The organism is Gluconobacter sp. Dm-62 (assembly GCF_018256155.1).
In the GTDB taxonomy this organism is placed as follows: Bacteria; Pseudomonadota; Alphaproteobacteria; order Acetobacterales; family Acetobacteraceae; genus Gluconobacter.
Window position 1 is genome coordinate 1 of the sequence record NZ_JAERLY010000019.1, and the last position, 40,420, is coordinate 40,420.

Genomic DNA, 40,420 nt, shown 5'->3' on the forward strand with positions numbered 1-40,420 from the left:
CATTTCAGATATCCAAGCGGATGTGACGGCTTCCCGAAAGCCGACATTGTTAGGCGAGTAGCGATATACTGAGTTTGGGACATTCCAGCCGTTCGCGTTCATGGCCGAAAAGGGCAGGTGGAGGGTTCGAAAAACCCTTGGCTCTGAGCTGTTCTGTGTGATTCCATTTCTTCGGCGTTGATTGGGGATGGTGGAAGATGAAGCAGCCTGGTTTCTTTGATGTTGAAGAGCGCCTTGCTCGGCTGAGCGGGCTTGGCGATCAGCTGGAGGCCTTTTCCCGGACTGTGGATTTTGAGATGTTCCGCCCTGATCTGGAGCTGGCTCTGGCCTATTCAGACGGAAGTAAAGGCGGACGTCCGCCGTTTGATCCGGTGCTGATGTTCAAAATTCTGGTCATCCAGACGTTGAACACTTTGTCTGATGAACGGACAGAGTATCTGATCAACGACCGCCTGTCGTTCATGCGCTTTCTGGGATTGGGGCTGTCGGACCGCGTGCCGGATGCCAAAACGGTCTGGCTGTTTCGTGAGCGTTTGACACAGGCGGGTGCCATTGAAAGGCTGTTTGACCGATTTGACGCGACCCTACGGAACGCCGGTTATCTCCCGATGTCGGGCCAGATCCTGGATGCAACACTGGTAGCCGCTCCAAAGCAGCGCAATACGAATGCCGAGAAGGCAGATCTCCGGGCAGGACGTATTCCCGAAGACTGGCAGGACAAGTCGGCAAAGCTGTCGCACAAGGATCGTCATGCGCGCTGGACGCTGAAGTTCACGAAAGCAAAACGGCAGGATGACGGGAGTATGCCCGCAACGGATCTCGCTATCCCGTTCTTTGGCTACAAATCCCACGTGTCCATCGACCGGAAGTTTCGGTTCATCCGAAAATGGAAGACGACGGATGCCGCCGCCAGTGATGGTGCGCGATTGAGAGAGGGGCTGTTAGATAAAACCAATACGGCCTCAAGCGTTTGGGCTGATACAGCTTATCGCTCGAAAGCGAATGAGGACTTCATGGACAAAGAGGGTTTTGTCTCAAAGGTTCACAGAAAAAAGCCGCATCTCAAGCCTATGCCCCGACATATCCAGAAATCGAATGCTGGAAAGTCCGTGATCCGATCGCGCGTCGAGCACGTCTTTGCCGACCAGAAATCACAGACGGGATTGTTCATCCGAACTGTCGGTATCACCCGGGCCACCATGAGGATCGGGCTGGCCAATATCGTCTACAACATGCGCCGCTTCCTCTTCCTCGAAAGATTGAACGCGAGCGCATAGTCATCCAGCGGGAGAGCAGTCCCCGATCTGCTCAAAACGCAGATCAAAAGCTCCCCCAAAAACCGTCAATCAAATCGCCAAAAGCCTGAAATCACGAGCCAGGCGCATCAACCAACGGTTCTTCGATCCCTCCACCTATCTCAAAGCACACCGCACGGCTTCCAGCCTTCGGTTAAAAAAGGGGATCCAGGCCGCCTGATCGGCCGCACTAAAGGTGGTATGAACACCAAACTGCATGCAGTCACCGATCAGAACGGACGACCGTTGAGTTTCTTCATGACAGCAGGACAGGTCAGTGATTACACCGGAGCCGCTGCTCTGCTGGACAGCCTTTCCATGGCACAGTGGTTGCTGGCGGACCGGGGTTATGATGCTGACTGGTTCAGGGATGCCCTGGAGGAAAAAGGGATCAGGCCTTGCATCCTGGGACGGAGATCCCGCGGAAAACCAATCAAATACGACAAGCGGAAATATAAAAGACGCAACCGCATCAAAATCATGTTCGGCCGCCTCCAGGACTGGCGGCGGGTCGCAATACGCTACGACAGATGCCCGATCGTCTTCTTCTCCGCGATCTGCCTCGCCGCAACCGTCATCTTCTGGTTATAAGTCCTGAGCCTAGATTGCTCGTTAGAGCTTTATTCTCTCTGAATAAGTCTCCGTAGATCCTCGCACAGGTCAGTTTTTCGACATTGTGGTTTCCCCAAGCCCGTTCCAAACGGGCTTGGGGAAACGGACTGTCATTTCTGCAAAACCAGCTCTGTAAGCAGGTTCCATCTTACAGGGATACTGGAAATCTCGATGTATTCCTGCAAGGTGTGGGCGCCATCTCCGACAATGCCAAGGGCATCCAGCGTGGGAACGCCCATGGCGGCAGAGAAATTGCCATCCGAGCCACCGCCGGTGGAAAGATCGAATAGGGCCTGTCCATCGGTATGGGAGATGGTTTCTGCCTTTTCGACCAGTGCCGCAATGCCTTTGTCCTTCACATATCCGGGGCGGTTGATCGCGCCTTCGATTGTAAGTTCGACATCCGGATCGACAGCCTTGAGGGCCAGAATGCGCTCGTTCATTTCTGTTCCGGTGGCTTCATCCGGAACGCGCAGATCGACAACGGCGGAAGCGTGTTCCGCCACTACGTTGGCGCCCGTTCCACCATCAATGAGACCGACATTCACGGTAATGCCGCGGCTTTCATCCGTCATGTTTTCAAGGGCGAGGATCTGATGGGCCAGTTCCCGGATCGCACTGCGGCCTTCAGCATGAGCCCGGCCCGAATGTGCCGGACGACCATGGCAGGTGAGGAAATACCGTCCCACGCCCTTGCGTCCACTTACGACGCCATTGCCGGGGCGTCCCGGTTCCGTCACGAGGACATATTGTGCCTTGGTGGCTTCTTCCTCAATAAGCCTGCGGGAAGAAGGACTTCCGATTTCCTCGTCCGACACGATCAGCATTCGGATCGGCAGATGTGACTTTTTCGAAAGGGCGGCGAGAACCCTGAAAGCGAGTAGAATGCCTGCTTTCATGTCGGCAATGCCAGGTCCGTAGAGTCTGTCCCCCTCTTTTTTCCAAGGCAGCGTATGAGCCAGGGTTCCGATGGGATGTACGGTATCGATGTGGCTGAGAAGGAGAATGCCCTTCTCGTTCGACATCCGCTCGGGATCGTACAGGACGATGTGGTCTCCGAGCGGGGCGCCGCGCGTATCCTTGTTACCGCTGTGGACCTCAGCCACCAGACCGGCATCGTTGGCCCGGGCCATGATCAGCCGTCCGAGTTCGTTAACTTTCTCGGGGCTTGTTGTCGGCGTTTCAATGCTGACCCATTCCTTGAGTTCCGTGAGAAACGAAGACAGGGTTTCAGGTGACATCTGCATGAAAAATGCTTTCAGAGAGATGGAAAATCAGGATGTGTGCGGAGTGGCTGCCAGAATGGATGGCTTATCGCGCAGGCGTTTCCTCATCCATAGGAACGGAACCGTGGACAGCAGGGCCATGGTCCCCACATAGAAGCACCATGAGACCGAGCTTCCCGTGCGGTTGATGATCACGGTAAAAATAGGCTGGGCCGAACCGCCGAAAATTGTTACGGCCAGCGAATAGGCACAGCCTACCCCGACCGTTCTGACAGGCATGGGAAAGAGACGGGTCAGGATTCCTGTCCCGGTGCCAGACGCTGCGCCATGGAAAATGGCAAGAAACCCCAGAAGCGAAAAGACGGTCGGGAAACCCGCGCCATGGGAGAACAGCATGAAGACCGGCACGATCGTGCAGGCCAGGATGACGCGGCAGGTCACGACAATGGCTGTCTGACCCACCATTGAAACCAGATAGCCGCTGGCAATGGCCCCGAATGCCGTCCCGGCTCCGATAGCAATATTCACCGACAGCGCCGGAAGGGCGTGGAAATGCAGGTTCTTGCCTGCGAACAGGGCACAGTAAAGAAAGAAATACTGCAGAACCGTTCCGCCTGCCGTGATGAGCATTCCGGACAACACTTCGACCGGCATCCGGGTGAAGACGGACAGGATATGGGGCGGCTGGGCATCGCTCTTTTCAGGGACGAGGGTTTCTTCCAGGGCGCCACGCAGCCACAGGCCGATCGGACCGATCATGGCGCCAATCGCAAAGGGAATGCGCCATCCCCAGCTGGCAAGTTCGTGGTGGGTCAGCAGCAGGCTCAGTGCTGCGCCCAGCAGGCCTGACGCCATCGTGGCGAAGGACTGGCTGGCCAGCTGCCAGGAGGCCGCCCGACGGGAGGTTTTCGTATCGGGTGCGGACTCGACCAGAAATGCCGTGGCCGGTCCCATTTCCCCGCCAACGGAAAACCCCTGCAGCAGGCGTGCGACGAGGAGCAGGGCCGGTGCGGCAATGCCCATCGTCTTGTAGCCGGGAAGAATGGCAATCAGCAGCGATCCCACACACATGGATATCAGTGTGAGCGTCATGGCGGCCTTGCGGCCCCGCGTATCCGCATAATAGCCGATCAGCAGAGCACCCAGGGGGCGTGCGACAAAGCCGAGGCCGAATACGGAGACGGCCTGAAGAATACGGACGTAATCGTCCGTACTCCCGAAGAAATAGTCACCGATATAGGCGGCGTAAGCCGTGAAAACAGTAAAGTCAAAGAACTCCAGCGCGTTGCCGATCGTCGCGGCAGCGATGGTCCTGACGGTTTTCCTGTCTTTCATGCGCATTGCCCTTTTCGGCTTTCCGATACGTTCCGCGTCATCAGAAATTATAATTCACGCGGCCACCGATAAAGCGTGGCGGACCTGAAATGGCGGTCTGCACGTTCGTGGCCTGAGAGCGTGTGAGATCATATTTCCGGTTGGCGAGATTGGTCGAATAGATGGTGGCCGACCATTTTTTCGAAACCGGTTCGAACGTCAGGAACGAGTTCAGCAGGAAATAGGCCGGAACGGTACGGTAAGGCGGGTTCCCCGGGATAAGACCTTCCGCTCCGCGATACGAATAATCGACATCGAACAGCAGGTGATAGCGGGAGGTGATGTAGAAGGCATAGACGGCGGAGCCATTCATCGAGATCTTGGGAATGCCGCTGTCGACGCCATGATAGTCGCTATAGAATGCTTTCCAGATGCCGGTTTTGACGTAATAGGCGTTGACCTGGGTCGCATTGATCGAATGGAACTGGTCGTAGACGCCCCTTTGATACCCCACGACCTGGGTAAGGGTCAGATCCCGGGTCGGATGGGCTTCCATCGAGCCTTCGACGCCCCAGATCGTCGAACGCGGGACGCTGACATACGATCCCACGGAGCCATAGCTGGGGATGACGATGTTTCCCAGAACCTGCTGGTCGCGGTAATCATAGTAGAAGGCTGCGCCGTTCAGGCGGAGGCGATGGGAGAAGAAATCGTTTTTCGTTCCGATTTCGTAAGCCATGATCGTCTCAGGCTTGATGGGCTGTGCCTGCTGCGCAACGACCGTGTTGTTCGCCGTGAAGCCGCCCGGCTTCATGCCCTTGCGGACATCCGCATAGAGCAGGCTGGTGGGCGTGACCTGATATTCGATCCCGACCTTGCCGGTGAACTGGTTCGCCAGCGCGCCATGCGTTCCAAAGTTGAGATCGTTCTGCCCGAAATGGATGGTCGTGAGATCAACGAGCTGCCGTGAGTCGGATTCATGCGCAATGCTGCCGACCAGACGCAGGTTTTTCAGGACCTTGTATCCCAGGGTCACATACTGATTGAAGGTCTCCTGCGGCGAGCTGAAGCTGGTTTCGGACATGTAACCACGAAGGGCATAGTCCGTGAAATCGTAGTAATTGCTCTGCTTCTGCATAACACGGTTGTAGTACATGCCAACGTCCCAGCTGAAGCGGTGGGAACGGTCCTTCAGGTCATGGAGGCTGACTTCCTGCGTGAAGGAATTGGCGACCTGCGTCCGGTAGTTATCTGCTGTGGCGTACAGCATACCGTCCTGATCCTGATACTCATGAAGCTGTACGGCGTCATAGGCGCTGGAAACATCAAGCTGTCCGAAACGAAAACGATGTGCCATTGCCAGGTGAAAGCCCCAGTTCAGGTCATTGAAGTCAGGTTTCGTGTCATGATAGCCGATCAGCTTCGCAAAAGCGGGCTTGATGTCCCAGCCAGTCTGATAATACCCGAGGTCACGCCCGTATTGCCCTGCGAAGGACGAGAGGTTGTTGTTGATTCTGAAGCCGGGGGCTTCGGAACGGTTCAGGGACCAGTATCCCGTCAGATTGACATCCGTATTCTCATCCGGCTGCCAGGCGAGCTTGCCGCGGATGGCGCCTGTATGCTGGTCGCCGAGCGACTGTCCGGTATCGCGGCTTGTATAATAGCCTCCCCCCTCGAGTAATTCTGCGGCCAGACGATACTGCAGGTTGTGCGTGATGGAGCCGGTGACGAAGGCATCCGTCTTGCTTCGGTTGTAAGAGGCAAAATCCTCGGAAATCCCCGCATGGAACTGCTTTTCGGGCGCTTTCGTTGTGATGCGGACCTCGCCACCTGTCGTAGTCTGACCGTGTGTAAAGCCGGAGGGGCCAGGATCGACGCCGATGCTGTCGATATCGAAAAGAGGGCCGGAGGTCATGGATGAAATCGAATAAGCGACACCGTCAATATAAGGCATGACCGACGGTGTATTATTCATGGTCAGATCGTTGAAACCGACGCCACGAAGGTGGAAATTCAGTGCGCTCGAACCATACTGCGTTTCAATCTGCAAGTTGGGAGCCAGTTTCTGAATATCGGTCGTGGTAATAACGGCACGCTGCTGAAGAGTTTCAGAGCTTATCATTGTCGTGGATGAGCCGACATGTTGTTCTGTATTGAAGTGTGTCGGAAGCTTTCGTACCGAAACCTTGATGGTTTCGGTATCTGTTGCCGTCCGGGACGTTGCATGGGACGCACTTTTCTTGCGTGCCAGGGGCGTGGCATGCGTCAGCGGATGTTTGGCGGAACGCACGGAATGCGTCTGTGCTGCTTCGGCGGGAATAAGAGTTGCTCCGACCGTGCCGAATACCAGAGCGGTTGTGAATTTGGAATTCCGTGAGAGAACGCGCAGCACCATGAAAAGCTTCCTTTATGGGCTCATCTGATTTTACGAGCGAATTGCAAGACCGCCACCCTGATGGGCACAAACTTGTTGCTTAATTGGAATATTAAAAACCGATTGAATCTATGTCGTAACGGGCGCAAGAATGTTGCGTTCAATGCAACGGAGAAGCAGGATGTTTGGCAGACACGAACTGAGCGAACGGACCCTGCAGTATCTGGACGCCGTTGCGCGCTTTGGCAGTATCCGTTCTGCCGCCGTAGCGATCGGGGTCAATGCTTCTACGATCAGCCGTCAGATCGCGGCTCTTGAAGACCAGTTGAATCTCGGTCTGCTGATGAAGAGCGGACGGGTCACGGTTCTTACCGAGATGGGAAAGGTCGTCTGCAATTACGGGCTTGAACGGGCGCGGCTGACACGGCGCTTTCAGTCCAGCCTTCAGGAATACCGCACTCTGGAGCGCGGACATGTCACCATTGGCAGCGGAGAAGGGCTGGTCACCGTCCTGATCAAGGCGGTGCTCCACAAATTCGTGGCCAGTCATCCTGGCATCACCATCGAGATCCGGACGGCGGCTTTGCCGCAGCTTGTCCAGATGGTGCGTGATGATGAAGTGGATGTGTGTATCTATGCTGGCGCGGCGCGGGATCCCATCCTGAATGCGCGGCCTTTCCAGACCGAACCGCTATGCGCGATTCTCCCGGTGATGCATCCCCTGGCCAGAAAGGAGAAGGTGACCATCGAGGAAATCGTGCACAGCCCCCTGATTTTCTTCCAGCCCCATTTCGCAGCCCAGACCTATGTCGATGCGATTCTGGAGGATCGACAACTCGATTACTTCCCCGCGTTTCGATGCGACATGTTCGGTACGGCGCTGTCGCTCGTGGCGCATAATCTGGGAATAGCGTTCATGACGAAAGGCGCGGCCCAGGATTATGTCGATCTCAATCGTGTCTGTGCCGTCCCTCTGGATCATCCGATCGCCAGCGCATTTCAGCGCTATGTCGCGGTACGGGCCGGACGACGGCTGATGCCAGCTGCTTTCGATCTGTGGCGCGATATTCTGAGCGCGAATTCGAACGGACCTTCTCAAAAAGCGGTGCAAGATGTCACGGCTGCTGGATCGTGAACATAAAAAAATCCACCGAGCAAAGCATCGAACGCTAGCTAAATACGTTCTTTTGTAGCGATATCGACGTAGTTCAAACCGCTGAGAGCAAGCTGTCATTTTTTTGTCGGCATTGATCGGGCACGTCGATTTGCCGCATAGGAATATGCGTTATTCTGGTTGGTAACGGAATTCAAATTGCTGAACAGTCCCGTAACCGGGAAACAATCTATTTACGTCAGATGCAAGGTGAGGTTGGGCCCTATTACTAAGTAGTAATCTGTATGTCGTATAATATTTCTTATGCCAACTAGACTTCGTTTTTCTGAAGGATTCAGCTTTACTGTGGAATTTCGCAAAGCAAAATCGCTTCTTGACGAGAATGGCACTTTGGCTCATCCAGAAGGAGTCTCGATCCCATCTGGATACCGCAAACCTTTAATAATCGATCGCCGCACTGCTGAGCATTCTTCAATGCGTCGGATGCTTTCACCCAGAATAAATTGCTGATGGGGTATTTCGAATGCCTGGCTTCTCAGTCAGTCGCGACACCATACATCGTATGGCATCGAGTGTGTTGGGAAGCGTCCCGTGGAAGAGGATTTCTCCCGATCGCCCAATGGAAGCGCCAGGCGATTGAATGTAGGGCGGGGACGCTCTCTGGCAAGCGGGCATCCAAGACGACAATCAGTCCGGCCGACGTGGAGAAACTTCATGCGAAGATCGATCAGTTTCTGGAGACGCCGTATTACGGGGTGCGGTAAAAGACGAGGCATCTTTGCCGTCTCGGACATGATGTCTGTCGGGCGCAAGCGCGTTCGCTGGCTCATGGCGACGATGGGTCTGCGGACGATCTACCAGAAACTACGCATGACGATATTGCATCCGGCACATCGGAAATATCCGTATTTTCTTCGAGACCTGGTGGTTGATCGCTCCAAACAGGTGTGGTGCTCGGACATCACCTGCATCCCAATGCGCAAGGGTTTTCTGTATCTCATGGCAATCAAGGACTGGTCGACGCGTAAGGTTCTGTCCTGAAGGCTGTCGAACACGATGGATGCTGAGTTCTGCATGGGGGTGCTGCAGGAAGCTCTGATCCGCTCCGGCGCGCCGGAGATCTTCAACACAGATCAGGGGTCACAACTCACGACGCCTCGGTTCACGGACGTGTCGCAAGCGCGCCAGATCCGCATCAGCATGGATGGGCGGGGCCGCTGACCGGACGAGCGCCCGATGAGGCGTATCATTAGAAGCAGCCCCCACGGGGTCCGGGATTAACCCTGGATCCCGTGGCCAACAACAACGCCGTCAATCTGGCGACCTGACAACAACCAATTAAAGCTTATCAGGTCCATAAAACTGTCCGAAAGGACGGGTCGACCTCTCTGCGCGATCGGTCTTTGCTTTTAAGCGGCTACATTCTCGAAGAACACGTCAAACCATATCTCCATGGCCGCGTAATTTATACAAACCGGTCCTTCCTAATTCCGGTATGGTTCAATCCTTAGGTATTGGAATATCATGATGACGCTTACTGCCGATGGAAACAATAGACATCCCTTTATCGTAGAGGCCGATACCACAAGCGGATATTGGTCGAACCATCCCGATAATACGCTTCCTCCGCCCGATATGATGGGCGCCTATATGCGAAATCGGCCTTACCCCGCGAACCAGATCGAAGGTCGTAAGGGATGGATCATCGGCAGTGGAATTGCCGGCCTGGCCGCCGCTTTCTACCTGGTGCGTGACGGAGCCGTGAAGGGAGAGGATATTACTATTTTCGATGCGCTCGATATTGAAGGTGGTTCGCTTGATGGCGCTGGCAACGCTGAAGATGGTTACATCATTCGCGGTGGCCGCGAGATGAACTGGAACTACGACAATCTCTGGGATATTTTTCAGGATATCCAGGCAATCGAGCTTCCGTCGGGATACAGCGTCCTCGACGAATATCGCCTCATCAATGATAATGATCCCAATTATTCGAAAGCCCGGCTTATGCACAAGCAGGGACAGATCCGTGATTTCTCAACCTTCGGCCTTTCTCGTTCACAGCAGTGGCAGTTAATTCGCCTCTTGCTGAAACGTAAGGAGAATCTCGATGACGTTACGATAGAGGATTATTTCAGCGCAGACTTTCTTCAAACCAATTTCTGGTTCTTTTGGCGTTCAATGTTCGCGTTTGAGAATTGGCATAGCTTGCTCGAGATGAAATTGTACATGCATCGTTTCATTGACGCGATCGACGGCCTCAATGACATGTCTGCGCTCGTTTTCCCGAAGTATAACCAGTACGATACTTTTGTACGTCCTCTCGTTGAGCATCTTAAAAAGCAGGGTGTAAAGTTCGAATTCGGCGCACGTGCCTACGACCTCGAGTGGCGGGATGAAGAGGGGAAATGTACTGTCACAGGCATTAGAATGCTCAACCATGGGGCCGCCGACCTTATCTCGGTAAACGAAAAAGACCTTGTATTTGTCTTGACTGGATCAATGACCGAAGGAACCGCGTATGGCGACATGAACCATGCCCCCGTTCTTCAGCGTGGTCGTCACGATCCAGGCAATGATAGTGACTGGGCGTTATGGAAAAACATAGCTAAAAAATCGTCGTTGTTTGGTAAGCCTGAGAAATTCTATAACGATATTGGCAGGTCGATGTGGGAATCTGCCACCATCACCTGCAATCCTTCACCACTGGTAGATCGAATAAAAGAACTCTCTGTCAACGATCCTTATTCAGGCAAGACCGTAACCGGAGGGATCATTACCTTCACTGATTCCAATTGGGTCTTGAGCGTCACCTGTAATCGCCAACCACATTTCCCCGGTCAACCCGGTAATGTATTGGTTCTTTGGGCGTATGCTTTGCTTATGGACAAGGACGGCAATTGTATCAAAAAGCCAATGCCTGCCTGCACTGGCCGCGAAATCCTTCAAGAGCTTTGCCACCATTTGGGCATTACAGACAATCAATTTGAAGCAGTGTTAGCCAATACAAAGGTCCGTCTGGCGCTCATGCCCTATATCACCGCGATGTTCATGCCCCGGAAAGCCGGTGATCGGCCACATGTAGTACCGCAGGGTTGCACAAATCTCGCGCTTATGGGGCAATTCGTGGAAACTTCAAACGACATCGTCTTTACAATGGACTCTTCTATTCGGACAGCCAGAATTGGAGTTTATACTTTACTGGGCTTACAAAAAAAGGTTCCTGATATCAGCCCGGTACAATATGATGTTCGTAATTTAATCAAAGCTGCCCGAGCGATCAATAATGGAAAACCATTCCTGGGTGAATATTTATTACATCTCTTACTTAAAAAGACTTACTACGCCCATATTTTACCACCACTTCCAGATCGGCGACAGGAATTTCGCGAAACTGCCGACGCCGAATTGAAGGGTTTACTCAAAAAGAGCGCTCAGACAATCAATACCGTGGGCAAATGGCTGCAAAAGGCCCGGGAAGAGATTATAGAAAGGATTCGAAAATAACATCATTTCGAAGGGTTAGAGTTTTGGTCAGATCTCAGAGACATAGATGTTTTTTTGGGCCAAAGCCTTAATCTCCCGACCATCACCGGAATGGGCTTTGTCATTGCAGGCCTGCTGGTCATGAACTTCTTGCCAATGTTAGCGGGTCACTGACCTCAATATATTCCTTCTCTTGGAGCTTTCTATGATCAATCCTTTGGTCCCACTTCCTGTCCTGTGCGCCCTTCTCTTCCCAGTCTGCGCTTTTGCGCAAAGCTCCCACGACTGGTTGCCAGAATCTGGTGTTAAATCGCCTTACAGTCCACTTGCCGTCCCAACGACACTTCATCCAGTCACAGCTTCCCTAAACAGTCTACTAAAAACGGGATATCGGATCACCACAACCACAAGCTATGAAGAATCTGGGGCGCTCTTCACGCTTGAGAAGCATGGTCAGACTATTCTCTGTGTGCTCACCCCCCCTAATCCGCAAACGGACCAGAATGTCCCAACATCACGCTGTTGGGCTTTGTAAAGACTGTTATTCCGTAAGAATATGATGCCACCAGATCCACTTTATTAAGTATAGCCCGAAGAAAATTCTTCAGATCCCAAGAGCAAATATTCTGCTCCCAAGCCTAAAAATTGATTTTAGTCTCTAGTGGAAAGTTACGAAACACCTATACACTCTTAGTCATGACGCTCTCATCCTTCGCCCCCTGACCACTTGGCCGAAGTCCTGCCTGTTCTAGAGCAGCGGTCCTAGACCCGGGCAACGCTGGTGCTCGCCCTTGGGAGAGGACGTGGAGATCACCCGGGCCCTGAGCAGGCGGCACTTACTTCCCTTTGAGTTGTATCTGTTGTCGTTGGATTTATGGCGTATTCGTGTAAGCGCGCATTTGGTCGCACTCTGACGGTTTGTCCGGGTCGGTATCCCTGATACAGGTTTCTCAGGGTTTCATTTTCAGACCGAAGGCGATTAGATGCCAGATCTTTTCCAGAATGGTCCGCAGGACAGCACCCGGTCCGTTCTGGTCGCCCTGCTGGCCTGCGGCGTTGTTATTAGCGCGATCTGGATTCTCAAACCATTCCTGCCAGCGACGATCTGGGCCATCACGATCGCAGTTACGACTTGGCCCATGCTGCTCCATCTTCAAGGCTGGGTTGGAAACAGCCGACGAGCAGCCGTTTCCTTGACCATTCTGATCGCGATGGTGCTGTTCATCCTGCCGTTGTGGCTCGCCATTACGACAGTCTCAAGTCACTTCGGCGATATCGCCGCCCTCGCCTCGTCTGCGTCCATTCTGCGTCTTCCGGATGAGCCCAAGTGGCTTGCACGACTCCCTTTGATTGGACCACATATTGGTCCGTTGTGGGCCAGGATGCAGCATATGCAGTTTCCGGAAATGGTCAGGCAAGTCATGCCGTCTCCTGAGACCTTGATTCATAGTTTTCTGGCTTATGCGGGAAGTTTCAGTCTGCTCGCCCTCCAGTTCGTGCTTACGTTAATCATTCTGGGCGTACTTCTCATGCGCGCTGAATCGGCAATTGCGGTCGCTGAGAGTCTGGTGAGCATTCTCGCAGGCAGCCGGGGACGGGAGATGCTTCAGCTTGCCGCTTATACGATCCGGGGTGTTGCATTCGGCGTCACGGTAACGGCGGTCGTTGAAGCCGCTGTGGCGGGGATCGGGCTGAAACTCGCAGGTGCGCCATGGGTCAGTATTCTGACAGCAGTCACCTTCATGGTCTGTCTGTTACAGGCGGGCCCTGGTGTTACCCTGATCCCAGCCGTGATCTGGGTCTATTTTGATCAGGGGCTGATGCCCGCATTGCTTCTGCTAATTGTGACTATTATCACGATCATCATCGATAATGTTTTGCGCCCGTTTCTGATCCGCAAGCAGGCCGATATCCCGCTCATTCTCATCATGCTCGGCGTCATCGGAGGTCTTGGCGGCTTGGGACTGGTCGGGATCTTCATCGGTCCGCTGGTCCTCTCCGTCGCCTATACCCTGACCAAGAGCTGGATTAACGACTCCCGAGTTAAAATCTCGCCTTTGCCGCCCAATTCATTACACTAGCGTTTTCTGTGCTGAATGAATCGGTAAGGATTCCTAGGATGGCGCTGATCTGATTCCAAGAGACGACCGGGATAAGTGACAGATTCGGAAAACCCTTCTTTCGCATTTTTATACGCAACAATATCAATGATTTATGTTTATAAATCGACCAAAAAAGGAGGTTTTTCGAACCCTCCACATTGTGGTTGTCTCTTCGATACCTTTAAAGCCAGTTATGCTCTTGAGATGCTTCCTGTGCTAAGAAGACATCCTCAAGGGAGGGTATTATGCCAAACCTCAATGGAGGGCGTAAAAAACCAAAGCAGACTGTTAAGAAAAAACCTTTTCGTCTCAATGAAGCGAAGAAACTAGTCGCTCCGGTGGTGATCATCACGGGCCTCTTTCTCGGGGCAATCGGAATGCGCGGAGTTTTTCTAAATCGGGCCTCAGCCACGTTGGGCGGCCCTTATACGCTCATCGATATGCACGGTCATCCTCTCACGGAGCGTCAATTCCGAGGGCGCTATACACTGATTTATTTTGGGTACACACACTGCATAGATGTCTGCCCGTTAACCCTCGCGACGGTCACACAGGCTCTCGATCTCATGGGAAAAGAGTCACACCAGATTGTGCCGATTTTCATCACGGTTGATCCATCGCGTGATACTCCTGAAGTTGTTGCCGATTATGTCAGTCACTTCTCTCCTAACATCGTTGGACTTACGGGAACTGAATCTCAGATCCACGCAGTTATTGACAGTTTCCACGTCATGGCGCGACGTCGTGGCACTTCGGCGGATCATATGTCCTCAGGCTATCTTATGGATCATAGTTCCGTTCTTTACTTAATGGATGGCAATAATCGGCTTGTGTCCGTTCTGCCAGTCGACACAAGCCCAGAGGAAATCGCCACACGATTGCGCCGTCTCGTCCCTGCCAGTTAGTTACGACGCACGGCGGGCAGCTTGTGAAAGCAGAGTTGCGAGACAGAGAAGCAAAAGAGACGCTCCAAGTTCTGGCAAGAGTAATCCCAGTACAATCAGGATAACCAACGCGCCCACGCCCATCTTCTTGTTGGGATCGACAGGCGGCACTCCCAGCCTCCCTGGGGGTTTGCGCCTAAACCACAAGACAAGTGCTGCGATGCTCATCGCAAGTAATCCGACCGCTACAAGAAAATTCAAAAACTGATTGGCCTTCCCGAACAGCTGCCCTTCATGCGCCGCAACTCCATAACCGATGACGCGATCAGTCCATGCTTTCTCTTCAAAACGATGGATCGACCGTACCCGACCGGAGGCCTCTACCATCGCACTGATGCGGTTGGGACGGTTCTGCGTGTCGGAACGAACAACCCACGTTGTTTCTCCCGCTGAAGGTGGCGTTACGAGAACAGGTGCTGGAAATCCGAGTTGGGACGCCGTCATGACCACTTGATTCAGGCTGTCTGATAAGGGGCTGTCCGACATCGCCATGGGCCCCATATCCATACCTGGCATTGTATCGGTCTGTTGGGGCGAGACCGAGCGCCCTGCAATCCGATTGCGTTCAGAAACAGCTCCGATGTCCCAGTCAGGAACCGAAGTCAGGCGGCTGAATTGTGTTTCCACCCGAGCCAGAGCGTGCCCCCAAACAAAAGACCACGGCAAGCCGGAAACCAGAAAAAGCACCAAAAACGAGGAGACCCACAACCCTGTTACCGCATGGAGGTCTCGCCACCGGACACGACCGTTTCGGGTCATCCGTGGATAAAGAATACCCGCCAGGCTCTGCATCCGGCGCGGCCACCAAAGATACAGGCCTGTAGCAATCAGAACAATTGTCCAAGAGGCCACCATTTCCATGATGATGGAGCCAGTATTCCCCAATAACAGCTGGCCGTGCAGTTTAAAGATGATGCGCTCAAAACGGTCTTCTTCAGGAACCTGTTTGAGAACCACGCATGATGTCGGATCAACATACACGCGTATGGCTGTGCCCTGACGATCAACGATCACCCGGGCAGCACCGGAAGTCGTCTCCGGAAGTTCATAGGTTAGAAAATGGCTGCCAGGGACAGCATGGAGTGCCGCCCTGACTTCCTGTAACGGGGTTGAATGTGTCGCACCGCCTGCGAGATGATCGTAACGCCAGTCGATCCAATGATCCACCTGCGGTTTGAACAGGTAAATTGACCCTGTGAGGCATAGCAACACAATAAAGGGAAGACAGAAGAGACCCGCAAAGAAATGCCATCGCCAGATCGTTCGATAATCGGGCCAGACTGGGGCACTGGAAGCGTTCATCATCATGGATACCTTCAGAACTTGATCCGCACGCCACCAAAGAACGCTCTTGGCGATCCGGCGTAGATTGAGCCTGTCTTGTTGGCCAAAACACGTCGCCCAGCCTGCTGCCCGGTCGAAAGGAGTGTATCGCTGATGTCAGTCGCACCTGCGGCATAAACCTGATTGGTTACATTCTGTACCTCGAAGTAGCTGTGCAGACGGTGAGCCCAGCCCAGACGTTCTGGAGGGTCGTAATGAACCTCTAGATTGAGCAATGCGTATGAGGGGGCTTTCAGAATATTGGCATTGTCGAGGTAAAAGGAACTCCTCCACGTCACTTCTGCAAAACCTCCCAGCCCTTGCAGCCATCCGTCTGGCTGATCATAGAGAACACGCGCATCTAAAAAATGCGGCATAACACCGGGAATGAGATTCCCCTTCCGCGAGAAATTCCGCGCCATCGTGCTGTTGGACAGGGTCTCGGTGTATTTCGTGTAGATCTGGTTGTCATAGGTATAAGACAGCTTCAGCCGCGCACCGGGCAGAGAGGCATGCAATGGCTGCCATGTCGCGCCCAGTTCAATGCCACGATGCTCTGAGGCCGGGGCGTTGAAAGTATAGCTTCCCGCGGGTGTATTGACACCCGCCGACTGGCTGACAAGTTCGTTCCGGTAGAACTCATAGAAGCCCGTGGCCTGAATATTGATGCTGGGCGACGGGTGCCATTCGGCCCCCAAGTCAAAACCGAGACTCGTTTCGCTCTTAAGCTGCGTATTGTTCCCGTAGGTTCCCTGAGGGGTTACGAAGAAACTGGAATAGCCAGGTGTGGCATAAGCTGTTCCAACACGACTGTGCAAAGTCCAGTCTTTGGTTGGTGTATAAACCAGCGAGGCTTCAGGTGCGAGATTGAAGAAGCGTCGATTGGCCGTAATATTCTGCAAAGAGGTTGAACTTGCCGATCTATTGTAGAGCGTCTGAACTGCTCCAACATCAGATTGCGTCCCACCAAGTCCGATTACAGCATGCCAAAGCGGAGAAAACTGCCAGTCTTCCTGAAAGCGGAGGCCGATGTTCCACTGATGGCCGTATGACGTGGAATTCAAAGCACCGCGGGTCGCGCCGCCTTGCGGGGTCAGATTATAGACCTGATAGCCATAATCCATGTAGTCGAAGCTGGCACTGACAAAACTGGTGAGCGGCGTCTTTCCGATACGGCTGCGGTTCGTCAGATCCGTCTGCACATTATAGGAATTAAACGGTCCGACAAAAGCCGTTGTCGAAGTTGGCTGATCGGTATGACGTTGATCGTAAGTAAACTGAGTATGCCAGGTTGTTCCTGGATCAAAGTCATGCTCCCATCGAAGCCCCACAATGCTGCGTCGGTCAAAACGACCCAGCCCTGCCTGCTGCGGGCTCATCGTCTGGCGGGCTCCATAGGCCCCATTCACCAGAAGATTGACCGAAGCGCATCCAGCAGCAGCCGATGCCGCATTGGCACAACCATTTTGGTAGGGATTACTGCGGAATTGGTTCAGAGAAAGGCGTAACGGCAGCGATGTATCCGTGACGTTATTAACGAATTTTAGAATGAGGCGATCTGATGAGGTCAGATTAACCCGCAGCCGCATATTTTCGGTAGACGTGTTGTACTGGCTGTTCGCAATGAAACCGTTACTGCGCACATCGCTACCAAACAGCATGAAATCGTAGCGTTTATTGCCCGCACCAATCGTTATGTAGTTATTGAACAGGCCGAAGCTGCCAAAGTCTGAACCCAGTTCCAGACCATGAATGTCAGCGCCGTTCCGGGTGCGGAAATTGATCGCCCCGTTAATCGCGTAATTACCGTATAGCGTAGAGGCTGGTCCCTGAAAGACGTCCACGCCTTCATAGGCATGTGGATCGATCAAATCTGCCCGGGCCGTACCGTCTGGTTGCGTCATGGGAAACCCATCTTCCGTAACCTGAAGATTCTTCAGACCATAGGACTGACGTGCGCCCGACCCACGGACAGAAACGACGCTGTCACGCGGCCCATTACCTTGCAGAACAGTTACCCCAGGAAGGGTTGCGACCATATCGGCGACCGACTGTGCTGCCCTGTGTGCGAAATCTGTACGTTCCGCGCTGTAGGTTGTTTCATCGGTTGGATGAAGTCGTGCAGAACCACGCGTCGTACCGCGAACCAGAATGCTTTCGACATTCTGATGTGCAGAAGACGCAACTGAGGCTGTTTTACGGGGACGCGCCTGAAGAGGTTGTGCATGAGCTGGAAAGGCTCCAAGAAAAACGCAGCCAAGCACCAGCGAGCCGAGAGGACGGCTTGATTCAAAAGAAGTATTCATGTGTTCGTTCTGATCTGAAAAACGCAGAAAGCCTTTCATCGCAGATGCGATAAAGGCGCTAAGTTTTTGTCAGATCAGGTTGGGAGGTCCTTGAGCATAAATGCCCGATAGCCGCCATAGGGGAGGCCCCCGCACTGGCGGGAAACACCAGAAAAAACTCCGCCCTGTCACAGACAGAACGAGGAAAACAGCAGCGACGCATCCGATTATCAGGATCGCCAGCAGGTCGTCGACCACTGCAATCCCATCACCAACATCCGCTGCGTGATGATGATCAGGACTATGCGGACCAAAATCCTGGCTGTCGCAAAGGGTCGACAAGTTGGTGAACTGTTTTAACGGATCATCAAGCAGGAACTGCGGTAAAGGCAGACTTCCAACGCTGAGGCGAATAATGATGGCAAGCAGAACCAGCGGCCAAAAGACCAGACTCCCTCCGCTATACCGCGCACTTCGCATCATTCTTCTTCATTTAAAGCGGCTTGCAGCACTGCGCCAGATGGAAATGTATTTTTCGACCATTTGGTTTGGGTTGTGATGCACAGAACCCCAATTTTTTAAGCGCTCCATGTTCATTGTCGATGTCCCTTTCCGGAAGCTTAAGAAGCTTCTTTTGTGCCCGAGATGTAAGCGTAACCGGACATGCTGCTTCCGCCTACTTCTACGACGTGGCTGGCCCGCTTTGCGTTGCCGGGAAGCGGACATAGGCGCATGATCCTCACCCTATGCGGCGGCTGCCTTCGTGCCAGTCTCGTCGGTTCGATATTCTCCCCATGCCTGCCGCAGGATCTGCAGCGCTGATGACAGGAATATGCCAGCCATGATCGCGGCCACCGCAAGGTCGGGCCATGCGCTGGTGGTGCTCCAGACGCCGAACGCCGCGGCCATGACGATCAGGTTGCCGATCGCATCGTTGCGAGAGCAGAGCCACACCGAGCGCACGTTGGCGTCGCCATCCTTGTAGGGCAGGAGCAGAAACACCGAGGCAAGGTTCGCGGCCAGCGCCAGAGCGCCGATCGCACCCATGATCTCGGCCTGCGGAACGCCGAGGATCAGCGTGTGGTAGACGGTGGACCCGAACACCCACAGCGCCATCAGCGACAGCGAGACGCCCTTGGCGAGTGCCGCCGTGGCTCGCGCCGATCACCGCCAGACTCAAACCGTAGGTGACGGTATCGGCCAGGAAGTCGAGTGCGTCGGCCTTGAGGGCTTGCGAGCCAGCGAGCTGTCCCGCCGCCATTTCGGTCACGAACATCGCGCCATTGATCGCGATCACCGTCCACAGGACACGCTTGTAGCGCGGGTCTACACCGTCGAAGACCGGGACACCCTTCGGACAGCAAATATTCTCGACGGTGCCGCATGTCGTCACCTCGACGGTTGGTGTGACTGTTTTCGTGGGCACGACCAGAGGTGGCGGAGCGCAACAGGCGGTCTCGGACTTGCAGCAGTTCTCAGACATGGGTGACTCCTTCTCGGGATCACCCTACAATCTCTAGCCACTAGAGCTTCAAGGGAAAAGCACCATGAGGATCTCGATTGGCGAGTTGGCGCGGCGCACTGGGGTCAAGGTGCCGACGATCCGCTACTACGAAGGCGTCGGGCTTCTTCCGACACCGACACGAACGGAAGGGCGGCAAAGGCGCTTCGGTGCGGACGAGGTCGCCCGGCTCAACTTTATTCGTCATTCCCGCGAGCTGGGCTTCGAGGTCGCCGACATTCGTGAATTGCTGACGCTTAGCGAGCAGCCGGAGCGTTCCTGCGGCGAGGTGGACGCTATCGCCCGCCGCCACGTCGAGACTATTGACCGACGGATTGGGAGGCTGGTGGCGCTGCGCGCCGAGCTGCAACGCTCGCTAGATCGGTGTGCGCGCGGTACGGTCGAGGAATGCCGGGTGATCGAAGTGCTGGGTTACGGGGACGACAGGGTTTAGCTAAAGGCAGCTCAGAGTACCGGGGAGCAGTGAGAGGCTGTTCGAAAACGTACGCTAAGGATTTTAGGAACCGGATTGCAACCGAAGAGGCCTGAAATTATCTCGCGGCGGCCGGATTTCGCCCCAAAGATAATCACCTGTCAGGCCAATATGCTCCCAGCCGAGTGGTGCTACATGAGCAAGCACGTCATCGGGCACCGCGATGCCCGTCTGACGAAGATGCTGAGCGGCACGGTCCAGACCTGACCAAACGCGGTGTCGGGTTGAAGGTCCTGGCGGGCGAAGGAGCCTCGATCGATACCACCACCGCAAATGGTCGCTTGATCTTCGCGATTTTTGCCGGACTGGCGGAGTTCGAGCGGGAATTGATCGTTGAACGCACACGCGCAGGTCTGGCTTCTGCACGTGCCCGAGGACGGGAGGGTGGCCGTCCCTTCAAGATGACCTTAGTAAACTTCGTCTGGCTCAGGCCGCCATGAGTGATCCTGAAACCCAGGTTGGAGATCTGTGTTCTGAACTGGGGATCAGCCGCCAGACGTTGTATCGACATGTCACTCCCGAGGGTAAAATCAGGCCGGATGGGGAAAAAACCTCTGGCGCAAAAAACACGAAAAATCTCTCAAAACTGAGACTTATGGCTTATCTCTGGTATGGGTAACGTGAGGATTGATCGATACCAGCAGAAACGGCTGATGACTGCGGGAATGCCCCTGATGAAACATCGAAAGCCGGTCCAGTTGCGCAACAGGCAGCCAGAGACGACCGTCCAGAGCAAGACACGGTGCATCTGCCCAGTGCAGACGTGAATCCGAGATCAGTTTCGTGATCTTTCCCGAAACGTCTCTCCGATAGACGCCGTTATCCTTCAGATTGGTGAAGTAAAGGTTTCCTGCAGCATCCATGGCGCTGCCCCCGACTGGAGGTAAATCTGCCCAAGGCTTTACAGCCGCAGACAGATCGGTTGATGACACACTGGGATCATCAAGCAACACTGTGGGAACTTGAGACCACGGTCCTTCAAGCGGCCCGAAATACAGCCATTTCCCGTCCGGACTGACTTCAAGCGGATCGACATTCACCAGAAGCGGCTGATGCGGACCGTTCTCCACGACGTGCCCGTCCATGACAATCGGTCGATCTGTCCGTGCGCGTGTGGAAACATCGTTGTCCAGAACACGACGTGCCTGACCTGTTTTGATATCAAGAACGATCAGCGCGGCCTTGCCCGCATCCGTGAGATAGGCGTGCGTTCCGTTGAAACGGATATCGTCGATATAGCTGCCCGCCTGCGCGATCTCTGGGCCCAGAGGATAGATCCGCCGCACATGACCTGTTGCCGGATCAATGCGGACCAGTTTGGCTCCTTCAGGTATGGGAGCACCTCCAAAAGACGGAGTTCCAGTATCAACAACCCAGAGCGTGCCGTCAGGAGCAACGTGGAGGGCATTGACGCTGACAAACCGATGCGTTGCATCCTGCCCGGGTTTCCAGCCATTCCAGTCAGCATCTGGAAAAGGCTTTATCTTTCCATTCTTTGTCAGAAGACCCACGGCCGGTCCGGAAAACCCGCTCCAGCGAGGGCCTGAGACAAACACATGACCGCCAGCAAGCGCTACGGCGTTCCAGTCTATTGCGTTAGTAGTCGCCTCAATCCTGATGGTCTGAGCACGGGCAGGATCAGGATGCCCGCATACCCCAACGAAACCCGTGAAAACGGCAATGGCGATCCTGCGCAGGCCTCTTTTTGTGAAAGCATGCGGCTGATTCTGTTTCATGACTCCCATGCCGTCAGATCCCTGCGATAAAACCGGACGGCGTACCGTCGGCAGGATCCACGAACACCACGTCATCTGGCGCCCGTCGCGGCGTGTCGATAGCAAGGAAAACAACTGGCTGGCTCAGAATGCGGGGTACGGCATGCACGGCCCGACGGGGGAACACCAGAAGATGGCCGGGTGCAAACGGGGCTTCCTCCTTGGGATCATCGATCCAAAACGTGCCTGTCCCGGAGAGGACATGAAGCACTTCATCGCACTGGGTATGATAATGCGGCGGTACTTCCTGATAAATCCTGAAGACCCGGATACTGGCTTCCGGCTTGTCAGTCAGATAGGTGTCCAGCAGCATCGTGTCCGCCGTTTCGGGAAACGCAGCGGCAATTTTATTCAGATCGAAGCGACCTCCCGTCCGGTTCAGGGTCATCAGATGTTCTTCGTCATTCATGAGGTCTGCTCCTCTCAAGCGCTTTGACTGTTTTCGTCACGGTTCTCTCCGCTCAGGCAGGAAAACTTTCGAGCACGATCTTGCCTTTGGCCTGACCACTCTCGATCAGAGCGTGAGCCTCTCGCAGATTGGCGGCGGTGATCGCGCCAAGATTTTTGCCGAGCGTCGTACGGAGACGCCCTTCGTCCAGAAGGCGCGACACCTCGTTCAGGAGTTTCCCTTGTGTGCTGATGTCTGCCGTTCCGAACAGTGAGCGGGTGAACATCAGCTCCCAATGCAGGGACAGGCTTTTGCGCTTGAGGGGTACAGCATTGAGTTCAGCAGGGTCATCAATCAGGCCGAAATGTCCCTGAGGGGCTAGAAGTTCGACGATCTCTGCCAGGTGCCGATCTGTCTGCGTCGTGGAAAAAACAAAACCGGGGGCGCCCGTAGGAAGGGCAGCAACCTGTGCGGCCAGAGGCTTGCTGTGATCGATCACGTAATCTGCCCCGAGAGATGTGACCCAGTCCTGCGTTTCGGGGCGCGAAGCCGTGGCAATGACCGTGATATCAGTCAGAACCTTGGCCAGCTGGATCGCCATGGAACTGACCCCGCCTCCGCCCCCAATGATCAATATGGACGGCGTCGTTCCCGGGACAGGCCGACGAATGTCCAGGCGATCGAAAAGCATCTCCCAGGCGGTGATTGCTGTCAGCGGTAAGGCGGCGGCTTCGGCCCAGTTCAGGGAGCGGGGTTTGCGACCAACAATCCGTTCATCGACCAGATGAAACTCCGCGTTGGTCCCTGAGAGATTGATCGCCCCCGCATAAAAGACCTCATCGCCGACAGAAAAATCCGTGACGTCCGGTCCGGTGCCGACGACAACGCCTGCGGCATCCCAGCCCAGGACACGCCACTGACCCGCCTCCGGCGTTGCGCTGCGGCGGACTTTTGTATCAACCGGATTGACCGACACGGCCCTGATTTCCACCAGAAGATCCCGGCCCGAAGGAACAGGTTTCGGCAGATCGATGTCCTGAAGGGACGCCGGGTTTTCGATGGGAAGCGGCGTCTGATAACCGATGGCCCGCATGATGTCTGCTCCTCTGTTGAATGAGGAGAAGAGTGAGCACTATGCTGTTTTCAGACAAGAACGCACTTTTAACGCCCATAGTGTCGGAAATGATACCGTTATGACCCGTATCCGCCATCAGTCGCTCGATTGCAGCCCCGGCTGCGCTGTTGAAGCAACGCTTCAGCTCATCGACGGGAAATGGAAAGGCGTGATCCTCTATCATCTGCTTCAGGGGACCTTACGCTTCAACGCCATCCGCAAGCGCCTGCCCAATATCACCCAGAGAATGCTGACGACCCAGCTTCGCGAACTGGAGCGCGACGGGTTTGTCTTACGGACGGTCTACCCGGAAGTCCCGCCAAAGGTGGAATACAGCCTCACCCCACGCGGGCGGACCCTTGAGCCCGTCATCATGGCTCTCAAAGCCTGGGGCGATGAGCACACAGAGTTCGGACATGTTCCTGAGATCTGCGCCGATATGAAAGGCTCTCCAACAAACTCTTAGCGTACGTTTTCGAACAACCTCTCACCGCTCCCCGTACCCCTTTCACACCGAATCGGAATGTCCGCTTCCACAGGTCGTTCGCTTGAAGCGGACCGACTGCAATCCCCCCCCCCCAAAGCCGCCGCAAAACCAATAAAGGATTGCAGGCCTGTGCGGAGGTGTAATTCCTTACACACGGCATGGCAGAGGCAATGGAACCAACTTGCCAAGAAGCGTCATTGTCTACTGACGATGGCTCCAGGCCAGCACATCGGAAGAGCTTTTGGGGAAGATTTTATGCATTCTACCCTATGTCCGATAATAAGAAAAAACGGACATAGATTTTATGGCGGGAAACTGCCGGTTTTGGAGATTTCATGCAGTTTCTGGGGTGCTCTTTGTCTGGATACCCGCCATACCGCTCGCCTCTCTGAACTATACGCCGTTGACGTATATGCTATTAGCATATATTCCATTGTGAATGTCAAAGCTGCAGACCGTTGTCGAACTGCCTGAATTCATAAAGCGGGCAAAAGCCCTGATGTCAGACGACGATCGTATGGCTCTGATTAACATGCTCGCTGCAATGCCAGATGCTGGCCTTTCTTTAGGCGGCGGTCTGCGAAAGGTCCGTTTTTCCCGCGAGAATGGTGGGAAGAGGGGAGGGTACAGAACTCTCTACGTTTTTGGTGGAAGACAGATGCCTCTGTTTCTCCTGACTGTTTTTGCCAAAAACGAGAAAGACAATCTGACACGATCTGAACAGGCCGCCCTGGTAGAGTTGAGCAAGACGCTTGTTGCGAAATACGGAGAACCATCATGAGCGCTTATGACAGCATTCTGCAGGGGCTAAATGAGGCTCTTGCCTATTCGGACGCTCCGGCCGACGACTGTGTGACCCACCAGGTGCGTGTTCCGTCGGTTGACGTGGCGGCCATCAGAACCCGGACCGGACTCTCTCAGGCCCAGTTTGCCAGAAGCATCGGGGTCGCCAAGGGGACCCTTCTGAACTGGGAGCATGGCCGTCGTCAGCCAACCGGACCGGCTCAAGTTTTGCTGGCGATGTTGGATAAGCGACCGTCGTTAGTGAGTGAGCTGCTTTCTGCCGTTCGTTGAGAAAACACAGGTCCCGATATACTCATTCAGACGACCGATATGGGGGGTAAGCGGAACGTCTGCTATCGGAAAGCGGTAACCGAAAACAGCCTTCTGGCGCGCGAGTGAGCTATCTTATCGACGCTGCGTTCAGATCCTGAGCAAAGAGATCGAGCGTCGCTATGAACGCACCCGCGGCTGCGGAGCGATAGGCCCCATCTCGTTGTAGCAAGACCACCCGTCGCTCATCTATCGCAGGAAATAATGGCCGGGATTGCAAATCGTCCCGTTCATGGACGACCGCCTCGGGGAGGAGCGCCACCAGCGAACTCGATTTTACAAGTTCGATCATGGTCGTCATCGAGCTCGTCTCAATGACAATGTTCGGCCTGATCCCATGCCGCTTGAAATGCCTGTCGATAGTGTGGCGAGTGGCGAAAGATTTACCCAGCAGAACCATCTCCTCCCGCTCGATACATTCAATGTCGATAGCCTCATTGTTCATCACCGGATGATCATATCGGCCGATTAACGATAGTCGCTCGGAGTGGAGTGGATGCGCAACGATGCCGGTAACGCTGGGTGTCCCAAACGCGATGGCACAATCGAGATTGTCATCAGCAAGGTTGGTTTCAATTTCGTCCTGTGACATTGCCTTCAATTCGAGGCTGATCCCCGGATATTTCTCTCGGAAGCGGCGCGCGAGTGGTGCAATCAGATAGCCGCCGAAACTGGGAGTGAATCCGAGCCGAAGTACACCGGAGCTTAGGTCGCTCACGTCACGGGCGGCACGACCCGCAGCATCTAATTCGCGAAAGGCGCGATGCACATGGCTCAAATAAGTTGCGCCTGCATCCGTTGCGCGAACAGCTTTCCCCGAACGGTCTAGAAGTTGCACGCCCAGCTGTTCCTCCAGCTGACGAATCTGCTGCGATAGCGCCGGCTGAGAAACGTGCAGCGACTGGGCGGCACGTGTGAAACTAGCGTGCTCGACCACGGCGGAGAGGTAGCGAAGATGACGAAGGAGCATCCGTATAACGCCTGCTTATGGAAACTATCTGTTATCCGTCTTGGACAGTTATAATCGAGAAGTCGATACTCCCCTCATCGACTACGGAGATCGACAGGGTGCAAAGGCTAATCGAAGAATTCAAAAAATTCAGGGAGGGAGAATATCCCGGCCGTATCCCGCTTTTCCAAGGGCTGGCAGCGAAGCACGGACCAGATACGCTGTTCATTACCTGCTCCGATAGCTGGGTTGTTCCCGAGGCCCACGCGACTGACATCCCCTTCGCTTCCTGCTCCCATCGATCCTGAGCGATTTTATACCGCCCCAATGAAGGGTAGACTAATGGCCCAAATACAAGTGACCCAGACGGCCCGTAAGACGCTGACCGAAACCGTCATTCAGGCGAAAGCCGAAAGGCAGCTTAGTTGGGCAGCTATCGCTGCAAACAGCGGACTTTCGAGGGAGTTCGTTACCGCCGCGCTGCTCGGGCAGCACCCGCTCCCGGCGAGCGCGGCTGAGGCTGTCGGTGAGACGTTGGGCCTCGCTGCCAGCGAAGTCGGGCTTCTACAGGCAATCCCCATCCGGGGTAGTTTCCCACATGGGGTGCCCACCGACCCGACAATATATCGCTTCTACGAAATGATTCAGGTCTATGCCACAACCTTGAAATCGCTCGTCCACGAGGATTTCGGTGACGGCATCATCAGCGCCATTAACTTTAAGCTCAAGTTTGAGAAGCAGGAAGACCCCGAAGGTGGGCATCGGTGCGTCATTACACTCGATGGCAAATATCTCCCGACCAAGCCCTTCTAACGGACCAGCAGGCCCCGCTGTGGTTTTGTAGGGCTGGCCCTTACCAACATCACTCATCACGAAAGCAAATAAAATGTTTCGTCCTCCGCTGCCCCCCTTCACTCACGAAACCGCGGTCGAAAAGGTTCGCCTCGCCGAAGATGGCTGGAACAGCTGCGACGCCGCCAAGGTCGCCCTCGCTTACACGCTCGATACACGCTGGCGTAATCGGGTCGAATTCGCGACCAATCGGGAACAGGCTCAAGGCTTCTTGGAGCGCAAGTGGAACAGAGAACATGAATATCGGCTCATCAAGGAATTGTGGGCTTTCACCGGCAACCGGATCGCCGTCCGCTATGCCTATGAATATCGCGATGATGGCGGGCAGTGGTTCCGCGCCTATTGCAACGAGAATTGGCATTTCGCCGAAGACGGGCTGATGTCGAACCGCCACGCCAGCATCAACGAAATGCCGATTAAGGAGTCGGAGCGCCTGTTCCATTGGCCTCTCGGTCGTCGCCCGGACGATCATCCTTCGCTGAGCGACCTCGGGCTGTGAGTTCCAAGCGCGTCATCCAGTCGATAACGCGCGTTCAACCAACTCATACGGAACAGCCGCCTATCGGACCCGCAGATGCTATTCTTTTTGTTGAGAGGATTCCGCGTAGTCGCCCATGATCGTCGTGGTCATGGGCGACTACGCGCAAGTCAGCGAGGGGCACGACATGGACCATTACGCTGCCGACGCCGCAGAGGTCTGACAACGGTGCCGGAAGGGCGGCATTGTCCCGACGCGGTCATCGAGGTTCAGCTAGAAACGTCGGCTTTCGGGCAGCCGCCACCACCACTTCTATGTCGTAGAGGTAGGCGACTGCCGCCTACCTGCTAAGCAATCGGCCATTGCCGGGCACGAGATTTTCGCGTCAAAACTGTGTTAGTTCTCCCCGATTTTCTCGCATTCATTTAGCCTCCTCACTTGGGATGCGATGAAATTGGCGTTTGAAACCCGGGCTGCACCAATCTGCGAAATTATAGCTCTGCGTCCGTTATGCCATCTGGAGTACGCCGAAACGGCTGCAGCCGGTCCGTTAGATAGAGACGGTGCATTCGCCGCAATTCGTCAGGCGCGCCTGGCGTCGTAGGGGCGTCCTTCGCCAGCATGCTGCGCAGCACTTTCATAATGTTTAGAACGACCGCAGCAATATCTCTCGCCAGTGCTTCATCCAACCCTGGCGCACAGACACGCAACGCTGCCGCAATTCCGGCTATGGCATGTCCTCGTGCACGATCACGGATCTCCATCTTGTCAGTCCGTGCCTCCATCAGCGCAGACAGGGATTTCACGCGAGGATGAAGCGTGACAAGCAGTTCGATCAGAACGTCTGCCAGAGCGTCCGGGGATAGTGTGGCGGCACGTTTGGCGAGTGCCGCGTATTCGTCTTCCAGAACGGCGATATGCCGCTGCACCAAAGCGTCCGCCACAGCCTCCTTGTTCGGAAAGAAGCGATAGAGCGAGCCGATTTTTGCTCCGGCGCGCGCGGCGATCTCCGCCATGGTCGTCGCTTCGTACCCTCGTTCCGCCATGAGGTCGGACGCGGCCTCCAGTAACTCCTCGACGCGCTGACGCCCAGCCGCGCGCATCGGCTGAAGGGACGTCCGTTCACCTCTTGACGAATTTGAGTCCATCCTCAAATAATGCTCCTGCTTGAGTGTCTACTCAACTTAATAACGTTTCCGCGTGTTCCGGACAACGGTTCGGGATGGCGGTCGAACGTCAACAGGGAAGGTCTTGCCATGATTTCACTCCCCGCCACCAGGACGGCCCTCGTTCTGATCGATCTCCAGAAGGGCATTACGGGGCTTCCCCTGGCTCCGACATCGGGTGCGGCGATTGTTGAGCGATCGAAAGAACTCGCAATACGTTTCCGGGCTGCTGGCGCTCCGGTCATTCTGGTAAATGTAGCATTTTCTCCAGATTTCGCGGATGCCGTTCATGCGGTCGTCGATCGCTCCTTTTCACCGCCTGGCGGCTTCGCACCAGACTGGGCTAAACTGGTCGACGGGCTTGCCGAACCGACCGATCTGTGTGTCACGAAGCGGCAATGGGGTGCCTTCTACGGCACGGATCTCGATCTTCAGTTAAGACGACGCGGTATCTCGACCATTGTACTGGGCGGAATCGCGACCAATCTGGGCGTGGAATCTACCGCCAGGGCGGCTCATGAGCATGGATATAACGTCGTGCTCGCCACGGATGTCATGTCCACATTCACCGAAGAGATGCAGCGCTTTGCCTGCGAGGAGATTTTCCCCCGCCTTGGCCGCGTGACGACAAGCGACGCAATCGCACTGGACGCGTAAGCGCATGGTGGATGTCTGCGCGTCTCACGCTTCCCGGCGAGATCGTTCATGAACACCAGAACATCGTTGCCATCCCAGGGTTCGGATCAACTGCCTCCGGGCACCTGGAAAATCGTGAGCGTCGCGGCGGTCGGATCTTTCATGGCGCAACTGGACGCCACGATCGTCAATGTGTCGCTCCCCGATCTTGTCGCGACCCTGCACGCGCCGTTTTCACACATACAGTGGGTGGTCAGCGGCTATCTGCTGGCACTCGCCCTGACGTTGCCGCTGAATGGATGGCTTGTAAGTCGCCTCGGGGGGCGGGCAGTCTATTTATGCTGCTTCGGTGCCTTCACGCTGACATCAGGCCTGTGCGCACTAGCGTGGTCTGCACCGTCCCTGATCGTATTCCGGCTACTGCAAGGCATGGCGGGCGGACTGCTCGCTCCTATGGCGCAGATGACGGTAGCTCGTGTGGCGGGCCGACAGATGCCGAGGGTCGCGAGCGCAATGACGGCACCTGTTCTGCTCGCGCCGCTTCTTGGACCCGTCGTCGCCGGTGCCATTCTCTCCATTACGTCCTGGCGATGGATCTTTCTTCTCAATGTTCCGGTCGGGCTTGCGGCTTTTGTCCTTGCCGTTCTGTTTCTTCCTGACGATCGGCATGACGAGCGCCCCCGTCCACTTGACCTGACAGGGCTAGGATTTCTCGCACCCGCTCTCGTCTCGTTTCTCTACGGCATGGATCATGTCGCCCGGCTTTATGGACAGGCGACTTTAGGCGCGTCCCTCGTACTGTTCGTCCTGTATGTCCGATCCGCGCGACGCAAGGGCGATGACGCGCTGATCGACCTGCGCCTGCTGCGTGCGCCTGCTTTTTCGGTGTCGGCGATCATCATGTTTCTGACGAACGGGGTGTCGTTCGCTGGTCAGATGCTTCTACCCGTATGGCTGATCCATGCCTGCGGTGTCTCGCCCGAGCGGACGGGCCTGTTCATGGCCCCCCTGGGTCTGGGGATGATGTGCGTCTATCCGCTCATTGGCCGTCTGAGTGACCGGTTTGACGCGCGCGATCTGACCGGTTGCGGGGCTCTTTTGTCCTTTGTCGGCACACTGATTTTAGTGTTGCTCGCTTATAACGGTCTGAACGTCGTCCTGCTCGCCTTAGCATTGTTGCTGCGTGGCGGAGGTGGGGGCGCTGTCGGTATTCCGGCGATGAGCGCGGGATATGCTTCGATCGCACGCGCAGATATTCCGATGGCAACGACTGCGCTGAACATCATGCAAAGGATTGGGGGACCGACATTGATCACAGCGTGCGCCACGTTCCTCGGGTGGCGGCTTGCGGCAATCGCTCCATCCCATGTCGCATCGGAGGCTTATGCCGAAACATTTGGATTGCTTGCATTATTCCATGGCGCTCTGTTGCTCACCACGCGTTTCATCAAGTCTTCAGAGAGGAAACGTTAGTTCGGATCGAACTGAACCCGTCGTGCATGGATACTCGCCTGAGAAAATGAAAATTACCCAGGCAAGATTGGCCAGTGTCGTCCGCTATGCGGTCATTCGTTTGTGTTTCAGATTGTCCTATATGTAGGCGAATGCTGCCATGGCAGACACGTCAATTATTTAGAGCAACTGCGCTAGCTCTTCTGTGAGCCGCTCCCAGTTTCCGTGCGCGAAGCCCTGCGTCGCGGCCTGGTCCAAACCGCAGTTTTCGAGAAAACGTCGTGCGTCGTAGCCGGCGCGGTATTGATACGGGTAGTCGGCGGAGAACAGCAGCCGGTCATAGCCGACGATCCGTGCCGCCTGTTCCAGATAATGTGGCAGGTAGATGCCGCTCGCCGTGACAGACAGGTTGCGCCGGAAATACGTCGTCATGGACTGCTTCAGTCCGGAAACGCGATCCATGTTGGCGATACGCTCGGCGTAGAACAGAACCAGTTCGCCCCAGTGGCCCAAAATAACCTGTAGGTTCGGAAAACGGTCGAAATGGCCCGCCAGCACAAGGCGCAGGAACTGGATGCCGGCGTCATAATGCCAGCCGAGGCCGAAACAGGAAAACGCGGCGTCTACCTGCGGGCTGAACCCGGAATAATAGGCATCCCGAACGCCCTTTTCCGGTGTTCTAGGGTGAAGAAGGATTGGCGCTTTCAATACTGCAGCGCTCTGAAAGATCGGCAGAAGATCGGCGTGGTCTAGGTTGCGATGGCCCACGCGTCCGCACAGCATCGTGCCCTTGAAGCCAAGTGTCTTGACGCAGCGTTCAAGTTCCAGGGCCGCTTCGTCAGGGCTCGCCACGGGCAGCGTCGCCAGCGCCTGAAAGCGGTCTGGATGGCGGGCGACCGCCTCCGCCACGGCATCGTTCACGCGGCGCGCCAGATCGACGCTGTCTGGTCCGAGGTCGTGCAATGACGGTGTGGTGAGCGAAAGCACCTGAACGTCCAGCCCTGTTTCGTCCATGAGTGACAGCCGCTCTTCGGCAAGATCAGCCAGGCGCTTCCCAAGCGGTCCCCCATGGAACGCAACGCTTGGATCAGCGGCTTCAAGACCGATGGCAGACCAGGCGTCCTTCACTTCGGTGGTCAGGAAATGCTCTTCGATACCGATCAACTTCATAGAATGGTTCCTTTCCACAGACTGCCATCCCAACGGACATGCCTGTTTTCACGTCATCGAAAATAGGTGCGAAACCAAAGCAGGCGCTAGACGCATGAAAATCAAAGTATCATTGCATGGGACGCTATCTGTTGCCGGTCATTGTCGATAGACTCAGAGCATGGAAAACGTGGATTTCAACCTCCTGACAGCGCTCGATGTGTTGCTCGACGAGGCCAGCGTGACTGGCGCGGCCCGCCGGCTCGGGCTCAGTCCGTCCGCCATGAGTCGCACCCTGACACGGCTGCGCTCGACCACCGGCGATCCGTTACTGGTGCGGGCGGGGCGGCATCTCGTGCCCACGCCCTATGCAGTAGATATCCGCGAGCGCGTTCATGTCCTGACCCAGGACGTGCAGGACGTCCTACGCCCTCGACATGGGGAACTGGATCTGAAAGCGCTGGATAGGACATTCACCCTTCGCGCCAATGAAGGCTTTCTGAATGTTGCTGCAGCGCCTCTTGTCACTGCCATCATGAAGGAAGCGCCACGGGTTCGCCTGCGGTTTGCACCCAAGCCTGACAAGGATGCGTTGCCACTACGAGAAGGAAGGATCGATCTGGAGATCGGCGTCCGGGGTGCGTCTGCACCAGAGGTCCGAAGTCGGCTCCTGTTCCGGGATACGTTCGTCGGCGTAGCACGTATCGGCCATTCTCTTTTCGTAGACGGAGATATCAGCGTGGCGCGCTACGCCGCTTGCCGTCATGTCGTGGCCTCACGACGCGGGACATTCAGGGGACCGGTTGATGATGCACTCGAGCAACTGGGGTACCAACGTACCGTGTCGGTCGTTGTGCCTGGATTTCCAGATGCGTTGGAAATCGCCAGACAATCAGATCTGGTCACAAATGTCCCGCGATCATGTCTCGCGAACCTCGCTGATGATCTTGCAAGGGGGGCGAACCTGAGACTGTTCCAGCTTCCTGTAAAAACATCTGGAATCGCCATCTCCGTCATGTGGCATCCCAGAATGGATGCTGATCCTGCACATCGCTGGTTTCGCGATACCGTCCGGGCAGTATGTCGCGAGTTTCTGGCTTGTTAACGATGTCTGCTTTCGGAAAGGCACTCTGTAGTTTCAAGCGTCCAGAATGTAGGCGAATGCGGCCTGTCTGCTCCTGCATCACTGAGCAGACAGGCGGATCAGGGGGGGGAGCGGAATGTCTGCTATCACCTGATGAGATTAGAAGAGCGGCCGTTAATGCGGTCGATGTTCATGACAAATTAACGCCGCATTTGGATCATTTTTTTGCAACGCTCACGTTTCGATCTTCTGAGCTGACGGCTAGTTTCAAACTGCTTGAATTACGCCGTGGCCAGCACATTCTCGATATAGGCGAAGGCGAATTGACAAGCCGCCGCTTCGTCCAGCCCTGTGACGTGCTTCCACCACGGCGTTGACCGTTTAACGAACAACTCTTTTAACCTCTCTAAGTGCTCTGTCGTCAGCGGCTGACCCGGGACGCCTCCACAGTTGGCCCAAGCGAAGTCCAGGCTCTCACGCACCACATGTTCGCCCTCAGCGGTATGTTGTGCACCCGAGATTGAGCCGAGAATTGCGCCAGCAGCCTCCAATCTTTTTTCCTCATTGACACGTTCGCAGTTGTAGATCGCCCTGATATCCTCGGCATCCAAGTCGATATGGACCGCGACCTGTAGCTGTCCACCCGTGCGAGGATCTAATGCATAAACTGACTGTAACCGATTACAGACATAGTCGCGGCCGAGGCAGACCACGATGCGGTGAATGCCGAAGTATTCCACGTAGCCGAGGATCAAACCTGTGGCCGGGTTTGCGTCGATAGCGACGCAATGCAGAGGCATGGCTTGCGGACGACCATCGACCAAATCATCGCCGTCATAGAATCTGAAACAGGGTTCCGCGTCTGTCTTACGCAGATACGATATTGCATCGCCGCATGCCTCAATTGGAAGACCGGCGTGGTGTGCCAGCGCCAACGCGCTTTTTACTAGGGATCGGCCCGACAATGGCCCCCCGAAGCTCAGGTCAATGTCGATAGCAACCATCGCATAGGACCGTTGGCTCTCCGCTCCGACTAATATCGCCTCCATATCCACCTTGGGATATTTGCGCTTCAGCCCCTTTAAGGTCTCTCGAGCCTGAGTGAACGATCCTGCTGTTACGTCGATACGCTCGTCATTCCTGAGCAGCGTACGCATAACTACTGGCCGTACCATTTCCAACTGGCCGCCGACATCCAGCAGAAAGTCCTCATTCGCCGTGGTGGTGACCTTCATACGTGATGTTTTCCCGTTCTGGCGTTTGATACCGATGTGGAGAGCGAGAGGCCGCAACTGCTTCTCTAGTTCTGCGTCCCAAGTCTGGCCTGCTCGGTTATTACAGTCGCCATGCAGGAAATTGTTTACAGTTCGGCGCCCCCCGATCGCGTTAGGGAGAATATGCTCTTTTGAATCATCGGCGGGCGCTATGCCTTGACCGCAAATGGCACAAATTGCTGACACATCATCCCCCTAGGCAAACAGCGTCGGCCCCAAGGAAACGCGTGTTTATCTCTCCGATTTTACCCTAAAACTGTAAGTCTCGCTATCGGCCTAACCCGCCTGCAAGAGATCGTGTTGCTTATGTCCGTTATGCGGAAAGCTGTTCATCGGTGAGTATGTCAAATATGAGGGCACTGCTGCCTGTCTGTTCAGGTTTCCTCGAGCAGACAGGTGGCTCTTGGGGGAAGGCGAATATCTGCGTTTCAACGAGAACCATGAGGAAGCTGGCGTCACCGCCAATACCGGAGCGTTACACATCCTTACCGAGGCAGCGTGTAAAAATAATCGTTCCGGATGTGCAGTCTGTCGTCCCGGTCACCCATTGGCGGAAGCAAGTTTCAGTTTCACCATGACGACTTTGGGATGGTCGCCGATGCGCTCGACATCTAAGAGGCCGGATGCCTCGGCCAATTCGGACAGGCGGCTATAGCCGTAGTTGCGTGCGTCGAAGTCCGGTGCCTGTTTGGCAAGAACAGCTCTTTGTCTTTCTGGCTGCGCGCACAAGGTTTTTTCTGCCTGGCAACGGTTGCATAATAGACAGATGGCGCAATCGGCAGGATCTTGCAGATTGACCCGACACCATATGTCTGCCGATGCTCCTCAATGAAGCGCGTCATGGCCCGAACCGGCGGTCGAGTTCCGCCTGGGCAAAATACGCAGAAGCCTTACGCAGGATTTCATTGGCCTGCCGCAATTCGCGGTTCTCTCGCTCCAGTTGCCTGATCTTTTCCCGATCAGGCAGTTCACTCACCGCAGGCGCATTGGCCCGCTCATGCAGACGGGTCCATTTTGACAGCGTGTCAGGATGAATATCCAGCTTTGGCGCTATCATCATCACCGCAGACCAGCGTGATGGATGGCTCTTCTCTTCCTCCAGAACCATGCGAGCCGCACGTTCACGAAATTCAGGCGGAAAACGCTTCGATTTGTTGCTCATGAATTCTTCTTACCTCTCGGGTCGTTCTGTCTCCACAAAACCCGGGGCAATTCAGATTGCCTTTTACAACCAACAGCGCCCTGATCAGGCATTGAAGATGATGACCCCGGATGCGGCTTACGCCGCTACATTAACCGCATGACCTGAGCAGAAAGCGGTGGGTCATTACATGGTCGTACAGAAGAACCAGCGTGATCAAGCAAAACCAGAAAAATGGAATCACAGTGGATCCCTCAATAACAGCAGGTTTTTAGAACCCTCCATCTGTTGGCGAGCCCTTCAGGTCGGCGCAGACCTCAGGAACACGTCCGAACGTCGTATGCTCATCGCCCCATCTCTTGAGAGTCATAATGACGGGCTCAAGGGTCCGACCGCGTGCGGTCAGACTGTATTCCACCTTTGGCGGAACTTCCGGGTAAACCGTCCGCAACACAAACCCGTCCCGCTCCAGCTCGCGAAGCTGGGTGGTCAACATTCTCTGGGTGATATTGGGCAAACGTTTGCGGATGGCGTTGAAGCGCAGGGTCCCCTGAAGCAGGTGATAGAGGATCACACCTTTCCATTTTCCGTCGATGAGTTGAAGCGTTGCTTCAACAGCGCAGCCGGGGCTGCAATCAAGTGATTTATGGCGGATGCGGGTCATAACGGTATCATTTCCGACACTATGGGCGTTAAAAGTGCGTTCTTGTCTGAAAACAATATAATGCTCACTCTTCTCCTCATTCAACAGAGGAGCAGACATTATGCGGGCCATCGGTTATCAGATGCCTCTTCCCATCGAAAATCCGGCAGCCCTTCAGGACATCGATCTGCCAAAACCTGTTCCCACGGGGCGTGATCTTCTGGTGGAGATTAAAGCTGTCTCGGTCAATCCGGTTGATACAAAAGTCCGCCGCAGCGCAACACCAGAGGCGAGTCAATGGCGCGTTCTGGGCTGGGATGCTGCGGGTGTTGTCGTTGGCACCGGACCAGACGTGATGGATTTTTCTGTCGGCGATGAGGTCTTTTATGCGGGTGCGATCAATCGCCCGGGGACTAACGCTGAGTTTCATCTGGTCGATGAGCGGATTGTCGGACGCAAACCCCGCTCTCTGAACTGGGCTGAAGCCGCGGCCTTACCCCTGACAGCAATCACTGCCTGGGAGATGCTTTTCGATCGCCTGGATATTCGGCGCCCTGTCCCGGGAACAACGCCGTCCATTCTAATTATCGGAGGCGCAGGTGGGGTCAGTTCTATGGCGATCCAGTTGGCCAAGGTTCTGACTGATATCACGGTCATTGCTACGGCTTCGCGCCCCGAAACGCAGGACTGGGTCGCATCTCTTGGGGCAGATTACGTGATCGATCACAGTAAGCCTCTGGCCGCACAGGTTGCTGCCCTTCCTACGGGCGCTCCCGGTTTTGTTTTTTCCACGACGCAGACAGATCGACACCTGGCAGAGATCGTCGCACTTCTTGCCCCACAGGGGCATTTCGGCCTGATCGATGATCCGGCTGAACTTAATGCTCTACCTCTGAAGCGAAAAAGCCTCTCGCTGCACTGGGAACTGATGTTTACGCGTTCACTGTTCGGAACGGCAGACATCAGCGCTCAGGGGAAACTCCTGAACGACGTGTCGCGTCTTGTAGAGGAAGGTCGTCTTCGCACGACGCTCGGTAAAGAGTTCGGGCTCATCACTGCGGCCAATCTGCGGGATGCTCACGCCCTGATCGAGAGCGGTCAGGCTAAAGGCAAGATCGTACTCGAGGGTTTTGCAGCCTGAAATTATATTTCGATGACCTTACACGAAGAGAAAGCCTTCCCATTTTTCTGAAATTCGAAATCTCAAAATGGAGATCAACATGAAACTGACAGACAATACCATACTGATTACTGGAGGTGGTTCCGGCATCGGTCGTGCCCTTGCCGAAGCATTTCATCAGAATGGCAACAAGGTCATTATTGCCGGGCGTCGCCGTTTAAGGCTTGATGAGGTTACAGCAGCGAATCCTGGCATGGAGGCCATTGAACTGGATCTCGAAATTCCGGCTGATATCCAGAACGCTGCGGAGCAAATTCAACGAAATTACCCGTCGTTGAACGTGCTTATCAACAATGCCGGAATCATGTTGCCAGATACAGCGGCCGGGCGAATAGATGACAATCTTCTGACCTCAACCTTCACCACTAATTTTGCTGCTCCGATTCGACTGACTTCTGCTCTCATGCCGCACCTTAAGGCACAGTCCCAATCAACCATTATCTACAATACTTCCGGACTGGCCTTTATTCCGCTTGCACTGACAGCAGTTTATTCTGCATCTAAAGCCGCTCTCCATTCTTACGTAATGTCGCAGCGTTTTCTGCTTAAGGACACGAACATCGACGTCATCGAGATCGCACCGCCGTGGGTGCGGACCGAACTGATGAACAGTCAAGAAGCAGAAGCCGCTGTCCCTCTAAAGAAATTTATTTCCGATACTATGGCTCTTTTGGCCACAGAGAAGAACGAAATCATCGTTGATGAAGCAAAAAAATTTCGCGAGGCTTCAGGCCCGCAAGAATATGAATTCGTCGAAAGTTTTAATGAGAAAATGCAAGCACTTTTCCAAAATGGATAGGGAGGGGGCATCTATACCTGTCTGGTAAATAAAAAAGGCTATCATACGGCATGTCATCTGTTTGCGTGCCGTATAACCCCTGTGACCACAAATGGGATCACAATTGATGAGTTACTAGAGATACCGACATACTGGAGAAAAGGTTCAAATCCGCACTCACATGTTTCACTGACTTGGTATTGCAGCAAGCAGCCTGATCGTTTCTTGCTGGGTATTTAATCCCTTCATTTGATGGGGGAATTGAGGATGAATGTTTCTGGCTCTGAAGCCCATATCCTGCAGATGTATTCGTAAAGCGTGAGTCTTAGCTCGAAATGATTGGCGAACATGAAGTCATTGAGGTGCGTTCTCAACAGATCATAGTTGCTGTAATGGAAATATTTCACGGTTTGTCCCCTTCGACATCGGGTAGACGCGAAATCCCGTAACTCTGAATACCGCGTTGTAGAGCTCAACGTGTCAGATGCCTCTCGCGTGCGAAAAACGATTGGACAGTCAGGCAATATCGCCTTCGTGCATCTCTGAACCGTAGAAAAAGGCGAGATTATAGTGCTGCATCAGGTCGCCGATACTGCTGCCATACAGAAACTTCTTGGAAGTGGAGAACTGGTGTTATGAATGCCGAAGAGCATCTAATGACCTTGAACCGGACGGGTGGAAGGTTCAATCTCAATGAAATTGCCGCCGCGTTCCCGGAAACGGCGGAGGAGGCCCCGTTTGCACCCGGTCATCTTCTAGTGTTCCCCCGTTGGGCGGTGCATGCCGTGCCCCGTATTCTGAGCCATCCAATCGTTTTTCTTGCCATTGATACGCTGCGACGGGCGCCAGACGACGTGGTGTTCGTGGATCCTGCCGACGGTACGCCGTCCGGTTTTATTGCGGGGATCTGATATCATGGGATTCATGAAACAGAAGCGACGGCAGGCTTTCCGAGCAACTAGCCTGCGCAGTATCGCTGCTAACATCAGACCGATTATCCCGGTAAGCGCACAGTTACCCAATTGATTGTTGACTTAGGAAATGATCGTTCTCTATGTTGGTTTCATGAACAATATAGTCTCATCTTTCCCCAGCCCGGCTATGGGCCGGCCGCGTGCCTTCGATATGGAAACGGTTATCGCACGTACCGTGCCGGTATTTCGCGAGTATGGATATGCTGGCGCCTCGATCGATCGTCTTAAAACCGCTACCGGGCTCACCGCAGGCAGCCTTTACAAAGCATTCACTGACAAGCGGGGCGTGTTCGAAGCGGCGTTCACGCATTATGTGAAGCAAAGACGGCAAGATCTTGCAGCTCGGCTTCTGAAGGCGAGCACCGGACGTGAACGCATTGCCGAGAGCCTCCGCTTCTATTTGGAAGCAGCTTCCGGCTTCGAAGGGCGGCAAGGTTGTCTCGTTCTAGCAAGCCTGATCGAAGCCACGACGCTGGACGGTGCCCTTCATGAGAGACTCAGCGATACACTGGCTACTAACCGAGCGGCGCTGATCACCATGCTGCGGGAGGGTCTGCAGGACGGATCAATCCGTGCCGAACTGCCGATCGAGGCCAGTGCCGATCTTCTTCTTAGCCTACTCCAAGGTTTTCGTGCCGTGGGCAAGCTTCACGATCCGGGGGACCATGACGCGTTGATAGGCATGTCTCTCAAGATATTAGACTGAGAATAGGACGAATTATGATCGAACACCTCAACACTGCCCCGTTCAAGCATGCTTTCGAGACGGTTGATGGATTGCGGCTGCACTATGTAACGTGCGGATCGCAAGACGCTGAACCACTCGTTCTCCTTTCGGGCTATCCACAAAGCTGGTTTACTTGGCGTAGGGTCATGCCTCTCTTGGCAGACCGGTTCCGTGTCGTCGCTATTGACCTTCCTGGCCAAGGGGATTCCGATAAACCGCTTGATGGCTATGACACTGGAACGGTTGCGCGCCGCGTCCACGGCCTCGTCGCACGTGTCGGTCTGACCCATTACAACCTTGCGGCACATGACATCGGTGCTTGGGTCGGACTGCCCTACGCGTTGATGTACCCAAACGAAGTCAGCCGTCTCGCGCTCCTTGATGCCGGCATACCCGGTGTTACATTGCCCGATATGTTGCCAAACGCACCCGACCAAGCGTGGCGGACATGGCATTTCGCGTTCCATGCTATACCTGACCTTCCTGAGGCTCTGATCACAGGACGTGAGCGCGTTTACCTCGACTGGTTCTTGCGTCGTAAGGCTGCCAACCCGCTAAGTTTCAGCGATGCGGATATTGACGAATATGTCCGCATTTTCAGTCTTCCCGGTGCATTACGTGCAGGCCTCGCTTTCTATCGCGCGGCAAGTATATCCGCTGAGCAGAATCGTGCGCTGGTCCGTGATAGAAAACTCAGCATGCCCGTGCTCGCCGTCAGTGCTGACCAAGGATCGATCCCTGATATGGTCGCCCCGCTTAGACCGTTCGTAGACGATCTACGCGGCAACACAGTGTCGTCCAGCGGTCACTTCATCCCCGAAGAACAGCCAGTGGCTGTTGCTCAATTGTTCGGAGAATTCTTTGCGGGCTAATGAGCGCGAAGTTCGTGATGCCCCTCAACGGCTGGCGTCTCACAACCAGAGGTGGCCCCCATTTTTCGGACAGGTGTCTAAGCTATAATCCGACCTGAGAGAGGACGGGTTTTATGGGCAAG

General features: G+C 54.8%; 36 protein-coding genes, 6 pseudogenes and 1 other annotated feature. Of the genes and pseudogenes, 23 read left to right on the forward strand and 19 right to left on the reverse strand.

Annotation, left to right across the window (positions count from 1 at the left end):
- Positions 1–197: 197 nt before the first annotated feature.
- Both JK202_RS13715 and JK202_RS13720 read left to right on the forward strand, forming a co-directional pair.
- Positions 198–1,277, forward strand: coding sequence for an IS5 family transposase (locus JK202_RS13715; protein ID WP_015075008.1), 1,080 nt, complete (start codon positions 198–200; stop codon positions 1,275–1,277).
- 130 nt (positions 1,278–1,407) lie between these two features.
- Positions 1,408–1,886 (forward strand): annotated as a pseudogene (locus JK202_RS13720) (IS5 family transposase); the annotation flags it as partial.
- 131 nt (positions 1,887–2,017) lie between these two features.
- Here the strand turns inward: JK202_RS13720 and JK202_RS13725 are convergent.
- Genes JK202_RS13725 through JK202_RS13735 form a run of 3 tightly spaced genes read right to left on the reverse strand, consistent with a single transcriptional unit; the run spans position 2,018 to position 6,842 of the window.
- Positions 2,018–3,154 carry a M20 family metallopeptidase gene (locus JK202_RS13725; RefSeq protein ID WP_211510632.1) on the reverse strand — a complete coding sequence of 379 codons (1,137 nt, stop codon included), beginning with the start codon at positions 3,152–3,154 and terminating at the stop codon, positions 2,018–2,020.
- Positions 3,155–3,181: 27 nt separating this feature from the next.
- A complete protein-coding gene (locus JK202_RS13730; RefSeq protein ID WP_211509018.1) occupies positions 3,182–4,468 on the reverse strand; it encodes an MFS transporter in 1,287 nt (428 codons plus the stop codon).
- Positions 4,469–4,508: 40 nt separating this feature from the next.
- Positions 4,509–6,842: a TonB-dependent receptor gene (locus JK202_RS13735; RefSeq protein WP_211509017.1), complete on the reverse strand. Its 2,334-nt coding sequence runs from the start codon at positions 6,840–6,842 to the stop codon at positions 4,509–4,511.
- A gap of 160 nt (positions 6,843–7,002) precedes the next feature.
- On the opposite strand from JK202_RS13735, the gene JK202_RS13740 reads away from it, so the two are divergent.
- The 5 genes and pseudogenes from JK202_RS13740 to JK202_RS13760 all read left to right on the forward strand — a co-directional run bounded on the left by JK202_RS13740 (position 7,003) and on the right by JK202_RS13760 (position 14,425).
- The gene (locus JK202_RS13740; protein WP_211509016.1) at positions 7,003–7,956 is read left to right on the forward strand and encodes a LysR family transcriptional regulator; all 954 of its coding nucleotides are present in this window, start codon (positions 7,003–7,005) and stop codon (positions 7,954–7,956) included.
- A gap of 590 nt (positions 7,957–8,546) precedes the next feature.
- Positions 8,547–9,263, forward strand: a pseudogene (locus JK202_RS13745) (transposase); the annotation flags it as partial.
- A 196-nt stretch (positions 9,264–9,459) separates the two neighbouring features.
- Positions 9,460–11,439 (forward strand): oleate hydratase, encoded by a 1,980-nt coding sequence (locus JK202_RS13750; protein ID WP_225199299.1) that lies wholly within the window; start codon positions 9,460–9,462, stop codon positions 11,437–11,439.
- 962 nt (positions 11,440–12,401) lie between these two features.
- A complete protein-coding gene (locus JK202_RS13755) occupies positions 12,402–13,499 on the forward strand; it encodes an AI-2E family transporter (RefSeq protein WP_099287665.1) in 1,098 nt (365 codons plus the stop codon).
- 266 nt (positions 13,500–13,765) lie between these two features.
- Positions 13,766–14,425 (forward strand): SCO family protein, encoded by a 660-nt coding sequence (locus JK202_RS13760; protein WP_099287664.1) that lies wholly within the window; start codon positions 13,766–13,768, stop codon positions 14,423–14,425.
- Here the strand turns inward: JK202_RS13760 and JK202_RS13765 are convergent, their stop codons facing one another.
- The 5 genes and pseudogenes from JK202_RS13765 to JK202_RS16525 form a co-directional block, all read right to left on the reverse strand.
- Complete coding sequence (locus JK202_RS13765; protein ID WP_099287663.1) at positions 14,426–15,772, reverse strand: PepSY domain-containing protein; 1,347 nt, start codon at positions 15,770–15,772, stop codon at positions 14,426–14,428.
- An 8-nt stretch (positions 15,773–15,780) separates the two neighbouring features.
- Positions 15,781–18,093: a TonB-dependent receptor domain-containing protein gene (locus tag JK202_RS13770; RefSeq protein ID WP_211561937.1), complete on the reverse strand. Its 2,313-nt coding sequence runs from the start codon at positions 18,091–18,093 to the stop codon at positions 15,781–15,783.
- A 69-nt stretch (positions 18,094–18,162) separates the two neighbouring features.
- Positions 18,163–18,555, reverse strand: a complete 393-nt coding sequence (locus JK202_RS13775; protein WP_015075049.1) for a hypothetical protein — start codon at positions 18,553–18,555, stop codon at positions 18,163–18,165.
- Between the two features lie 261 nt (positions 18,556–18,816).
- Complete coding sequence (locus JK202_RS13780) at positions 18,817–19,188, reverse strand: cation transporter (RefSeq protein WP_015075048.1); 372 nt, start codon at positions 19,186–19,188, stop codon at positions 18,817–18,819.
- Positions 19,189–19,282: 94 nt separating this feature from the next.
- Positions 19,283–19,555 (reverse strand): annotated as a pseudogene (locus tag JK202_RS16525) (hypothetical protein); the annotation flags it as partial.
- Between the two features lie 64 nt (positions 19,556–19,619).
- Between JK202_RS16525 and JK202_RS13790 the strand changes: the two are divergent.
- Positions 19,620–20,027 (forward strand): helix-turn-helix domain-containing protein, encoded by a 408-nt coding sequence (locus JK202_RS13790; protein WP_015075046.1) that lies wholly within the window; start codon positions 19,620–19,622, stop codon positions 20,025–20,027.
- A 63-nt stretch (positions 20,028–20,090) separates the two neighbouring features.
- On the opposite strand, the pseudogene JK202_RS13795 reads toward JK202_RS13790, so the two are convergent.
- Positions 20,091–20,267 (reverse strand): annotated as a pseudogene (locus JK202_RS13795) (Tn3 family transposase); the annotation flags it as partial.
- Here JK202_RS13795 and JK202_RS13800 point away from each other — a divergent pair.
- A pseudogene (locus tag JK202_RS13800) lies at positions 20,267–20,685 on the forward strand (recombinase family protein); the annotation flags it as partial. The pseudogenes JK202_RS13795 and JK202_RS13800 sit on opposite strands and share 1 nt — an antisense overlap.
- Here JK202_RS13800 and JK202_RS13805 read toward each other — a convergent pair.
- The 3 genes from JK202_RS13805 to JK202_RS13815 are packed head-to-tail and all read right to left on the reverse strand — an operon-like array spanning position 20,660 to position 23,322.
- Positions 20,660–21,802, reverse strand: coding sequence for an SMP-30/gluconolactonase/LRE family protein (locus JK202_RS13805; RefSeq protein ID WP_249200093.1), 1,143 nt, complete (start codon positions 21,800–21,802; stop codon positions 20,660–20,662). The pseudogene JK202_RS13800 and the gene JK202_RS13805 overlap by 26 nt on opposite strands.
- A gap of 13 nt (positions 21,803–21,815) precedes the next feature.
- The gene (locus tag JK202_RS13810; RefSeq protein WP_211510630.1) at positions 21,816–22,250 is read right to left on the reverse strand and encodes a cupin domain-containing protein; all 435 of its coding nucleotides are present in this window, start codon (positions 22,248–22,250) and stop codon (positions 21,816–21,818) included.
- A gap of 52 nt (positions 22,251–22,302) precedes the next feature.
- A complete protein-coding gene (locus tag JK202_RS13815; RefSeq protein WP_015075040.1) occupies positions 22,303–23,322 on the reverse strand; it encodes a zinc-binding alcohol dehydrogenase family protein in 1,020 nt (339 codons plus the stop codon).
- Positions 23,323–23,422: 100 nt separating this feature from the next.
- On the opposite strand from JK202_RS13815, the gene JK202_RS13820 reads away from it, so the two are divergent.
- The 3 genes from JK202_RS13820 to JK202_RS13830 all read left to right on the forward strand — a co-directional run bounded on the left by JK202_RS13820 (position 23,423) and on the right by JK202_RS13830 (position 24,904).
- Entirely contained in the window at positions 23,423–23,809 is a 387-nt protein-coding gene (locus JK202_RS13820) for a helix-turn-helix domain-containing protein (RefSeq protein WP_174694306.1), read from the forward strand.
- Between the two features lie 460 nt (positions 23,810–24,269).
- Complete coding sequence (locus JK202_RS13825) at positions 24,270–24,611, forward strand: type II toxin-antitoxin system RelE/ParE family toxin (protein WP_015075038.1); 342 nt, start codon at positions 24,270–24,272, stop codon at positions 24,609–24,611.
- Positions 24,608–24,904, forward strand: coding sequence for a DNA-binding transcriptional regulator (locus tag JK202_RS13830; protein ID WP_015075037.1), 297 nt, complete (start codon positions 24,608–24,610; stop codon positions 24,902–24,904). The genes JK202_RS13825 and JK202_RS13830 overlap by 4 nt, the downstream gene beginning before the upstream one ends.
- Positions 24,905–25,013: 109 nt before the next feature.
- Here the strand turns inward: JK202_RS13830 and cynR are convergent, their stop codons facing one another.
- Positions 25,014–25,913 carry a transcriptional regulator CynR gene (gene cynR / locus JK202_RS13835; RefSeq protein ID WP_015075036.1) on the reverse strand — a complete coding sequence of 300 codons (900 nt, stop codon included), beginning with the start codon at positions 25,911–25,913 and terminating at the stop codon, positions 25,014–25,016.
- A gap of 321 nt (positions 25,914–26,234) precedes the next feature.
- Here cynR and cynS point away from each other — a divergent pair, with 321 nt between their 5' ends.
- The 3 genes and pseudogenes from cynS to JK202_RS16290 form a co-directional block, all read left to right on the forward strand.
- On the forward strand, positions 26,235–26,705 hold the full coding sequence (gene cynS / locus JK202_RS13840; protein ID WP_016738501.1) for a cyanase: 471 nt from the start codon (positions 26,235–26,237) through the stop codon (positions 26,703–26,705).
- A 73-nt stretch (positions 26,706–26,778) separates the two neighbouring features.
- Positions 26,779–27,243: a DUF1348 family protein gene (locus JK202_RS13845; protein WP_015075033.1), complete on the forward strand. Its 465-nt coding sequence runs from the start codon at positions 26,779–26,781 to the stop codon at positions 27,241–27,243.
- A 66-nt stretch (positions 27,244–27,309) separates the two neighbouring features.
- A pseudogene (locus JK202_RS16290) lies at positions 27,310–27,442 on the forward strand (alpha/beta fold hydrolase); the annotation flags it as partial.
- Positions 27,443–27,713: 271 nt separating this feature from the next.
- Here the strand turns inward: JK202_RS16290 and JK202_RS13850 are convergent.
- Positions 27,714–28,370, reverse strand: coding sequence for a TetR/AcrR family transcriptional regulator (locus JK202_RS13850; RefSeq protein ID WP_016738502.1), 657 nt, complete (start codon positions 28,368–28,370; stop codon positions 27,714–27,716).
- 108 nt (positions 28,371–28,478) lie between these two features.
- Here JK202_RS13850 and JK202_RS13855 point away from each other — a divergent pair, with 108 nt between their 5' ends.
- Together JK202_RS13855 and JK202_RS13860 are read left to right on the forward strand one after the other, a co-directional pair.
- Positions 28,479–29,045 carry a hydrolase gene (locus tag JK202_RS13855; RefSeq protein ID WP_211561941.1) on the forward strand — a complete coding sequence of 189 codons (567 nt, stop codon included), beginning with the start codon at positions 28,479–28,481 and terminating at the stop codon, positions 29,043–29,045.
- 48 nt (positions 29,046–29,093) lie between these two features.
- On the forward strand, positions 29,094–30,497 hold the full coding sequence (locus tag JK202_RS13860) for a DHA2 family efflux MFS transporter permease subunit (protein ID WP_015075030.1): 1,404 nt from the start codon (positions 29,094–29,096) through the stop codon (positions 30,495–30,497).
- A gap of 159 nt (positions 30,498–30,656) precedes the next feature.
- Here the strand turns inward: JK202_RS13860 and JK202_RS13865 are convergent, their stop codons facing one another.
- The gene (locus JK202_RS13865; protein WP_015075029.1) at positions 30,657–31,646 is read right to left on the reverse strand and encodes an amidohydrolase family protein; all 990 of its coding nucleotides are present in this window, start codon (positions 31,644–31,646) and stop codon (positions 30,657–30,659) included.
- Positions 31,647–31,806: 160 nt separating this feature from the next.
- Between JK202_RS13865 and JK202_RS13870 the strand changes: the two genes are divergently transcribed.
- Positions 31,807–32,730 (forward strand): LysR substrate-binding domain-containing protein, encoded by a 924-nt coding sequence (locus JK202_RS13870; protein ID WP_015075028.1) that lies wholly within the window; start codon positions 31,807–31,809, stop codon positions 32,728–32,730.
- Positions 32,731–32,990: 260 nt separating this feature from the next.
- Here the strand turns inward: JK202_RS13870 and JK202_RS13875 are convergent, their stop codons facing one another.
- From JK202_RS13875 to JK202_RS13890, 4 genes are all read right to left on the reverse strand, one after another.
- On the reverse strand, positions 32,991–34,169 hold the full coding sequence (locus tag JK202_RS13875; RefSeq protein ID WP_211510629.1) for an HNH endonuclease: 1,179 nt from the start codon (positions 34,167–34,169) through the stop codon (positions 32,991–32,993).
- Positions 34,170–34,523: 354 nt separating this feature from the next.
- Complete coding sequence (locus JK202_RS13880; RefSeq protein ID WP_015075026.1) at positions 34,524–34,712, reverse strand: OST-HTH/LOTUS domain-containing protein; 189 nt, start codon at positions 34,710–34,712, stop codon at positions 34,524–34,526.
- A 38-nt stretch (positions 34,713–34,750) separates the two neighbouring features.
- Positions 34,751–34,867, reverse strand: a sequence feature (AL1L pseudoknot).
- Positions 34,822–35,145 carry a transposase gene (locus JK202_RS13885; RefSeq protein WP_016738505.1) on the reverse strand — a complete coding sequence of 108 codons (324 nt, stop codon included), beginning with the start codon at positions 35,143–35,145 and terminating at the stop codon, positions 34,822–34,824. (Overlaps the previous feature by 46 nt.)
- Positions 35,146–35,395: 250 nt before the next feature.
- Entirely contained in the window at positions 35,396–35,788 is a 393-nt protein-coding gene (locus JK202_RS13890) for a helix-turn-helix domain-containing protein (RefSeq protein WP_198945979.1), read from the reverse strand.
- A 100-nt stretch (positions 35,789–35,888) separates the two neighbouring features.
- Here JK202_RS13890 and JK202_RS13895 point away from each other — a divergent pair, with 100 nt between their 5' ends.
- From JK202_RS13895 to JK202_RS13915, 5 genes are all read left to right on the forward strand, one after another.
- Complete coding sequence (locus tag JK202_RS13895; RefSeq protein WP_015075021.1) at positions 35,889–36,908, forward strand: zinc-binding alcohol dehydrogenase family protein; 1,020 nt, start codon at positions 35,889–35,891, stop codon at positions 36,906–36,908.
- A 79-nt stretch (positions 36,909–36,987) separates the two neighbouring features.
- Entirely contained in the window at positions 36,988–37,746 is a 759-nt protein-coding gene (locus JK202_RS13900; protein WP_029495883.1) for an SDR family oxidoreductase, read from the forward strand.
- Positions 37,747–38,360: 614 nt separating this feature from the next.
- On the forward strand, positions 38,361–38,636 hold the full coding sequence (locus tag JK202_RS13905) for a hypothetical protein (RefSeq protein ID WP_015075018.1): 276 nt from the start codon (positions 38,361–38,363) through the stop codon (positions 38,634–38,636).
- Between the two features lie 130 nt (positions 38,637–38,766).
- On the forward strand, positions 38,767–39,405 hold the full coding sequence (locus JK202_RS13910) for a TetR/AcrR family transcriptional regulator (RefSeq protein ID WP_015075017.1): 639 nt from the start codon (positions 38,767–38,769) through the stop codon (positions 39,403–39,405).
- Between the two features lie 14 nt (positions 39,406–39,419).
- On the forward strand, positions 39,420–40,298 hold the full coding sequence (locus JK202_RS13915) for an alpha/beta fold hydrolase (RefSeq protein ID WP_015075016.1): 879 nt from the start codon (positions 39,420–39,422) through the stop codon (positions 40,296–40,298).
- Positions 40,299–40,420: the final 122 nt, after the last annotated feature.

Bases quoted from the DNA above. Each gene is read 5' to 3' on its own strand.
- JK202_RS13725 (WP_211510632.1), bottom strand. From the start codon at position 3,154: ATGCAGATGTCACCTGAAACCCTGTCTTCGTTTCTCACGGAACTCAAG.
- JK202_RS13915 (WP_015075016.1), top strand. From the start codon at position 39,420: ATGATCGAACACCTCAACACTGCCCCGTTCAAGCATGCTTTCGAGACG.
- JK202_RS13775 (WP_015075049.1), bottom strand. From the start codon at position 18,555: ATGATGCGAAGTGCGCGGTATAGCGGAGGGAGTCTGGTCTTTTGGCCG.
- JK202_RS13865 (WP_015075029.1), bottom strand. From the start codon at position 31,646: ATGAAGTTGATCGGTATCGAAGAGCATTTCCTGACCACCGAAGTGAAG.
- JK202_RS13730 (WP_211509018.1), bottom strand. From the start codon at position 4,468: ATGAAAGACAGGAAAACCGTCAGGACCATCGCTGCCGCGACGATCGGC.
- JK202_RS13850 (WP_016738502.1), bottom strand. From the start codon at position 28,370: ATGGACTCAAATTCGTCAAGAGGTGAACGGACGTCCCTTCAGCCGATG.
- JK202_RS13765 (WP_099287663.1), bottom strand. From the start codon at position 15,772: ATGATGATGAACGCTTCCAGTGCCCCAGTCTGGCCCGATTATCGAACG.
- JK202_RS13885 (WP_016738505.1), bottom strand. From the start codon at position 35,145: ATGAGCAACAAATCGAAGCGTTTTCCGCCTGAATTTCGTGAACGTGCG.
- JK202_RS13780 (WP_015075048.1), bottom strand. From the start codon at position 19,188: ATGGCGCTGTGGGTGTTCGGGTCCACCGTCTACCACACGCTGATCCTC.
- JK202_RS13900 (WP_029495883.1), top strand. From the start codon at position 36,988: ATGAAACTGACAGACAATACCATACTGATTACTGGAGGTGGTTCCGGC.
- JK202_RS13895 (WP_015075021.1), top strand. From the start codon at position 35,889: ATGCGGGCCATCGGTTATCAGATGCCTCTTCCCATCGAAAATCCGGCA.
- JK202_RS13805 (WP_249200093.1), bottom strand. From the start codon at position 21,802: ATGAAACAGAATCAGCCGCATGCTTTCACAAAAAGAGGCCTGCGCAGG.
- JK202_RS13810 (WP_211510630.1), bottom strand. From the start codon at position 22,250: ATGAATGACGAAGAACATCTGATGACCCTGAACCGGACGGGAGGTCGC.
- JK202_RS13715 (WP_015075008.1), top strand. From the start codon at position 198: ATGAAGCAGCCTGGTTTCTTTGATGTTGAAGAGCGCCTTGCTCGGCTG.
- JK202_RS13825 (WP_015075038.1), top strand. From the start codon at position 24,270: ATGTCAAAGCTGCAGACCGTTGTCGAACTGCCTGAATTCATAAAGCGG.
- cynR (WP_015075036.1), bottom strand. From the start codon at position 25,913: ATGCTCCTTCGTCATCTTCGCTACCTCTCCGCCGTGGTCGAGCACGCT.
- JK202_RS13750 (WP_225199299.1), top strand. From the start codon at position 9,460: ATGATGACGCTTACTGCCGATGGAAACAATAGACATCCCTTTATCGTA.
- JK202_RS13890 (WP_198945979.1), bottom strand. From the start codon at position 35,788: ATGACCCGCATCCGCCATAAATCACTTGATTGCAGCCCCGGCTGCGCT.
- JK202_RS13870 (WP_015075028.1), top strand. From the start codon at position 31,807: ATGGAAAACGTGGATTTCAACCTCCTGACAGCGCTCGATGTGTTGCTC.
- cynS (WP_016738501.1), top strand. From the start codon at position 26,235: ATGGCCCAAATACAAGTGACCCAGACGGCCCGTAAGACGCTGACCGAA.
- JK202_RS13905 (WP_015075018.1), top strand. From the start codon at position 38,361: ATGAATGCCGAAGAGCATCTAATGACCTTGAACCGGACGGGTGGAAGG.
- JK202_RS13770 (WP_211561937.1), bottom strand. From the start codon at position 18,093: ATGAATACTTCTTTTGAATCAAGCCGTCCTCTCGGCTCGCTGGTGCTT.
- JK202_RS13830 (WP_015075037.1), top strand. From the start codon at position 24,608: ATGAGCGCTTATGACAGCATTCTGCAGGGGCTAAATGAGGCTCTTGCC.
- JK202_RS13815 (WP_015075040.1), bottom strand. From the start codon at position 23,322: ATGCGGGCCATCGGTTATCAGACGCCGCTTCCCATCGAAAACCCGGCG.
- JK202_RS13760 (WP_099287664.1), top strand. From the start codon at position 13,766: ATGCCAAACCTCAATGGAGGGCGTAAAAAACCAAAGCAGACTGTTAAG.
- JK202_RS13740 (WP_211509016.1), top strand. From the start codon at position 7,003: ATGTTTGGCAGACACGAACTGAGCGAACGGACCCTGCAGTATCTGGAC.
- JK202_RS13820 (WP_174694306.1), top strand. From the start codon at position 23,423: ATGACCCGTATCCGCCATCAGTCGCTCGATTGCAGCCCCGGCTGCGCT.
- JK202_RS13790 (WP_015075046.1), top strand. From the start codon at position 19,620: ATGAGGATCTCGATTGGCGAGTTGGCGCGGCGCACTGGGGTCAAGGTG.
- JK202_RS13910 (WP_015075017.1), top strand. From the start codon at position 38,767: ATGATCGTTCTCTATGTTGGTTTCATGAACAATATAGTCTCATCTTTC.
- JK202_RS13860 (WP_015075030.1), top strand. From the start codon at position 29,094: ATGAACACCAGAACATCGTTGCCATCCCAGGGTTCGGATCAACTGCCT.
- JK202_RS13755 (WP_099287665.1), top strand. From the start codon at position 12,402: ATGCCAGATCTTTTCCAGAATGGTCCGCAGGACAGCACCCGGTCCGTT.
- JK202_RS13845 (WP_015075033.1), top strand. From the start codon at position 26,779: ATGTTTCGTCCTCCGCTGCCCCCCTTCACTCACGAAACCGCGGTCGAA.
- JK202_RS13735 (WP_211509017.1), bottom strand. From the start codon at position 6,842: ATGGTGCTGCGCGTTCTCTCACGGAATTCCAAATTCACAACCGCTCTG.
- JK202_RS13855 (WP_211561941.1), top strand. From the start codon at position 28,479: ATGATTTCACTCCCCGCCACCAGGACGGCCCTCGTTCTGATCGATCTC.